The sequence below is a fragment of the Pseudomonas sp. 43(2021) genome, assembly GCF_017490805.1.
Taxonomy (GTDB): Bacteria; Pseudomonadota; Gammaproteobacteria; order Pseudomonadales; family Pseudomonadaceae; genus Aquipseudomonas.
The window spans coordinates 57,672-108,714 of the sequence record NZ_JAFGYJ010000022.1 but is presented as its reverse complement, the minus strand read 5'-3'; the positions used below and the strand labels follow the sequence as shown (position 1 = coordinate 108,714).

53 protein-coding genes (1 of these 53 running past the window's edge) are annotated in these 51,043 nt (G+C 63.9%); 20 read left to right on the top strand and 33 right to left on the bottom strand.

The genetic code is table 11. The annotated features are described in order from the left end of the window. Positions 1 to 147 precede the first annotated feature (147 nt). From J5M71_RS19240 to mcpP, 11 genes are all read right to left on the bottom strand, one after another. Positions 148 to 876, bottom strand: a complete 729-nt coding sequence (locus tag J5M71_RS19240) for a thioredoxin family protein (RefSeq protein WP_207835125.1) — start codon at positions 874 to 876, stop codon at positions 148 to 150. Positions 877 to 971: 95 nt separating this feature from the next. Further along, entirely contained in the window at positions 972 to 3,173 is a 2,202-nt protein-coding gene (locus J5M71_RS19235) for an LTA synthase family protein (RefSeq protein ID WP_207835123.1), read from the bottom strand. Between the two features lie 135 nt (positions 3,174 to 3,308). Next, positions 3,309 to 4,589: a hypothetical protein gene (locus J5M71_RS19230; protein ID WP_207835121.1), complete on the bottom strand. Its 1,281-nt coding sequence runs from the start codon at positions 4,587 to 4,589 to the stop codon at positions 3,309 to 3,311. Positions 4,590 to 4,635: 46 nt separating this feature from the next. Continuing rightward, entirely contained in the window at positions 4,636 to 5,388 is a 753-nt protein-coding gene (locus J5M71_RS19225; RefSeq protein WP_207835119.1) for a hypothetical protein, read from the bottom strand. 45 nt (positions 5,389 to 5,433) lie between these two features. Beyond that, the gene (locus J5M71_RS19220) at positions 5,434 to 6,114 is read right to left on the bottom strand and encodes a C39 family peptidase (RefSeq protein WP_144173672.1); all 681 of its coding nucleotides are present in this window, start codon (positions 6,112 to 6,114) and stop codon (positions 5,434 to 5,436) included. A gap of 62 nt (positions 6,115 to 6,176) precedes the next feature. Beyond that, positions 6,177 to 7,487, bottom strand: a complete 1,311-nt coding sequence (locus J5M71_RS19215; RefSeq protein WP_207835116.1) for a heme utilization protein — start codon at positions 7,485 to 7,487, stop codon at positions 6,177 to 6,179. 49 nt (positions 7,488 to 7,536) lie between these two features. Beyond that, on the bottom strand, positions 7,537 to 8,115 hold the full coding sequence (locus J5M71_RS19210) for an adhesin (protein ID WP_207835114.1): 579 nt from the start codon (positions 8,113 to 8,115) through the stop codon (positions 7,537 to 7,539). Position 8,116: 1 nt separating this feature from the next. After that, positions 8,117 to 8,551 carry a hypothetical protein gene (locus J5M71_RS19205; RefSeq protein WP_207835112.1) on the bottom strand — a complete coding sequence of 145 codons (435 nt, stop codon included), beginning with the start codon at positions 8,549 to 8,551 and terminating at the stop codon, positions 8,117 to 8,119. A 297-nt stretch (positions 8,552 to 8,848) separates the two neighbouring features. After that, positions 8,849 to 9,418: an AAA family ATPase gene (locus J5M71_RS19200; protein ID WP_207835110.1), complete on the bottom strand. Its 570-nt coding sequence runs from the start codon at positions 9,416 to 9,418 to the stop codon at positions 8,849 to 8,851. Continuing rightward, on the bottom strand, positions 9,415 to 9,981 hold the full coding sequence (gene pnuC, locus J5M71_RS19195; protein ID WP_207835108.1) for a nicotinamide riboside transporter PnuC: 567 nt from the start codon (positions 9,979 to 9,981) through the stop codon (positions 9,415 to 9,417). Before pnuC ends, J5M71_RS19200 begins: the two co-directional genes overlap by 4 nt. Positions 9,982 to 10,239: 258 nt before the next feature. Continuing rightward, positions 10,240 to 11,874 carry a methyl-accepting chemotaxis protein McpP gene (gene mcpP / locus J5M71_RS19190; RefSeq protein WP_207835106.1) on the bottom strand — a complete coding sequence of 545 codons (1,635 nt, stop codon included), beginning with the start codon at positions 11,872 to 11,874 and terminating at the stop codon, positions 10,240 to 10,242. 299 nt (positions 11,875 to 12,173) lie between these two features. Here mcpP and J5M71_RS19185 point away from each other — a divergent pair, with 299 nt between their 5' ends. Continuing rightward, positions 12,174 to 13,004 (top strand): undecaprenyl-diphosphate phosphatase, encoded by an 831-nt coding sequence (locus J5M71_RS19185; RefSeq protein ID WP_003258998.1) that lies wholly within the window; start codon positions 12,174 to 12,176, stop codon positions 13,002 to 13,004. Next, a complete protein-coding gene (locus J5M71_RS19180; RefSeq protein ID WP_063914868.1) occupies positions 12,997 to 13,410 on the top strand; it encodes a DUF1294 domain-containing protein in 414 nt (137 codons plus the stop codon). The genes J5M71_RS19185 and J5M71_RS19180 overlap by 8 nt, the downstream gene beginning before the upstream one ends. 58 nt (positions 13,411 to 13,468) lie before the next feature. Here the strand turns inward: J5M71_RS19180 and J5M71_RS19175 are convergent, their stop codons facing one another. Beyond that, positions 13,469 to 13,828: an MmcQ/YjbR family DNA-binding protein gene (locus J5M71_RS19175; RefSeq protein ID WP_207835096.1), complete on the bottom strand. Its 360-nt coding sequence runs from the start codon at positions 13,826 to 13,828 to the stop codon at positions 13,469 to 13,471. Beyond that, a complete protein-coding gene (locus J5M71_RS19170; RefSeq protein ID WP_207835094.1) occupies positions 13,821 to 14,723 on the bottom strand; it encodes a LysR substrate-binding domain-containing protein in 903 nt (300 codons plus the stop codon). Before J5M71_RS19170 ends, J5M71_RS19175 begins: the two co-directional genes overlap by 8 nt. Positions 14,724 to 14,856: 133 nt before the next feature. Between J5M71_RS19170 and J5M71_RS19165 the strand changes: the two genes are divergently transcribed. Beyond that, a complete protein-coding gene (locus J5M71_RS19165; protein ID WP_049277030.1) occupies positions 14,857 to 15,468 on the top strand; it encodes an FMN-dependent NADH-azoreductase in 612 nt (203 codons plus the stop codon). A gap of 54 nt (positions 15,469 to 15,522) precedes the next feature. On the opposite strand, the gene J5M71_RS19160 is transcribed toward J5M71_RS19165, so the two are convergent. The 3 genes from J5M71_RS19160 to J5M71_RS19150 form a co-directional block, all read right to left on the bottom strand. Next, complete coding sequence (locus J5M71_RS19160) at positions 15,523 to 16,725, bottom strand: NAD(P)/FAD-dependent oxidoreductase (protein ID WP_207835084.1); 1,203 nt, start codon at positions 16,723 to 16,725, stop codon at positions 15,523 to 15,525. Between the two features lie 69 nt (positions 16,726 to 16,794). Continuing rightward, the gene (locus J5M71_RS19155) at positions 16,795 to 17,394 is read right to left on the bottom strand and encodes a cupin domain-containing protein (RefSeq protein ID WP_063914864.1); all 600 of its coding nucleotides are present in this window, start codon (positions 17,392 to 17,394) and stop codon (positions 16,795 to 16,797) included. Positions 17,395 to 17,433: 39 nt separating this feature from the next. Continuing rightward, positions 17,434 to 19,386: an FAD-dependent oxidoreductase gene (locus J5M71_RS19150; protein ID WP_207835082.1), complete on the bottom strand. Its 1,953-nt coding sequence runs from the start codon at positions 19,384 to 19,386 to the stop codon at positions 17,434 to 17,436. A gap of 176 nt (positions 19,387 to 19,562) precedes the next feature. Between J5M71_RS19150 and J5M71_RS19145 the strand changes: the two genes are divergently transcribed. Both J5M71_RS19145 and J5M71_RS19140 read left to right on the top strand, forming a co-directional pair. Continuing rightward, on the top strand, positions 19,563 to 20,606 hold the full coding sequence (locus J5M71_RS19145) for an ABC transporter substrate-binding protein (RefSeq protein WP_207835073.1): 1,044 nt from the start codon (positions 19,563 to 19,565) through the stop codon (positions 20,604 to 20,606). A gap of 23 nt (positions 20,607 to 20,629) precedes the next feature. Next, complete coding sequence (locus J5M71_RS19140; protein ID WP_207835071.1) at positions 20,630 to 21,385, top strand: class II aldolase/adducin family protein; 756 nt, start codon at positions 20,630 to 20,632, stop codon at positions 21,383 to 21,385. Positions 21,386 to 21,469: 84 nt separating this feature from the next. Here the strand turns inward: J5M71_RS19140 and J5M71_RS19135 are convergent, their stop codons facing one another. Further along, positions 21,470 to 22,867: a cytosine permease gene (locus J5M71_RS19135; RefSeq protein WP_207835056.1), complete on the bottom strand. Its 1,398-nt coding sequence runs from the start codon at positions 22,865 to 22,867 to the stop codon at positions 21,470 to 21,472. 235 nt (positions 22,868 to 23,102) lie between these two features. Here J5M71_RS19135 and J5M71_RS19130 point away from each other — a divergent pair, with 235 nt between their 5' ends. The 4 genes from J5M71_RS19130 to J5M71_RS19115 all read left to right on the top strand — a co-directional run bounded on the left by J5M71_RS19130 (position 23,103) and on the right by J5M71_RS19115 (position 25,218). Further along, positions 23,103 to 23,987: an EamA family transporter gene (locus tag J5M71_RS19130; RefSeq protein ID WP_207835054.1), complete on the top strand. Its 885-nt coding sequence runs from the start codon at positions 23,103 to 23,105 to the stop codon at positions 23,985 to 23,987. Between the two features lie 130 nt (positions 23,988 to 24,117). Continuing rightward, positions 24,118 to 24,438 (top strand): YbjQ family protein, encoded by a 321-nt coding sequence (locus J5M71_RS19125; protein WP_207835052.1) that lies wholly within the window; start codon positions 24,118 to 24,120, stop codon positions 24,436 to 24,438. Positions 24,439 to 24,577: 139 nt separating this feature from the next. Beyond that, positions 24,578 to 24,766, top strand: coding sequence for a hypothetical protein (locus J5M71_RS19120; RefSeq protein ID WP_003253897.1), 189 nt, complete (start codon positions 24,578 to 24,580; stop codon positions 24,764 to 24,766). 140 nt (positions 24,767 to 24,906) lie between these two features. Further along, the gene (locus J5M71_RS19115; protein WP_207835050.1) at positions 24,907 to 25,218 is read left to right on the top strand and encodes a hypothetical protein; all 312 of its coding nucleotides are present in this window, start codon (positions 24,907 to 24,909) and stop codon (positions 25,216 to 25,218) included. A gap of 46 nt (positions 25,219 to 25,264) precedes the next feature. Here J5M71_RS19115 and J5M71_RS19110 read toward each other — a convergent pair whose 3' ends face one another. Together J5M71_RS19110 and ampC are read right to left on the bottom strand one after the other, a co-directional pair. Next, on the bottom strand, positions 25,265 to 25,597 hold the full coding sequence (locus J5M71_RS19110; RefSeq protein WP_003253895.1) for a hypothetical protein: 333 nt from the start codon (positions 25,595 to 25,597) through the stop codon (positions 25,265 to 25,267). Positions 25,598 to 25,898: 301 nt separating this feature from the next. Beyond that, positions 25,899 to 27,041 (bottom strand): class C beta-lactamase, encoded by a 1,143-nt coding sequence (gene ampC, locus J5M71_RS19105; RefSeq protein ID WP_207835048.1) that lies wholly within the window; start codon positions 27,039 to 27,041, stop codon positions 25,899 to 25,901. A 119-nt stretch (positions 27,042 to 27,160) separates the two neighbouring features. Here ampC and J5M71_RS19100 point away from each other — a divergent pair, with 119 nt between their 5' ends. Further along, entirely contained in the window at positions 27,161 to 28,150 is a 990-nt protein-coding gene (locus tag J5M71_RS19100) for a bile acid:sodium symporter family protein (protein WP_207835046.1), read from the top strand. A 139-nt stretch (positions 28,151 to 28,289) separates the two neighbouring features. Here J5M71_RS19100 and J5M71_RS19095 read toward each other — a convergent pair whose 3' ends face one another. Further along, positions 28,290 to 28,883 carry a DUF4157 domain-containing protein gene (locus J5M71_RS19095; RefSeq protein WP_207835044.1) on the bottom strand — a complete coding sequence of 198 codons (594 nt, stop codon included), beginning with the start codon at positions 28,881 to 28,883 and terminating at the stop codon, positions 28,290 to 28,292. Beyond that, positions 28,870 to 29,433 (bottom strand): TetR/AcrR family transcriptional regulator, encoded by a 564-nt coding sequence (locus tag J5M71_RS19090; protein WP_207835042.1) that lies wholly within the window; start codon positions 29,431 to 29,433, stop codon positions 28,870 to 28,872. The genes J5M71_RS19095 and J5M71_RS19090 overlap by 14 nt, the downstream gene beginning before the upstream one ends. Before the next feature lie 89 nt (positions 29,434 to 29,522). Between J5M71_RS19090 and J5M71_RS19085 the strand changes: the two genes are divergently transcribed. Together J5M71_RS19085 and J5M71_RS19080 are read left to right on the top strand one after the other, a co-directional pair. Continuing rightward, positions 29,523 to 30,254, top strand: coding sequence for an SDR family oxidoreductase (locus tag J5M71_RS19085; RefSeq protein ID WP_207835040.1), 732 nt, complete (start codon positions 29,523 to 29,525; stop codon positions 30,252 to 30,254). Between the two features lie 29 nt (positions 30,255 to 30,283). After that, positions 30,284 to 30,895: a 2-hydroxychromene-2-carboxylate isomerase gene (locus J5M71_RS19080; protein ID WP_207835027.1), complete on the top strand. Its 612-nt coding sequence runs from the start codon at positions 30,284 to 30,286 to the stop codon at positions 30,893 to 30,895. 94 nt (positions 30,896 to 30,989) lie between these two features. On the opposite strand, the gene J5M71_RS19075 is transcribed toward J5M71_RS19080, so the two are convergent. The 4 genes from J5M71_RS19075 to J5M71_RS19060 all read right to left on the bottom strand — a co-directional run bounded on the left by J5M71_RS19075 (position 30,990) and on the right by J5M71_RS19060 (position 34,490). Beyond that, positions 30,990 to 31,535: a cupin domain-containing protein gene (locus J5M71_RS19075; protein WP_046616603.1), complete on the bottom strand. Its 546-nt coding sequence runs from the start codon at positions 31,533 to 31,535 to the stop codon at positions 30,990 to 30,992. A gap of 81 nt (positions 31,536 to 31,616) precedes the next feature. Then, complete coding sequence (locus tag J5M71_RS19070) at positions 31,617 to 32,822, bottom strand: MFS transporter (protein WP_207835026.1); 1,206 nt, start codon at positions 32,820 to 32,822, stop codon at positions 31,617 to 31,619. A gap of 85 nt (positions 32,823 to 32,907) precedes the next feature. Then, positions 32,908 to 33,441: a cytochrome b/b6 domain-containing protein gene (locus J5M71_RS19065; protein ID WP_207835025.1), complete on the bottom strand. Its 534-nt coding sequence runs from the start codon at positions 33,439 to 33,441 to the stop codon at positions 32,908 to 32,910. Next, the gene (locus J5M71_RS19060; RefSeq protein ID WP_207835130.1) at positions 33,438 to 34,490 is read right to left on the bottom strand and encodes a catalase family peroxidase; all 1,053 of its coding nucleotides are present in this window, start codon (positions 34,488 to 34,490) and stop codon (positions 33,438 to 33,440) included. The genes J5M71_RS19065 and J5M71_RS19060 overlap by 4 nt, the downstream gene beginning before the upstream one ends. A gap of 124 nt (positions 34,491 to 34,614) precedes the next feature. Between J5M71_RS19060 and J5M71_RS19055 the strand changes: the two genes are divergently transcribed. Both J5M71_RS19055 and J5M71_RS19050 read left to right on the top strand, forming a co-directional pair. Further along, positions 34,615 to 35,136: a sigma-70 family RNA polymerase sigma factor gene (locus J5M71_RS19055; RefSeq protein ID WP_207835024.1), complete on the top strand. Its 522-nt coding sequence runs from the start codon at positions 34,615 to 34,617 to the stop codon at positions 35,134 to 35,136. Then, positions 35,133 to 35,885, top strand: a complete 753-nt coding sequence (locus J5M71_RS19050; RefSeq protein WP_207835023.1) for an anti-sigma factor — start codon at positions 35,133 to 35,135, stop codon at positions 35,883 to 35,885. The genes J5M71_RS19055 and J5M71_RS19050 overlap by 4 nt, the downstream gene beginning before the upstream one ends. Before the next feature lie 119 nt (positions 35,886 to 36,004). On the opposite strand, the gene xthA is transcribed toward J5M71_RS19050, so the two are convergent. Further along, on the bottom strand, positions 36,005 to 36,817 hold the full coding sequence (gene xthA / locus J5M71_RS19045; RefSeq protein ID WP_063914848.1) for an exodeoxyribonuclease III: 813 nt from the start codon (positions 36,815 to 36,817) through the stop codon (positions 36,005 to 36,007). Between the two features lie 133 nt (positions 36,818 to 36,950). Between xthA and J5M71_RS19040 the strand changes: the two genes are divergently transcribed. Genes J5M71_RS19040 through J5M71_RS19030 form a run of 3 tightly spaced genes read left to right on the top strand, consistent with a single transcriptional unit; the run spans position 36,951 to position 43,067 of the window. Beyond that, positions 36,951 to 37,601, top strand: coding sequence for a GNAT family N-acetyltransferase (locus J5M71_RS19040; protein WP_196188811.1), 651 nt, complete (start codon positions 36,951 to 36,953; stop codon positions 37,599 to 37,601). Between the two features lie 52 nt (positions 37,602 to 37,653). Beyond that, positions 37,654 to 39,396, top strand: a complete 1,743-nt coding sequence (locus tag J5M71_RS19035; RefSeq protein WP_207835022.1) for an autotransporter assembly complex family protein — start codon at positions 37,654 to 37,656, stop codon at positions 39,394 to 39,396. After that, entirely contained in the window at positions 39,393 to 43,067 is a 3,675-nt protein-coding gene (locus tag J5M71_RS19030; protein WP_207835019.1) for a translocation/assembly module TamB domain-containing protein, read from the top strand. The genes J5M71_RS19035 and J5M71_RS19030 overlap by 4 nt, the downstream gene beginning before the upstream one ends. A gap of 18 nt (positions 43,068 to 43,085) precedes the next feature. Here J5M71_RS19030 and J5M71_RS19025 read toward each other — a convergent pair whose 3' ends face one another. The 4 genes from J5M71_RS19025 to J5M71_RS19010 all read right to left on the bottom strand — a co-directional run bounded on the left by J5M71_RS19025 (position 43,086) and on the right by J5M71_RS19010 (position 45,552). After that, complete coding sequence (locus tag J5M71_RS19025) at positions 43,086 to 43,640, bottom strand: DUF2589 domain-containing protein (RefSeq protein ID WP_207835017.1); 555 nt, start codon at positions 43,638 to 43,640, stop codon at positions 43,086 to 43,088. Between the two features lie 70 nt (positions 43,641 to 43,710). After that, positions 43,711 to 44,400, bottom strand: coding sequence for a DUF2589 domain-containing protein (locus tag J5M71_RS19020; RefSeq protein ID WP_207835015.1), 690 nt, complete (start codon positions 44,398 to 44,400; stop codon positions 43,711 to 43,713). Positions 44,401 to 44,461: 61 nt separating this feature from the next. Further along, on the bottom strand, positions 44,462 to 44,842 hold the full coding sequence (locus J5M71_RS19015; protein WP_063914843.1) for a Mor transcription activator family protein: 381 nt from the start codon (positions 44,840 to 44,842) through the stop codon (positions 44,462 to 44,464). Positions 44,843 to 45,093: 251 nt separating this feature from the next. Further along, positions 45,094 to 45,552, bottom strand: a complete 459-nt coding sequence (locus J5M71_RS19010) for a hypothetical protein (protein ID WP_207835013.1) — start codon at positions 45,550 to 45,552, stop codon at positions 45,094 to 45,096. A gap of 151 nt (positions 45,553 to 45,703) precedes the next feature. Between J5M71_RS19010 and J5M71_RS19005 the strand changes: the two genes are divergently transcribed. Next, complete coding sequence (locus tag J5M71_RS19005) at positions 45,704 to 45,892, top strand: hypothetical protein (protein ID WP_003248064.1); 189 nt, start codon at positions 45,704 to 45,706, stop codon at positions 45,890 to 45,892. A 36-nt stretch (positions 45,893 to 45,928) separates the two neighbouring features. Here J5M71_RS19005 and J5M71_RS19000 read toward each other — a convergent pair whose 3' ends face one another. Further along, on the bottom strand, positions 45,929 to 46,303 hold the full coding sequence (locus tag J5M71_RS19000; RefSeq protein WP_207835010.1) for a fe2+ zn2+ uptake regulation protein: 375 nt from the start codon (positions 46,301 to 46,303) through the stop codon (positions 45,929 to 45,931). A 197-nt stretch (positions 46,304 to 46,500) separates the two neighbouring features. Here J5M71_RS19000 and J5M71_RS18995 point away from each other — a divergent pair, with 197 nt between their 5' ends. Beyond that, positions 46,501 to 48,813 (top strand): acylase, encoded by a 2,313-nt coding sequence (locus J5M71_RS18995; protein ID WP_207835008.1) that lies wholly within the window; start codon positions 46,501 to 46,503, stop codon positions 48,811 to 48,813. Between the two features lie 51 nt (positions 48,814 to 48,864). Here the strand turns inward: J5M71_RS18995 and J5M71_RS18990 are convergent, their stop codons facing one another. Together J5M71_RS18990 and J5M71_RS18985 are read right to left on the bottom strand one after the other, a co-directional pair. Beyond that, on the bottom strand, positions 48,865 to 49,587 hold the full coding sequence (locus tag J5M71_RS18990) for a UDP-2,3-diacylglucosamine diphosphatase (RefSeq protein ID WP_207835006.1): 723 nt from the start codon (positions 49,585 to 49,587) through the stop codon (positions 48,865 to 48,867). Then, positions 49,584 to 50,084: a peptidylprolyl isomerase gene (locus J5M71_RS18985; RefSeq protein ID WP_087500592.1), complete on the bottom strand. Its 501-nt coding sequence runs from the start codon at positions 50,082 to 50,084 to the stop codon at positions 49,584 to 49,586. The genes J5M71_RS18990 and J5M71_RS18985 overlap by 4 nt, the downstream gene beginning before the upstream one ends. 248 nt (positions 50,085 to 50,332) lie before the next feature. On the opposite strand from J5M71_RS18985, the gene J5M71_RS18980 reads away from it, so the two are divergent. Next, positions 50,333 to 51,043, top strand: the 5' end (the start) of a protein-coding gene (locus tag J5M71_RS18980) for a glutamine--tRNA ligase/YqeY domain fusion protein (RefSeq protein ID WP_087500591.1). The gene runs 993 nt beyond the window's last position; 711 of the gene's 1,704 nt are visible here — the first part of the coding sequence; it begins with the start codon at positions 50,333 to 50,335; the stop codon falls past the right edge of the window.

Here is a 51,043-nt window from a genome sequence, read left to right as displayed (position 1 = left end):
GGGAGCGGGTTACCCGCGAGACGACACCGCGGTGGATGGCACGGGCTTCGCCCGTGTTCGCGGGCAAGCCCGCTCCCACAGGGGGCGCGCCAGCTTTTAGAAATTGAGCAAGACAGTTGCTCCCACAGGGATATATGTTGCCTCACGTTATGTATGGCAGCAGTGAGGTTTGTCCGGCTGCCCTTCATAACGGTCATGGTGCCGCACCCAGTCCATGGTCCCACCCTCATTGCGCCCCAGTGGCGCAATGTCGAGGAAGTTGTAGGTATTGACCAGGATATCCAGCCCGCGGGCATAGGTTGAGTAGGTGTGGTACACGCTGCCATCCGGCTCGCGGTAGAACGCACTCAGCCCGGGAAGCTCGCTTTCGTTGCCATCATAGGGCTCATAGTTGTACTGCCGCTGGCCCTCACTGCCAACGCTGACGCCAAAGTCCTCGTTGAACCCGCTGCCATGTGACGAATACCAGGGGAACTGCCAGCCCATGCGCCGGCGGAAGGCCTGGAACTCGGCATACGGCGCCCGCGACACCGCCACCAGTGACACGTCGTGATGCGCCAGGTGCAGGTTGGCGCCGTCAAAGTGGTCGGCCAGGAACGAGCAGCCGGGGCAGCCTTCGCTCCAGCCCTCGGCGAACATGAAGTGGTAGACCAGTAATTGGCTGCGGCCCGCGAACAGGTCGGCCAGGCTCAGTTCGCCGTCCGGCCCGTGGAAGCGATAGCCGTGCTCCAGCTTGACCCAGGGCAGGGCGCGACGGGCTGCGGCCAGCGCGTCGCGGTGGTGAGTAAAGGCTTTTTCGTGCAGCCACAGCTGCCGGCGGGCCGCCAGCCACTGGCTGCGGGAAACCACCGGGTGACTGCTTTCGCTCGTGCTCATGGTGCTATCTCCACATTGGGGGATTCACACACTAGTCGAGCACGGGCGGGTTGAATCGACAGGCCGCGCAGGCCGGGCGATGAGCGGTACTGCGCTTAGCCCGAATGGGCGATATGCCCCTCGCTCAGTTCATCCGCTGCCTCATCTTCCCCAGGCAGCGCGGTGATCACGCTGAAGTCGCTGATTTCCACCTGGCCACCGCCATAGCCCAGCAAATGGAAGGAAAACGCCTTGCGTGCGGTCGGGTTGTCGAAGCTGAACTCCATCTCCAGCGGCTCATCGGTGGTGACTTTCACTTCGTCAGGCAAGCCCAGCGGTACGTCCTGCTCCAGCTGCTTGGCCTTGAGCTGGATATAGGCTGCGCGCTGAGGGTCCAGCGAGCGTACCTTGACCCGCACGCGGGTATGCGAGCCCTCGGGCATTTCCAGGTACTGGGCGCCGATCAGGTTGTCGGCCCAGTCATCGTGAATGCGCTTGCGCAGCTTGATCGGCGATGGGCCGCCGAACTGGTAACGCAGGTTGAGCGGTGTTTGCAGCAGAGACTGGTCGAGCACCCCGGCGAGGGCAACGATCTGCTGGCCGAGCAGGCTGTCGCCAGGGCCAAGGTAACGTGCCTGGTCGGCGATGAAGCCCTCGCTGGCGTAACGCCGGCAGCGCTGTTGGAAGTCGCATTCGGTGAACACGCCCTGGCCGTCGTGATAACGCAGCATGCCGTTGGTGTAGGAGATCATCTCGCGACCGCTGTCGTAGTCGCGGTACAGCGAGCGACCGCCGAGCGCCACTGGGATGGGCAGGGCAAAGTAGTCGAGCAGGGAAGTGGCCAGGTCAATATGGCCGTAGGTTCCGCGCTTGATCCGTGGCAACTGCGCCTGCTCCGGCGCCAGGGTGAGGTTGAAGCCCCAGGACGAGGCCAGGCGAACACCGTCGATGCCGTGGGACTCGTCGGAAGTTACCACCACCAGGGTGTCCTTGAGTACGCCCTGGCGTTCGAGGTTGTCGAGGAACGCCCCGAGCGCGTCGTCCAGGTAGGCGACTGCCGCCTGTTTCGGCGTGTCATAGCGCTCCAGGTATTCGGCCGGTGCCGAGTACGGCTGGTGGGTGCCCACGGTGAGCAGGGTCAGCATCCAGGGTTTGTCCTGCTTTTGCAGCTGCCCGACATAGTCCAGCGCACCTTCGAAGAAGGCCCGGTCATCCTTGCCCCAGGGGAAGTCCAGGTAGTTCTTGTTGCGGAACCACTCCTGGCCGTGCACCGCGTCAAAGCCGATGTGCGGCATGATGCGGTCCTTGGCCATGAAGCGCAGGCCGGCGCCTTGCAGGTAGTGGGTGGTAAAACCGGCCTGGCGCAACTGCGCCGGCAGGCAGGCCTGGTTGCGTTCGTTCTGGGTCAGCAGTTCCATGCCCTTGGGCGTGCCGTTGGCCAGTTTGTCGTAGTCACCGCACAGCATCGCGTACAGGCCACGGATGGTCTGGTGGGTATGCAGCACGTAGTCCGGGGTGTTCATGCCGCGCTCGGCCCACTGGCTGAGCTTGGGCATCAGCTCTTCGTCGAAGCGGCTGTGCAGGGCCTGGCGGTTGGGCCGCAGGTAGGCCCCGGGGATGCCTTCCACGGTGATGACCAGCAGGTTGCGGGCGTTACCTGGGCCGGCTAGCAGGCGTTGGCCATGCAGGTCGGACTGGGTCAGGCCAGTGCTGGCCAGGGGCGTGAAGGTTTGCGTCCGGCCCATCCAGCCTTCGACCTGGCGTTGCAGGTTACCGGCCCCGGCCGACAGCAGTTGGTGGGTGAGGTTGTATTGCCGCCATTGGTCGGCGTCGGAAGGTACCAGTTGCTGGCTGCCCCAATGGGCGCCAAACAGCAGCAGCGGAATGGCCCAGGCCTTGCGTGGCAGTGGCTGGCTGCGTTGTGTGCGGCTGCGCCAGGCGGTGGCCAGCCAGGCCAGCAGGCCGGCGCCCATGGCCCAGGGCAGCCAGGCATGGGCCAGACCGCCACCGGTCGAATTGCCCATGAATTGCGGGTCGACCAGATACGTCAGGTCGGCGCTGGTGGGCAGGCGGCCCACCGCGCTCACCAATTCGGCCGAAGCCACCCAGAGGGCCACCCAGGCCAGCAATACGGGCAGCGCCAGCCACCACGGCCGACGGTGCAGCAGCAAGACCAGCAGGCTGCCGAGGGCAAGGTCGGACAGGTAACCGAGCGGGTTGGACCAACCCAGCATGGCGCGCGTACCCAGTGGGATCACCAGTACCAGGGTCGCCAGGGCGACAAGCCGGGTACGTGGGTGGTCTGACAGGTTCTTCACAAAAACATCCCTTTTGCCATTAAAACGTCATGCATCTGTGCTTGATGATAACAGGACGGGGCAATGAAGGCGGTCCGGGACAAGGCTGGTAACCAAAAGCCGGGCCCGTTCGCGCGGGCCCGCCGATGGCAAGTCTCAGAAGTAGTAGGGGAATTTCAGGCTGAAGGAAAAGTCTGGCGCGTCATCGGTCAGACCAATGGCCAGGTTGGGCACGATGGTCAGGTTGTCGGTGGCGGCGAAGGTCATGCCGATATTGAAGTTGGCCGCGTTGTAGTCGCTGTTGGAGATCGACTGCCAGTCGCCGCCATCCGGTTTGATCTTGCTCTTGCGGGCGAACTGGTCGGACACCGAGAACGACATGCTCATCTTCTCGTTCAGGGCAAAGGCGATACCGCCGCCGATCTGCCAGGAGTCCCCCAGCTTCACGTCACCCGGCACCTTGCTGTTGGCCTGCGGGCTGATGTCGCTGAACGAGTCTTCCATGTTGTAGGTGTAGGACAGGCTGCCGAACAGCACGGCCGGGTCGAAGGTCTTGACCAGCGAGATGCCTGGCGTGATCGACCAGACGCCGTTGCCGGTCGGCAGGCTTTCCGGCACTGACAGGTTGTCGTTGCCGGGCACTTCGCGCAGCTTGATGCCATACGGGTCCTTGCCGGTGGGTGCCTTGATGCGCAGGGTGGCCACGGCGTCGGGCCAGGTCTCCGATTCGTCGAGGAACTTGTAGGCCACGCCGACGTTGATATCGCCGATTTCCGGGTCGCGAGTGACGGTTTCGTCGGAGGTGCTCGGCCCGGCACCGCCCGCGCCGCCGGAGGAATAGGTGGACTGGCGATACACCACCGGTACGTTGATGTCGAACTGCCAGCGCTGCGCCACGTTATAGCGCGCGGTCATGTCCAGGGTCCAGTTGTCTGCCTTGATCCGGTCGAGGTTGATGCTGCCCAGGAAGATAGAGTCCAGCGCCAGGAAACCGTTGAGCACCAGTGCCCGGGTATCGTAGTGGGTGTAGGTGACGCCGGTCTCGAAGCTGAACTTGCCGCCGCCGAAGAAGCCGCTGGCCTCGTCATACAGGTTGGATACGCTCTGTGCCGGTTCGGCGTCGGCGGTCAGCGCCTGGCCATAGGAGCTGCCGGTGGTGCCCGGCGCGCCCGAGGCCACTGTCTGCGCGCCCTTTACCCCTTCGGCGGGGGACCTGACCAGGCGTTTGGGTGGCGGCGCTGCCGGGGTTTCCTCAACCTGGCGTACGCGTTGCTCTAGCACCATCAGCGCTTGCTGCTGGGCTTCGTAGCGCCGTTTCAGCTCGTTCAGTTCCTGCTTGAGAGCCTCGACCTGAGGGTCGGCAGCTGCATAGAGCAATGTGGCCGGGGCCAAGGTAGTCAAGCATACAAAAGCTTGTAGCGTTAAAGATCGGTGCATGGAATTGCCGTCCCTGCCGACTACTTTTGATGAGACTGAGCGTAGATCAGTATCCGAAAGTGCGAAGACCTTTGAGCTGGTCGAGACTGCCGTTCAGCGACGCGGCTGTCGGCACGTTCTCGCGCATGACCACGTTGAGGGATGTGACGTTGTTGACGTGGTTGCCATTGCCAAGCAGCGTCGAGTTCTGCATCAGGCCACCCTGGGCCAGGCGCTGTACGCTGCTACCCTGGTTGTTGCTGGCATTGATGTTGAGTTGCACGCCAACACCGGTCGACGACACGCTGAACGAGCCTGCACCGTTTTCGCCGACCAGGGTCTGGCCCGCGGCCAGTACCTGGCCCTGTGGTTGTGTGGCTGGTGCCTGGTTGGCCTTGGTCACATTGATGTCAACGTTGTTGTAGGCGGTGTTGTTGTCACCGGCCGCGCGCACCACCTGGGTCACCCCTTCGGTGTTGTTGAGCCCGCTGCCGCCGGTGACCGTACCGTTGCCGGCGGAGGCAGCGCCGCCGGCGGTCGAACCGCTGCCTTTTTCGTCGATCAGCGACACATAGAACTGTGGCTTGATGGTCGACTGCTGGATCTGCAGGGTGGAAGTCGCACCGATCACCTCACCGTTGGCGTTCTGCCAGGTGCTGGTCATGACGATGCCGAAACTGACGATGCGCCCCGGCAGCACATAGCGCCCGCGCAAGTTCGCCAACTCCTGGTCTTTCAGTTCGATGGGCTTGAACGTTTCGGCGTGGGCCGGCAGGCTGGCTGCCAGGCAAACCACAGCGAGCCAGAATGGATTCTTCATTGGGTGCTCCCCGGAGCGTCGTGCTCCTTGTCGTTGCAAGCGTCGTTAGAAGAAGTCGCTTTTGATGAAACCGAAGTCCAGAAGCTCTGCGTCCTGCACCGGGGTGAAGTTGTTCACCCGGCCCTTGGCGGTCAGGGGCAGGGGCGGATCGAGCAAGACGTTGTTCTTGTCGTAGCCCTGGCCGATCACGGCGAAGATGATGCCGTTCCAGCCCTTGAGAAAATCATCGACCTTGTAGCGCTTGTGGCCCAGTACCGGGTCACCGATGTACACCCAGCCCTTGTCGACCTTCTGCATGACCACGAAGTGCTTGTAGCCGCGCACGTCCATCAGTACCACGACCGGGATGCGCACGCTGTGCAGGGTCTCGGGTGCTACCCGGTAGCCGCGGGCACGCATTCCCAGGCTTTCCACGTAGCGTTTCATGTCGAGCATCGAGAAGCCTTGCGTGCGCACCAGGTCCTGGTCGGCGTGGGCCAGCATGCCCTCGATGATCTGTTGTTCGTCGACATCCAGCCAGTAGGCCTGGCGCAGGATGGTGGCCAGTGCGGCGGCGCCGCAGCTGAAGTCGGTCTTCTGTTGCACCAGGTCGGCGAACTTGCGTTCGCGTACGCTCTGGATGGGCTTGAACACCACGGCACCACCCGGCAAGACGGACAGCGGCATTTGTGCCGCTTCGCTCACGCTGGCCAGGCACAGCAAAAACGCCAAGGCAATAATGCGCATTGTCGGATGCCTTCCGGTTCTGTTGAAGAAAGGCCCCCCGAAGGGGGCCTCAAGCACAACGATCAGAACGAGGTGTTGGAGATGGCCAGCGAGTTGCTCTGCTGGTTGCCCACACCGGCTGCCACGTTCACGCCCAGGTTGCCGCTGCCACCGTTCACCGAACCGCTCAGGGTTGCGGTGTTGGTCACAGGGTTAGCCCAGCCGGTCGGGGTCAGTACCTGGAAGGACACGGTATTGCTCAGGTCGTACGAGCTGCTTTCGCTGTAGCTCTTCACCACGTCTTTCGACGACTCCTTCTGCTTGCTACCCGATTTCTCGAAGGAGGAGTCGAAAGCTTCCTCGAACGAGGAGTCAAACGACTTCTGGAACGACGAACTGGACGACTTGTCGCGGGTTTTTTCGATGGACGCCTCAAGCGATGCGCTCAGCGAAGCGTCCACAGACTCGCTGCGAGTGTGGTCGTGACGGCCATGGTCGCGGGTGACGGTGTGCGAAGCTTCGGCGGCCGCTTCCAGGGTCGCGCTCAGCGTCGCGTTGTAGCTGGAGCTCGATTCCTTGTTGCGCGAGCCGCTGACATCCACCGACTTGGAGCCGCTGGCATCCCAGCTGTTGCTGCCCCGCTTCTCGAAGCTCGACGACGAGCTCTTGTCGATACTCAGGTTCGACGCGCTTTCCCGAGAGGCACTGCCGCTGGCCGATTTGGTGAAGGTCAGCGTATCAACCCGGTAGGTGCGGTCGGCGCTGTTGTTCACCACCAGGCCTGGGCCGTCCTGGTCGGCAGAGGCGGTGGCCGTGGCGTTACCCAGTGGTGCGTGGGTGTTGGCAATGGCCATGGTGTTTTTCTGCTGGTTCAGGTCGCCGCCAGCAATGTTGACACCCACGTTGCCTTCAGCGCCGTCGGCCGAGCCGCTCATGATCGCCGAAGACTGGGTAGACCAGTTGTCGACGCGGTTGCCGTTGCTGTACTGGCGAACGTCAGCGGTGGCTTCGGCGGTGCCGAAGACAAAGCTGTTGTCCAGGCTCGAGTCGGACGCTGCGTTGGCAATGGCCGCGGCGTTGTCCTGCTGGTTGCCGTTACCGGCCGCAACGTTGACACCGACGTTACCGCTGGCGCCAACGGCCGACTGGTTCATCTCGGCTTCGTTGATGGTCCCTTGGTTGGTGATGGTGTTGTCGGTGCTGCTCTGACTGTCCCAGGCATTGGCCGTTGCATACACAGGGATCTTGGTTGGGGGAGGCGTGTGATGACCATTGTTATGGTGGTGGCCGTTATGGTGGTCATTACGCCGATCATTTTGCCCAGCTTGTACAGCAACAGCCATGATCGCAGCAATTGCGAAAACCAGAGGCTTGATTGCCATCGAGGGTTTCATGGTGATTCTCCGTACTTTATAGGTTAAGTGTTGTTCTTAACTGGATGGGTCAATCCGCGACCCGTATGCTCAAGGTGTTGGCCATTCGGTTTCCCACCCCGGCACTCTGATTCAGCTGGATCACCCCGCGGCCACCGGTGAATGCCTGGTCACTGGTGGTGACCTGGCGATGGCCGGATGGGGTGTCAGCTGGATCGGAGTTGTTGAACAGCGTCACGTTCTGTTGCATGAGGACGCTGTCGTCGATGCTTTGCGGCTGGGCACTGAGGCTTATGCGCAGTGCATTGGCTTGCTGGGTGTTGGCGCCGGCGCTCTGGTTCACCCCGAGGGCACCGCTGCCGTTGCTGAAGGCGTTGCCCTGGATGCTCGAGCGGGCATCCATCGCCGGGGCTGCGGGGGTGTTCAGGCGTTGGCGGATCAGCGTAGTGGCGCTTGCCCCGGGCCCCACGGCGAAGGCGCGGGCGTTGGCTTGTTGCTGCTGGTCACCGGCTGCCTGGTTGACCGACAGGTTGCCCTGGTAACGGCTGCCCGAACTATTGATGTCTGCGTTGTTGATCACCGGAACCGGGGATTGCGCGAAGGCCGAAGTACTGCACAACGTGGCCAGAATCAGCAGCGTGTGCTTCATCTCACTTGCCTCCGGTCAGGATCTGCAGCGGCGCCAGGCCGCGCTGCAAACTCGAATTGACCATGTTCGAGATGCCACTGCCCGAGCCTGTACCACGGCCACCGGCCAGGTTGGGCAACTGGGTCTGATTGTTGAGGTTGCCGCCCAGGTTGTTGGTCTGCTGGGTAATCAGTGTGCTGATACCCGCACCGCTGCTGATGTTGGCGAAGTCGCCATCACTCAGTTCGCTGGTTTGCCTGAGGATGTGGGCGGAAGGGTTGGCGTTGGCGGTGGTGGGGTTCGGGTCGGGTCGCAACGGCGGGACCACGGCGTTGCGTGTCTGCACATCACGGGTTATCACGATGATGCCGTTGTCGGCCTGGGCCGTCAGGCTCAACGAGCCCAGCACACAGCTCATCAGCAACAGGTAATAAAGGCCTTTGTCAGGTTTCCTCACGACGGCAACTCCTTCTATAGAACGCTGGCCCTGTTCAGCGATACGAAGGAGCGAGCAGAAGGTGTGCCGCTTTTGAGAAGCGTTTTCAGATCAACAGCTTAAGGTCAATGCCTGACAAACTGCGGCGTATTCTGTCTCAGGGTTGAAACAGGCAGCCGTGAGCGCTGCCGGCAAAGCCCGTGGTGGCCTTGATTGGAAGAGTCTTTGCAAGGGTGTATCAGCGGCTTGACACTACCCCCGAAGCAGGGGGAAACCCCGCAATTTCGGGGCCTTTGCCCCTTGGAGTGTGTCAGTGGGTTAACATTCGGTGGGGCAGGATGGCGCATCGCTATCAATGAGCTTAGCCACTGTTTGCAGTGCCAGCAACTGGCGCTGTGGCCAATTGCCTTCAATTATTTGGTATGCCTGGTCATGCCGTTGCAGCCAGTGCAGGCTGTCGTCGAAAAAGCGCTGGCGGTCGCTCAGTTCGGGCTGGCTGCGCTGGCCATCGGCAACCCAATCCACGCCCTGCGGGCTTAGCAACAGATGCAGGTGGTAATGCCGCGCCAGCAAAGCCTGTTCCAGCCAGGCAGGGCAGTCGTCGAAGAGGGCGTGGCTCCAGAGCATGTTGCTGAGCAGGTGGGTGTCGAGAATCAGTAGCGGCGGCGCCTGCTCGCGGGCGTGGTCTTCCCAGGCCAGCTGGCCGCGGGCGATGGTGGGGATATCGGCGTAGCAGGTGTCGCGGCCTTCCTGGTCGATGAAGTGGCGCACGTATTCGGCCACCACCACGCCGCCGAAATGCGCCTGGATCACCCCGCTGAGCCAGCTTTTGCCGCTGGATTCCGGGCCGCACAGCACCACCACTTTCATGGCCTGCGCCGCGCTCATGGCTGCACCAGCGCCGGGTCACGGCGCCATTCCAGCCAGCCGCGCACGGCAATCAGGGTCAGCACGGCGAAGAAGCCCGCGGTGAAGTACAGCTGCTGGTGCAGGTACAAGCCCACGTAGACGATGTCTACCACCACCCACAGCGGCCAGCACTGCAGGCGCTTCTGCGCCATCCACAGTTGTGCCACCAGGCTGAAGCCGGTCAGGCTGGCGTCCAGCCAGGGCAGGGCGGCGTCGGTCCAGTTGGCCATGGCCGCGCCCAGGGCGGCGCTCAGCAGCACCCCGACGGCCAGGCCGGTGAACAATGCCGGGCGTTGCAGGCGTGAGACCTGGCGGGCGTCTTCAGCATGGCCTGGGCGCTTCCATTGCCACCAGCCGTAAACTTGCAGGATGGCGTAGGCCAGTTGCAGCAGCATGCCTGAATACAGCTTTACTTCGTAGAACAGCCAACCATAGATCAGCACCATGACCAGGCCGATCGGCCAGCACCAGGCGTTCTGCTTGACCGTGAGCCAGACAGCGGTGACGCCGAGGACGGCGGCGATGAGTTCAAGGCCGGACATCGGCGATCCTTGGAGACTACGGGAGGGGCGTGATTGTAGCGGGTCGGTTGGGGAAGGTGTAGGGCGTTGGGGCCACTCCCACAGGACTGCACATAACTCATTGAGTTAGCAGGGAGCCTGTGGGAGTGGCTTTAGCCGCGAATACCGGCGCAGCCGGTGCCAAGCACCGCGTTGGATTCTTCGCGGCTAAAGCCGCTCCCACAGGGTACGCGGATTGCTTGCAATTTCAGTTATCTACGCGACCACAGGGGCTTGGCCTTATACCCGGAACTGCCGCAACAGCTGCTCCAGCTCTTCGCTCAACTGCCCCAGTGCCACCCCGGCATCGCTGGACTGTCGCGCCGCATCGGCGGTCTGCTGGGACAACCCCGCCGTATCCAGCACATTGCGGTTGATCTCTTCGACTACATGCGACTGCTGCAAGGTGGCGCTGGCAATGGAGGCATTCAACGCGGTGAGGTTGTTCAGCGCCTGGTTGATGGCATCCAGGCTGGCACCGGCCTCGTGGGCCTGCTCGACGGTCTGGCGCGAGGCCTCGCTGCTGGTGTCGATGGCTTTGACCGCAGCGTCCGACTGACTTTGCAGGTGCTCGATCATGGTATGGATCTCGGCCGTCGACTGCGCCGTGCGCTGGGCCAGCAGGCGGACCTCGTCGGCGACAACGGCAAAGCCACGGCCTTGCTCGCCGGCCCGCGCCGCCTCGATGGCTGCGTTCAGCGCCAGCAGGTTGGTCTGTTCGGCGATGGAGCGGATCACGTCCAGCACACCACCGATGCGCGTGCTGTGCCCGGCCAGGTCACGGATCACCTGCACGGCCTGGTCGATGGTCAGCGACAGCCGGTCGATCTGCGCCAGGCTGCCGTGAATGGCCTCCTGACCGTGTGCCACCTGCTGTTGCGCGGTGCGCATTTCCCCGGCAGCCTGCTCGGCGGTCTTGGCCACGTCCTGCACGGCGTAGGTCACTTCGTTGACCGCAGTGGCCACCTGGTCCATCTGCAACGATTGCTGGGCGCTGTGCTGTTGCGCGGCCCCGGCATTGTCGCCGACATGTCCGGCGGACTGGGCCAGGGCATGTGCTGCCCCTTGCAACTGGCCGATCACGCCTTGCAGCTTGCCGTTGAAGCGGTTGAAGTGCTCGCCCAGCTGGGTGATTTCGTCGCGGCCGTGAGTGTCCAGGCGCCGGGTCAGGTCGCTTTCGCCGCTGGCGATGTTGCCCATGGCCTGCACTGCCTCTTGCAACGGGCGGGCGATGCTGCGGGCAATCAGCATGACCACCAGCGCCATCAGCAGAGCAATGGCCACGCCCACCAGCGAGGCATCGCGCAACTGACGGGCGAATTCGGCCTGCACGTCGTCGACGTACACGCCTGAGCCGATGATCCAGCCCCACGGCTTGAACAGCTGGATATAGGACGTCTTGGCCACCGGCTCGCTGGCACCGGGCTTGGGCCAGCGGTAGTTGACCGGCCCGGCATCCTGCTGTCGGGCCAGGGCGACCATCTCGTTGAACACGGCAAAGCCATCGGGGTCGCGGATGGCCGACAGGTCCTGGCCGTCGAGCTTGGGGTTGGCCGGATGCATGATCATCTTCGGCCCCAGGTCGTTGATCCAGAAGTAGTCATCGTGGTCGTAGCGCAGCGCGCGTACCACTTGCAGTGCCTGTTGCTGGGCGGCTTCGCGGCTGAGCGTGCCGGCCGCCTCCAGGCCTTGGTAATAGGCCAGCACACCGGCTGCGGTCTGCACCACGTGGCGGGTCTTTTCCGCTTTGGCCTGGTACAGGTCACCGTGGATCTGGCGCAGCATCAGCAGGCCCAATACCACCAGCATGGCCACCGCCACCAAAAGGATCAGCCACAGACGGCGGCTGATAGACATCGATCTCAGGGTTTTCATCCCACAGCTCCCGCATTGTTCTTTTTATTCAGGCGCATCCAAGCATGCTTTGCGTCTGGCCCCCACCCGACTAATGGCTAAGTGCTATCCATCCAATAGTCTGCAGCAGGTTGTACAAGGCGTTTGCAAAGGCGCTCTGCTAGGATTTCGGCCGCGCCAGATGAAACCTTTAGGCGGCGTGAACTTTTCTACTGGCATTGCGCCCAACAGTCGCTGTAAAACAGCCGGGCCGCGTGCGGCAATTTCAAGCAAATCAAGAACAAGGGGCCTGCAACGAGCAGCGCTCCATCGGGGGAACGATGGATTTTTGGACTGCCTTCCAGGCAATCATCTTAGGCGTGGTCGAAGGGCTGACGGAGTTTCTGCCGATCTCCAGTACTGGCCACCAGATCATCGTCGCCGACCTGATCGGGTTTGGCGGCGAACGGGCCATGGCCTTCAACATCATCATTCAGCTGGCGGCGATCCTGGCGGTGGTATGGGAGTTTCGCGGCAAGATCTTCGACGTGGTCTTCGGCCTGACCAGCCAGCCCACGGCGCGGCGTTTCACCGGTAACCTGTTGCTGGCGTTCCTGCCGGCAGTGGTGCTGGGTGTGCTGTTCGCCGACCTGATTCACGAATATCTGTTCAACCCGATCACCGTGGCGGCGGCGCTGGTGGTGGGCGGGGTGATCATGCTGTGGGCCGAGCGCCGCGAGCACCGCGTGGAGGTGGACCACGTGGACGACATGCGCTGGAGCCACGCGCTGAAGATCGGCTTCATCCAGTGCCTGGCGATGATCCCGGGCACTTCGCGCTCCGGCTCGACCATTATCGGTGGCCTGCTGTTCGGCCTGTCGCGCAAGGCAGCGACCGAGTTCTCGTTCTTCCTGGCGATGCCGACCATGGTCGGTGCTGCGGTGTACTCGGGCTACAAGTACCGCGACCTGTTCCAGCCCGGCGACCTGCCGGTCTTTGCCATTGGCTTCGTGACCTCGTTCATCTTTGCCATGATTGCCGTGCGTGGCCTGCTCAAGTTCATTGCCAACCACAGCTACGCGGCGTTCGCCTGGTATCGCATTGCCTTTGGCCTGCTGATTCTGGCGACCTGGCAGTTTGGCTGGGTCGACTGGGCGACGGCTCATGGCTGAGGCCGCACGGGGGCAAAGGGGGGAGGGCGTACGTAATGTGCGCCTGAAGCTGCTGGTGTTGGGCCTGCTGTGCCTGCTGCCGGGTCTGGGCGCGGCGCGCATGGCCTGGGTCGATCAGGCCTGGTGGCCGCTGGCGCTGTACCCGGCAATGAGCCTGATCAGCCTGCTGTTGTATTGGCAGGATAAACAGCAGGCGCGTACCCAGGCCTGGCGAACGCCCGAGAAAGTGCTGCATGCCAGTGAGCTGCTGGGCGGCTGGCCGGGGGCGCTGCTGGCGCAGCAGCTGTATCGGCACAAGACGCGCAAGGTGTCGTACCAGTTGGTGTTCTGGGGCATTGTCCTAGTGCACCAGGTGTTCTGGGCGGACTGGCTGTTTCTTGGTGGGCGCTATCTGGCTTTTGGTTGACAGGTGGCTGTGCCGGCCTCTTCGCGGGCAAGCCCGCGAAGAGGCCGGCACAGGGTATCTAGATCACCAACCCCACCTGCAACCGCTTCGGCAACCGCCGCACCACCAGCTGGTGCGAGCGTTGCAACGCATCACACAGCTCATCACGCCCCATGGGGTAGGGCAGCGCCATGCTGATCCATCGCGCCCTCGCCAGGTATGGCGCAGGCCGCACCCCCGGGCGGTCGCAATAGCCGAGAAACAGTTCGTCGGCCACCTTGAACGACAGCCCCGCACCTGCCAGGTCGAGCACCGCGAACATCTTGTTGCCTGCCACCGAAAACACCCGAATGCCGCCCCATTTGTAGTCTTCCCGCGCACCCGGCAGGCTCAGGCAAAACGCCGCCACCTCGGCTTCGCTCATGGTTCGCTCAGACATACTTTTCTCCACAGGCCTCGAACGACGTCGCCAGATGATCGATCCACACCCGTACCGCAGGCAGCAAACCGCGCCGGTGCGGGTACACCGCCTGCAAGTAGCCACCCGGTAGCGACCAGTCGGGCAGCAGGCGCACCAGTTCGCCGCGTTCCAGCTCTTCCTCGCAGAACATGCTGGGCAGCGCGGTAAATCCGAGGCCAGCGCGTACAGCAGCATTACGTACTACGAAATCATCGATGGCAAGGCGCGGTTCAAGGGCGATTTCCTGCTGCTTGCCATGGGGGCCGAACAGGCGGAAGTGTACCAGCCGGTCTGCCTCGGCGGCGCCCAGCACCGGCAATGAGGCCAGTTCGCCCGGTTCGCGGATGTGGTCGGCGAAACCAGGCGCGGCAACCAGTTGCATCTGTGCCTGGCGCAGGCGGCGGGTGACCAGGGCCGGGTCTTCATCGCCCAGGTCGCGCACGCGCAAGGCTACGTCGATGCCTTCGGAAATCAGGTCGACCCGGCGGTTGAGCAGCACCATGTCCAGTTGCACCAGCGGGTACTGCGCGAGAAATCGGCTGATCACATCTGGCAGGAAGGCGTGGGCCAATGCCACCGGGCAGGACACCCGCAAACGCCCGCGCGGTTCGCTGCTCATGCTGGCCACGGCTTCATCGGCGGCTTCGGCTTCCAGCAGCATGGCCTGGCAGTGGTGCAGGTAGCGCTCGCCCACCGCGGTGAGCTTCAGTTGCCGGGTGGTGCGTTGCAGCAAGCGTGTGCCCAGGCGTTCTTCAAGCTCGGCGATACGCCGCGACAGGCGCGACTTGGGGATGCCCAGCTGGCGGCCGGCAGCGGCGAAACCACCGGCTTCGACTACGCGGGCAAAGTAGAAGAGGTCGTTGAGGTCTTGCATGGGAATGTCTCACTGTTCCATCTGTGGGACAAACTAACGCATTTTTGCCGACTTATCAGCCATTGGTGAGGTCGGTAGGATTCTCCCCATCGTGATCGCCCAACATCGCGGTCTTCATTCACAGGAGAGTCCCATGAAACTGTTGCATATCGATTCGAGCATCCTGGGCGACAATTCCGCCTCCCGCCAACTGAGCCGCGAAGTGGTCGAAGCCTGGAAAGCCGCCGACCCGAGCGTGGAAGTGGTGTACCGCGACCTGGCCGCTGATGCCATCGCCCACTTCTCTGCGGCTACCCTGGTAGCGGCTGGTACCCCGGAAGACATGCGCGACGCAGCCCAGGCCTTCGAAGCCAAGCTGAGCGCGGAAACCCTGGAAGAGTTCCTGGCTGCCGATGCCGTGGTGATTGGTGCGCCGATGTACAACTTCACCGTGCCGACCCAGCTCAAGGCCTGGATCGACCGCGTCGCCGTCGCCGGCAAGACTTTCCGCTACACCGAAGCCGGCCCGGAAGGCCTGTGCGGCAACAAGAAGGTAGTGCTGGTTTCCACCGCTGGTGGCCTGCACGCTGGCCAGCCGACTGGCGCCGGGCATGAGGACTTCCTCAAGGTGTTCCTGGGCTTCATCGGTGTCACCGACCTGGAAATCGTCCGTGCCCATGGCCTGGCCTATGGCCCTGAGCACCGCAGCCAGGCGATCGATGCTGCCCAGGCGCAGATTGCGAACGAGCTGTTTGCTGCTGCCTGATCCTGCTGTCTTGCGCAAGCCTCAAAGGCTTGCGCGAACTCTGTGGGAGCGGCCTCAGGCCACTGGAATAGCAGGGTCAGCCGCCGCCAGCGCCGTGGCACGATCGGCTGCTGGCGGATAGATCCACACCGTATTGATCTGCGCCTTCAACACCTTGGCCTCGGCCTTGTCCTCCGGTGGCGACACCGTGCGCTCCCACCCTTCGGTATACACCGCTCCCCAGGCCCCAAGGTCCAGGCAGGTCACGTACTTGGGCTGGCTGTAGGTCTTCGGTGCCACGCCAATCAGCTCGGCCGCCGCATTGTTGCCTGCATGACGTCCCAACGGAATCGCATGCTGGCAGGACATCACCGCGTAGTTGCCAAGCTCGTCGCAGGCGGCGTAGGCCACATCACCCGCTGCGTACACGGCAGCATTGCCTGCCACCTTGAGATTGCCATCGACATGCAAGCGGCCCTGGCGGTCGCGCTCGCCACTGATCTGTTCGGTGAGCGGGTTGGCCTTGAAGCCCACGGTCCAGATCACCGTGCTGGCGTCGATGCGCTGGCCGTTGTCCAGCTGCACGCCGGCAGGGTCCACCGAGGCTACCGTGGCGCCACAGATCCACTCCACGCCCAGGGCCTCGGAGGCCTGCTCGATGGCGGGGCGGATGCCATCACCCAGGGATGCGCCAATCCTCGCCCCACGGTCGACCACCACCACGCGCAACGCCGGGCCCTCTCCGAGGATTTCGCGCAGGCGGGCCGGCAGTTCGGTGGCGGTCTCGATGCCGGTAAATCCACCGCCGGCCACCACTACGGTATTGCGTGCCGGTGTGTCGGGCAGGCTGGCCAGTGATTTCAGATGGGTTTCCAGGCGCGCGGCGCTGTCGAGCTTGTCGACATCGAACACATGCTCGATGCCGACCATGTCAGGCCGGTTGAGCTCGCTGCCGCAGGCCATGATCAGCCGGTCGTAGGGCAGGGCGCACTGGGTGCCGCTGCGGGTGCGGTAGCTGACGCGGCGGGCCGCTTCATCGATGTGGAAGGCCGTGCCTTGCACGAAGCGGACGTTGACGGCATCGAACAGCTCCTGCAACGGCGCGGCCATGGTGTGTACGTCGGGTTCGTAGAAGCGCGGGCGCACATGCAGCTCGGCCTGGGGGGCAAGCAAGGTGACCTCGACATCCTTGCGGCCATGGAGGTCAAGCTGGCGGACGGCGCTGAGCGCGCTCCACAGGCCGGCAAAGCCCGCGCCAATGATCAGGATCTGCTTCATGGTGGTGCTCCTCTAAAGTTCGGTTAACAAGGTAGACCCTGTTGCTGGATATTGGGGAGCGAGCATGCTTCAGAATGTTGGCGGCGTGATTACCCAGATCACCACGGCATCCACCTCGCCGGGGTTGCCATAGCGATGCGGTTCCTGGCTCGAGAAGCTGAAACTGTCCCCCTCACCCAGCTGGAAATGCCGTTCGCCCACCCATAGCTCGAAGCTGCCACTGAGGATGTAGCCAGCCTCTTCACCGTCATGGCTGTAGCTCTGCTGGCTGTAGCTGCCCGGGGGGAAGCGCGAATGCAGGATTTCCAGCTGGCGGTTGGGCTGGGGCGTGAGCAGTTGATCGACGATGCCATCTTCGTAGTGCACGCTCAGGCGGCTGTTGCGTCGTACCACATAGCCCTGGTCCTCGGGCGCAGTGGTGGCTTCACTGGCGAAGAACCACTGGATGGTTACACCCAGGCTGCGGGCGATGTTGAACAGCGCCGGGATCGACGGATAGGAGAGGTTGCGCTCCAGCTGGCTGATGTAGCCAGCGGTCAGTTCACTGTGCGTGGCCAGCTCCGCCAGGGTCATGCCACGGCGCTTGCGCAGGCCGCGAATGCGGCTGCCGAGAAACTGCGGCGCGGCGCCCCCGGCTTCGCTGGTGGGGGGCTGGGGGAGTTGGCTCATGCACGTCGGTCCATCGTAAAAGCTGCAGTATGTACAGCCTCAGAGCGCCCAGGCAACCGTCAGGCCATCATGAATCGCTTCTTCGACGGTACGCGGCGCCAGGCAGTCGCCAACGCGGCGCACCTCCACCAGGCCAGCCAGCTCCATGGCCAGGCGGTCTTCCGGTTGATGGCCCAGGCACAGTACCAGGGTGTCGATGCCTTCGAAGATCATCGGTTCGCCGCTGGCGGTGTGCTGCAGGTACACCGTGTTGTCGTCGCTGCCATACAGGCGGGCATAGGGTGTGATGGGGATGCCCAGGCGATGCAGCTCGCCGGCCAGTTGGTCGCGCACGTACAGCGGCAGGCTTTCGCCGCAATGGGTGCCATTGACCGCCAGTTGTACCTGGTGGCCTTCGCGCACCAGGCGTTCGGCGATGCCTGGGCCGATCCAGTCGCAGCGCCAGTCGATCACCAGCACCGAGCGCCCCGGTTTTGCTTCATTGCGCAGTATTTGCCAGGCATCCACTACCTGTAGATCACCGGTACGCTCGAACGCCGGCCAGTAGGGGGTGGCACCGGTGGCCGCGATCACCAGGTCGGGGCGTTCACGCGCGACCAGTGCGCGGTCGACCCGGGTGTTGCGCACCACTTCCACGCCCGCCAGGGCCATTTCCCGTTGCAGGTTGGTACTGGCGCCACCGAACTCGCTGCGCCGTGGCAGCAACTGGGCCAGCAGCACCTGGCCGCCGAGCTGCGGGCCCGCTTCGTACAGCGTGACCTGATGCCCGCGCGCAGCGGCTACTGCGGCGGCTTTCATGCCGGCGGGCCCGCCACCGGCCACGAGAATACGTTTGGGATGGGGGGTGGGTGTCAGCTGCCCGTACTGCAACTCGCGGCCGGTTTCCGGCCGCTGGATGCAGGAAATGGGCAGGCCACGGTGGAAATGGCCGATGCAGGCCTGGTTGCAGGCAATGCAGGCACGTACGTCCTCGACCTGGCCCTGCTCGGTCTTGTTCGGCATCTGCGGGTCGCAGATCAGCGCACGGGTCATGCCGCAGACATCGGCCTGGCCACGGGCCAGGATCAGTTCGGCTTCCTGTGGCTGGTTGATACGGCCGGTGACGAACAGCGGGATATCCAGGTGTTGCTTGAAGGTGCCGGCCTCACGGGCCAGGTATGCCGGCTCGATGGCCATCGGCGGCACGATATGCACCGCGCCGCCCAGGGACGCCGACGTGCCGGCAACGATGTGCAGGTAATCGAGCTGGCCCTGCAGGGCAACCGCTGCGGCCAGCGACTCGTCCTCGCTCAGCCCCTGGCTGTCGCGCTCGTCGGCACTGATGCGCAGGCCGATGATGAACTGCTCGTCGGTGGCCGCGCGTACGGCGGCCAGCACTTCGCGCAGGAACCGCAGGCGCTGCTCCAGTTCACCGTTGTAGCCGTCTGTGCGCTGGTTTACCCGCGGGTTGAGGAACTGCGCAGGCAGGTAGCCATGGCTGGCCACCACTTCAACGCCATCCAGCCCGGCCTGGTGCAGGCGGCGTGCAGCGCTGGCATAGCCCTGAACGATCTCGTCGATCATTGCCTGGTCCAGTGCGCGCGGCATCACCCGGAAGCGTTCATTGGGCACCGCGGATGCCGAGTAGGCCACCGCCAGCAAGCCGTCCGCCGATTCCATGATCTCCCGCCCAGGGTGGAACAGTTGCGACAGCACCACGGTGCCATGCTCATGGCAGGCCTCGGCAAGCTGGCGGTAGCCCTCGATGCAGGCATCGTCGGTGGCCATCAGCACATGCGAGGTGTAGCGGGCGCTGTCATGAACCCCGGCCACCTGCAGCACGATCAGGCCGACGCCACCGGCAGCGCGGGCGCGCTGGTAGGCGATGAGCTTGTCGTTGACCAGGTTGTCGGTGGGCAGGCAGGTGTCGTGGCCGGTGGACATGATGCGGTTTTTCAAGCGTTTGCCGCGGATCTGCAAGGCGTCGAACAGGTGAGGGAAGGCGGTCTGCATACAGGCGGCTCCGGTGCGGTGTTGTTCTTGTTTTGTTATGAAAGTGTAGCCCCAGTAAAAAATCAACTTGTTTTTTTACTGATCGGCGACTAGGTTTTTCTCACCCTCGTGGCGAGGGCGTGACCTCACTACAACAAGAAAACGGGCCCCTCGGGCACCGGCAGGAGGCAACTACGATGCAGGTATTCCCACGTGTAAGCGGCTTTTGCGCAGCGTTGCTGGCCATGGGCCTGGGCAGTGCGCAAGCGGCACCGCAGATGGTCGTGGTCGGCTACGGTGGTGCAGGCCAGAAAGCCCAGGACGAGGCGATCTTCAAGCCGTTCAGTGCCCAGGATGGCAGCAAGCTGATCCAGAGCGAGTACAACGGTGAAATGGCGCGGATCCAGGTAATGGCAGATACCGGCAATGTCGACTGGGACGTGGTGCAGATCGAAGGGCCTGACCTGATGCGCGGCTGCGACGAGGGTATTTACGAGCAGCTGGACTGGCAGCGCCTGGGGCACGCGGGCGAACTGATTGCCGATGCTGCGCAGGCCTGTGGCTCGGCCGCGCTGGTATGGAGCGTGGCCATCGCCTATGACCGCAGCAAGCTGGCCCAGGCGCCGGCGTCGTGGGCCGACTTCTGGGACGTGAACAAGTACCCGGGCAAGCGCGGCCTGCGCAAGCGTGCGGTGTACAACCTGGAGTTCGCCCTGATGGCCGACGGGGTCAAGGTCGAGGATGTGTACCAGGTGCTGGCCACGCCGGCCGGGGTCGAGCGTGCTTTTGCCAAACTCGGCGAACTGAAGCCGTATATCCAGTGGTGGGACGCCGGCGCCCAGCCTGCCCAGTGGCTGGCGGCGGGTGACGTGGTGATGACCTCGACCTACAGCGGGCGCATCGCCGTGGCGGCTCAACAGGGCAGCCCGCTGGCGGTGGTCTGGCCTGGCAGCCTGTATGGCATGGATTACTGGGCGATCATCAAGGGCTCGCGGCATGTCGACCAGGCCAAGCGGCTGATCGCCTATGCCAACCAGCCGGATACCCAGGTGCGCTATGTGGAGCAGATTCCGTATGGGCCGACCAACACCCGGGCGGCAGCGAAGCTTGACCCGTCCTTGGCCAGTTGGGTGCCTACTTCGCCGCAAAACCTGCAAGGGGCGTTGGCGATGAATGTGGAATTCTGGGTCGACCATGGAGAAGAGCTGGAGCAGCGCTTCAATGCGTGGGCCAGCAAGTAGCTTTCTGCACAGGGACAACGATGATGAACGCTACGGAACAAAGCCTGCGCCAGGAGCTGGCCGCCTGCTATCGACTGATCGCCCATTTGCGCATGAGCGACCTGATCTTCACCCATGTTTCCCTGCGCCTGCCGGGGCCGCAACATCACTTCCTGATCAACCCGTACGGCCTGTTGTTCGATGAGATCACTGCCTCGAGCCTGGTGAAGATCGACCTGCAGGGCCGGCCGGTCGAACCGACGCCGCACCCGGTCAACCCGGCCGGTTTCGTCATTCACAGTGCCATCCACGCCGCCCGCGAGGATGCCCATTGCGTGCTGCATACCCACACCCGGGCAGGTTGCGCAGTGGCGGCGCTGGAGTGCGGGCTGCTACCGCTCAACCAGATGTCCATGGAGTTTTACGGCAAGGTGGCGTACCACGCCTACGAAGGGATTGCGCTGGATATGGATGAGCAGCAACGCCTGGTGACCGACCTGGGCGACAAGCCGGTGATGATCCTGCGCAACCATGGTCTGCTGACCACCGGGCGCAGCGTGGCCGAAGCGTTCCTGCGCATGTACTACCTGGAGAAGGCGTGCGAGATCCAGTTGGCGGCACAGAGTGCCGGGCAGGTGATTTTACCGCCCGCCGAAGTGTGTACGCATACCGAGCGGCAGTTCAATGATCCGGGGCGGGGCTTGAAGCAGGGCGAGCTGACGGATCCGGATGCGCTGCAGCTGGCGTGGGCGGCGTTGTTGCGGATGCTGGAGCGAGTCGCGCCGGACTATCGTCGTTGACATTGGCGCGCTCGCGGTGAAAGCCGTCTTGCCCTCGCATCGCGCTTGCGAGGGCAAGACGTTTCTACGCTGTCGGCGAGGGGCTTAGCGGAGCTCAGGCACGATCATCGCTGCCGGTGCCTCTTGCGCCCGCCGCCGTGCCACCCAGTAGTACAGCACGCTCGGCACTACCAGGCCGATCAGCCACGAGATATCCACACCGCCCAGGTGCGCGACCAGCGGCCCTGTGTACAGTTTGGTGTCGATGAACGGCATCTGTATCAACACGCCCACGGTGTAGACGATGATTCCTGGCCAGTTCCAGCGGCCGTATCGGCCCTGCGGGTCGGCAAGGGCGGGGATGTCGTATCGCTCCTTGGTGATGAAGTAGTAGTCGACCAGGTTGACCGCGCTCCACGGCACGAAGAACGTCAGCAGGAAGAGGATGAAGGATTTGAACGCGCTGAGAAACGAATGCTGGCCAAGCAAAGCCACCAGGGTGGCGGCGCCGACGATGCCCAGCACGAACAGCAGGCGCTGTGCACGGCTGATCGCCAGGTGGCCACGGAAGCCGCTGATGATGGTGGCAATGCACATGAAGCTGCCATAGGAATTCAGCGTCGAGATGGTCACCTTGCCAAAGGCGATGCAGAAATACAGCAGCGCTGCGGTGCTGCCGGCGCCACCCAGGCCGACGATGTAGGCCACTTCGTGACCGGAGAACCGGGCACCGGCAATGGCGGCGGCGAATACCCCGAGGATCATTGACGCCTGGGCGCCGATCACCGAACCCAGACCCGCGGCGAGGAAGGTTTTGAGTGGTGACGTGTTACTGGGCAGGTAGCGCGAGTAGTCGGCCACATAGGGGCCGAAGGCGATCTGCCAGGACGCCGCCAGCGATACGGCGAGCAGGAACGATGCCCAACTGAAGTGGCGGTTGTCGAGTAACTGCCCGATGTCGGCCAGCAGCATGATGCGACTGAACAGGTAGACGAAGGCGATGATGCCCAGCACGCTGGCGACTCGGCCGATCCAGTGGATCACCCGGTATCCGGCCAGGGTGGCGAGCACGATTATGCTGGCGAATATCAGGATGCCGGTGCTGTCGCTGACGTTGAGCAACTGGCCGATCGCCTGTCCGGAGAGCACCGTGCCGGTGGCGGTGAAGCCCAGGTACATCAGGCATACCAGCACCATCGGGATGGCCGCGCCGTAGACACCGAACTGCACGCGGCTGGAAATCATCTGCGGCAGCCCCAGACGAGGGCCCTGAGCGGCATGGAGGGCCATGACCGCGCCGCCGATCACTTGACCGAGCAGCAGGCCGATCAGCGACCAGAACACATCGCCACCGAGCACCACGGCCAGGGCGCCGGTCACGATCGCCGTGATTTGCAAGTTGGCGCCGAGCCACAGGGTGAACTGACTGTACACGCGTCCATGGCGTTCAGTCTCGGGGATGTAGTCGATCGAGCGCCGCTCGAGTACGGGTTTGCTGGACATACAGTGGCTCCGCTTCATTGTTCTTGTCTAAGCGAGTCAGTCATCGGCGGGGACGCGAGGCGGATGACCTGGTCATCATGTGAGCATGTATATACAAGTCAGGTCAAGCAGTGTGTTGGGAGTTGAACAGTGTGCTGTTGCGCAATGATCGGCGGCAACTGTGCTGGTCCCTGGCAACGAAATAACCTTATGCTGTAACGAAATATGTCTAGAAAACCTGAAGAAGGAAGCTGCAATGCCACTCAAGGACCTGCTCATCGCGCTGGTGGTGATTGTCGCGTGGGGAGTCAACTTCGTGGTCATCAAGGTTGGCCTCGATGGCTTGCCGCCGATGTTGCTGGGGGCATTGCGCTTCTTGTTGGTGGCGTTTCCGGCGATCTTGCTGGTCAAGCGGCCGAAGCTGCCCTGGCGCTGGCTGATCGCCTACGGTGCGACCATTTCGCTGGGCCAGTTCGCGTTCCTGTTCCAGGCCATGTACAGCGGCATGCCGCCAGGGCTGGCCTCGCTGATCCTGCAGTCGCAGGCGTTCTTCACCCTGGGTTTCGCCGCACTGTTCCTCGGTGAGCGGCTGCACCTGGCCAGCGTACTGGGGCTGCTGGTAGCGGCCAGCGGCCTGGCGCTTATCGGCAGCGAAGACGGTGGCCATGTGCCGATGCTGGCGCTGGTGCTGACCCTGTGTGGCGGCGCCATGTGGGGCTTGGGCAACATCATTACCCGGCGCTTTGGCTCGGTTGACCTGGTGGCGCTGGTGATTTGGGGCGGGCTGATCCCGCCACTGCCGTTCCTGGCACTCTCCTGGTGGCTGGAAGGGCCAGAGCGCATTGGCCATGCCCTGGCCAATATCAGCTGGAGTTCGGTATTGGCCCTGGCCTACCTGGCGTTTGTCGCCACCATGCTCGGCTACAGCCTGTGGAGCAAACTGCTGTCGCGCCACCCGGCCGGCAAGGTGGCGCCATTCTCGCTGCTGGTGCCAGTGATTGGCCTGAGTTCGTCGGCGTTGTTGCTGGGCGAGCGTTTGACTGCAACCCAGGGTTGGGGCGCCTTGCTGGTAATGGCCGGGTTGCTGGTGAACGTGTTCGGCGCCCGCATTGGCCAGCGGCTACGCGCGGTCAGCGCGTAGTTGTCCCCTTCAAGCACAGCCTGACTGAAAATCTGAAAAACTGCGCGCTCCCACAATGGAGGCGTATCCGCGAGGGGAATTGCGCTCTGTTAGAATCGGCCTTTTTTGCCAGGCCAATGGAGTGCACCCCATGATCATTTCCACCACCAGCCAGCTCGAAGGCCACCCGATTGCCGAATACCTGGGCGTGGTCAGTTCCGAATCGGTGCAGGGCATCAACTTCGTGCGCGATTTCTTTGCACGTTTTCGCGACTTCTTCGGCGGCCGTTCGCAAACCCTGGAAAGCGCACTGCGCGAAGCGCGGGAACAGGCCACCGAAGAACTGAAGGCGCGGGCACGCCAGTTGCAAGCCGATGCGGTAGTGGGGGTGGATTTCGAGATCAGCATGCCGTCGGTACAGGGCGGCATGGTCGTGGTATTTGCTACCGGCACGGCGGTGCGCCTGAAGTAGAGCGTTCTGCCGCTGGTCGGGTCCAGGGCATCAGCCTGGGCGGTCTGCAAATGACCAGCTAGTCTCACTTTCACTGGTCGCGTTTACCTGGGCAACTGTTCTGGTTGCCGGCGCGTCCGCCACTGGAGGGAGACAGGGCATGAGCGAATCCTTTTTCGAAGACCTGAACGACGCGTTCCCGATCAACAGCCAGGTGCGTTGCGGCCAGGCGGCATTCCGCCTGGGCTTCGCCCACATGACGCTGGATGATTCCGAACAGCTCCAGCCTGCACACCTGCAGCGCAGTAAAAAAGGCCGCTTCATGCCGCGGGTTCCGCTGAAGAAGTGATCCCGCTCCAGCACAACCCCGCCGAATGGCGGGGTTTTTATTGCCATTTCTTGATCCGCCTCATGGCATTGTCGGGTAGCGCTCGCAGGATGGCCAAGGCTGTGGTTTTCTGGCGCGGCATTCCAGCAACGGAGGATTGAATGCGCATGCGAGTCAGGGAAGAGACCTATTGGCAGTGGGCCGACGCCCAGCTGCACAGCCGCTGCCACGACGAAGCACTCAGTGACGGTACCACCCTGGACGTGCAGGTTCGCTTGTCGCGCCTGGGGGCGACCCAACTGTTCCTGGGGCTGTATGCCGGGGATGGGCGGGCACTGCTGGAGGAGTACTACCCCGCACGGCCAGGCGAGACCATGACCCGCGCCCTGGTGTGGGGTGTTGACCGCGCCCGGGCGATGGCAACCGGCGCCTTGCCGCTGCCGGAACGCGCCAGCCAGCGGCGCCAGGCATGAAAAAGCCCGGCCTATGCGGGCCGGGCTCAGGTAAGGGTGGGAACCCTCAGTTGAGCGGTTCGATCACCTTGACTGCCTGCTGCTCACGGGCAGCGGGCCATTCTTGTTGCAGGGTCTGCAGGACGCGGCCAACGAACTCGGTGTCGGCGGCGGCCTTCTTGCCGACGTAGCCTTGGCCACGGCGGTAGACCTTGAAGCGGGCACGCATGCTGGGCAGGTGCTCTTCGAATTCATCTTCGACGGTGTTCGGTGGCAGGCGGTCGAGGCGCACTTCACCGGTCTGGCTGACCCACAGCAAATGGTCGTCAAGGCTGTCCTTGCGCACGGCGAACAGCTGGGCCAATTGGTCGATAGTCGGATTGTTGTTCAAGTTCATCATAAAGCCCCCATTACCCATTCATAGGTGATTTTTCACAGTTGGCGCTACCACGGTGTAGCGCTCTACCAAGGCTGCTACAGCAGCATCGCAACAGGGGCTTTCTCACGCTGCCTTTTGGACAGTTTCCCTCTCCACGGACGGCCTGCGTTACCGCGCAGGCCGTCTGGAACACCCTTGCCACCGCTCCCGATCGGGGAGACGGCTTCATCATGCCCAAGGGCGATGAACGGCGTCAACCGTTTTGTAGTGAATATTTTTTCTCACTACATTCTGTCGTTTTGTTCGACAATCGTTGCCGGCACTACAGCCCGGACAGAATGTCGAAGGCTGCGCGCACCCGGGCTTCGTTCGGGTAATTTCGGTTGGCCAGCAACACCACGGCCAGTTGTTCGGCGGGCACGAAGGCGGCGTAGGCGCCGAAACCATTGGTCGAGCCGGTCTTGTTGTACCAGGCTGCCGACAGCGCAGGCTGGGCGGGTTGCAGCCGCGTGGTTGCCTGCGGTTCACGGATAAGCTGCGGGCCATTGCCATCTACCAAGGTGCTTAGCGTGACCGGGTAGGGGTAGCGCTCCCAACCCAGGCCCTGGGTCATGGCGCCGACCTGGAAGTAGCCCTGCCGGGTAATGGCCGTGGCTTGCACCAGCGTCGGGGGCAGGCCCTCCGGCTGCATGTGCAGGCGCACATAGCGCAGCAGGTCGCTGGCGCTGGTCTTGATGCCGTAGGCTTCGTCGGCGTAAGGGCCGGGGCTGACACGCACTGGCTTGTCGTCAGCGTCGTAACCTTGGGCGTACAGCCCCTGGGCGCTCGCCGGGACCTGCAGATAGGTGTTTTCCAGGCCCATCTGTTTCAGCAGGCCCTCGCTCATCAGTGTGGAAAACGGCTGATGTTGCGCGCGGGCGGCCAGGTCGCCGAACAAGCCCAGGCTGGGGTTGGAGTAGCAGCGCTGGGTGCCGGGTTTGGCGCGGGGTTGCCAGTGGCGGAAGAAATCGACCACCTGCTGCGGTGTCTGCACCGCATCCGGGAACTGCAACGGCAGGCAGTCGGCACTGTAGGCGCCCAGCTCCAGCACGCTCGCCTCGCCGATGGAGGTACCGGCAAGGGCCGGGTGATAGCGCTTGGCCGGGGCATCGAGGTCCAGCTTGCCTTCGGCACTGGCCAGTGCGGCCAGGGTGGCGGTGTAGGTCTTGCTCAGCGAGCCGATCTCGAACAGCGTGTCGCGGCTGACCGGCACATTGTCGGCCTTGCTGGCCACGCCATAGCTGAAGTAGTGCGCGTGGTCGCGAGCATAGATCGCCACGGCCATGCCGGTGATGCCTTGCTCCTGCATCAGCGGGCGGATGATCTGGTCGACCTTGGCCTGCAACTGGTCATTGGCGTGGGCGGCACTGTGGCCCAAGGTGAGGGTGAGGGCGGCAGCAAGTGCAGCCAGGCGGGAGAGGGGCATGGGCGGGTCCTGTGCTGGAGCGTGTCCGTTGAGCGATACCGGTGGGGGTTCCGGCGTTAGCGGCGAAAAGCCGAAGACCTTATCGTCTGCCCTTGCACAATGACAAGACGGAAACTGTGATGAAGTATTTGCGCATGTTATTCGACAATTTCACCCTGGCCTTGCTCGGGGTGGTGCTGATAGCCACCGTGCTGCCTTGCTCGGGCGACGGCGCGGTGTATTTCGGTTGGCTGACCAACCTGGCCATCGGCCTGCTGTTCTTCCTGCACGGCGCCAAGCTGTCGCGCGAGGCGATCATCGCCGGTGCCGGGCACTGGCGCCTGCACTTGCTGGTGTTTTCCTGCACCTTCGTGCTGTTCCCGCTGCTGGGCCTGGCGTTCAAGCCGCTGTTCGTGCCGTTGGTGGGCAACGAACTGTACCTGGGCGTGCTCTACCTGTGTGCCTTGCCGGCCACCGTGCAGTCGGCCATCGCCTTCACCTCGCTGGCGCGTGGTAATGTGCCAGCGGCCATTTGCAGCGCGGCGGCATCCAGCCTGCTGGGCATCTTCCTCACGCCGTTGCTGGTGATGATGTTGCTGGGGGCCAGCGGTGATACCGGTTCTGGCCTGGATGCAGTGCTGAAGATCACCCTGCAGCTGCTGGTGCCGTTCGTGGCCGGGCAGGTCGCCCGGCGCTGGATCGGCGCCTGGGTCAAGCGCAATGCGCGCTGGCTCAAGGTGGTGGACCAGGGCTCGATCCTGCTGGTGGTCTACACCGCGTTCAGCGAGGCGGTGGTTACCGGGCTGTGGCACACGGTATCGCCGCAGCACCTGGCCGGGTTGTTTGCCGTGTGCGGGATATTGCTGGCGGTGGTGCTGTTCGGTACCCGGCTGCTCGGCAAGCTGCTGGGCTTTGACCTGGAGGACCGCATTACCATCCTGTTCGCCGGTTCGAAGAAGAGCCTGGCCACTGGCGTTCCCATGGCCCAGGTACTGTTCGTCGGCAGTGGCATAGGTGCGATGATCCTGCCGCTGATGCTGTTCCATCAGATCCAGCTGATGGTTTGTGCGGTGCTGGCGCAGCGTTATGCCAGCCGTGAGCAGGTGGCTGAAGAAGCTTCGGCGGCGTAACAGTTGTGGGAGCGGCCTTGTGTCGCGAAAGGGCCGCAAAGCGGCCCCGGCAATATATGCCCCACGCCGAACTCAGGGGGCTGCTGCGCAGCCCTTTCGCGATACAAGGCCGCTCCCACAGGGTAAAGCGCCGCTGCTACTATCTCGCCTGCCCTGAACCACGCTCGCGCAGCGCCTTGCTGACCTCGGCCTCGATCTTGTAGGCCGGCGCTTCCAGGTCGTCGTAGTTGCGCGTATAGCGCCGGGCGAACTCTTCCACACCCAACTGCTGATACTGCTGCACATGCTTGAGCTCGTGGGCCCACAACGCCACGTTGTCCTCGGCATCGGCGGGGCGGCGGAAGATGATCGTGTCGATCAGCGTCACGGCGTTCACGTCGGGGTTCTGCAGCAGAGCATTGGCCGCGCTCATCTGCTGTTCGTCACCTACCCGGAAGCGTGCCGCGTCGAGTACGGCAAAGTCGTACCAGGGTTCGAGTTGCGCGCGGATATGCAACGGGATCGGCTCGACGCCGCTGGCAGTGGCTTCGTCGCGTGCCTGATGCAAGGCGTAGGTCAGGCTGGACGAAGCCAGCACTTCCACGTCCTTGAAAATCTGCCCGGCTTGCCCGGGGTCGATGGGCGCACAGAAACACCCCATCAGGCACACCTGGTACTGCCCTGGCGGGCAGGCCTGTTCGGCGAGGGCAGGCAGGGCCAGCAGCAGCCCCAGCAGGAGGCTAATCCGCTTCATGCAGGGCCTTCTCGACGAAGTGGCGGCTGGCGTCCAGTACCTGCGACTGCACGCTTTCTGTGGCCAGCATGCGCCCGATCAGCAAGGCGCCGACGCACTGACTGATCAGCACCCAGGCCAACTCGTCGTCCTCCAGGGTCGCGCTCCAGGCCCGGTGCAGTTCCACCAGCCAATGCTCGGCCACCGCGCGCACGGGGGCTTGGGCCCGGGCAATCTCCACTCCCAACGGCGGCAGCGGGCAGCCACCTTCGGCATTGTGCAGGTGGGCCAGGCTCAGGTACTGCTGCAGGCAACGGCCCAGGCGTTCGCGGCTGGCCGCCTGGTTGGCCAGGCGCGCCAGCGGGCTGTTGCACAGTTCCTGCCGCACTACCTCGGTGAACAGGTCGTCCTTGGACGGGAAGTGGTTGTAGAAGGCGCCACCGGTCAGGCCGATTGCCTTCATCAGCCCGGCCACACCGGTGCTGGAAAACCCCCCTCGTTTGGCCAGCGCGCCGCTGCTGGCCAGCAACCGCTGACGGGTTTGCTGCTTGTGTTCGTTGGTGTAGCGCATTCACTTGCCTCTGCAGGCGGGCTTGACGGTGGCGGCGATCATAACATAGCGTTCGTTTACTAAACGATCATTTACCTATGGAGGCAGGCATGGCAGAACAACAAAAAGTAGTGCTGGTGATAGGTGCGGGGGATGCCACCGGTGGCGAGATCGCCAAGCGCTTTGCCCGCGAGGGCTACATTGCCTGTGTGACCCGGCGCCAGGCTGACAAGTTGCAGCCGCTGCTGGACGAAATCCGCGCTGCCGGCGGCCAGGCCCACGGTTTTGGCTCCGATGCGCGCAAGGAGGAGGAGGTGGCCGCGCTGGTCGAAACCATCGAGCGTGATATCGGCCCGATCGAAGCGTTTGTGTTCAATATCGGCGCCAATGTGCCCTGTAGCATTCTTGAGGAAACCCCGCGCAAATACTTCAAGATCTGGGAGATGGCCTGTTTTGCCGGTTTCCTTACCGCTCAGGCGGTGGCCCGGCGCATGGTCCAGCGCGAGCGCGGCACCATTCTGTTCACCGGTGCCACCGCCGGCACCCGTGGCGCGGCGGGCTTTGCGGCTTTCGCCGGGGCCAAGCACGCCTTGCGCGCCCTGGCCCAGAGCATGGCACGCGAACTGGGGCCGCGGAACATCCATGTCGCCCATGTGGTGGTGGACGGGGCTATCGACACTGCTTTCATTCGTGACAGTTTCCCTGACCGCTACGCCCTCAAGGACCAGGATGGCATCCTCGCCCCGGCCCACATCGCCGACAGCTACTGGTTCCTGCACGCCCAGCCCCGCGACGCCTGGACTTTCGAGCTGGACCTGCGCCCCTGGATGGAACGCTGGTAAACCCCTTTCACCGAGCAAGGACCGTAACCATGCACAAGACTGTCGATTTCTTTTTTGACCTGGGCAGCCCGGCCAGCTACCTGGCCTGGACCCGACTGCCTGGCCTGTGTGCCCGCCAGGGTGCCACGCTGCGCTACCGGCCGATGCTGCTGGGCGGGGTTTTCCAGGCCACCGGCAACGCCTCGCCGGTCATGATTCCGGCCAAGGGTCGTTACATGTTCACCGACCTGGCGCGCTTCGCCGCGCGCTATGGGGTTCCGTTCGAGTTGCCGCCGGGTTTCCCGGTCAATACCTTGACCCTGATGCGCGGGGCAATGGGCACCCAGCTGCGTTCGCCGGAACGGTTCGAGGCGTTAGTGGCGGTGCTGTTCAACGGGCTGTTTGTGCAGCGCCGTAACCTGGGCGATAGCGCCGTCCTCGACGAGACGCTCAGCCAGGGCGGCTTCGACCCGCAAGCATTTCGCGCGCTGGCGGGTGATGACGAGGTGAAGGCTGCGCTCAGGCACGCGACCGAAGAGGCAGTGGGGCGCGGGGTGTTTGGCGCGCCGACCTGCTTCGTCGGTGACGAGATGTTCTTCGGCCAGGACCGCCTGGACTTTGTCGAAGAGGCTCTGCGTCAGGGCGCCGGCAGCCCCACCTGAATGCGCGCTCCCACAGGGTTGGCGCTTTACCTGTGGGGGCGGCTTTAGCCGCGAACACCGGCGAAGCCGGTGCCATCCCCCACGCATGAAGCAATCAGAAGTTAGCCGGGGTGTTGGCGCTGATGATCTCGGCCTCGTCCGGGCCGATGTTCTTGAAACTGTGCGGCAGGGTAGTGGGAATGTAGTACCCGTCGCCCGAGTTGAGCACGCTCACCTGGCCATCGACCCACAACTCGACGGTGCCGCGGGTGACCAGGCCACACTCTTCACCCTCGGCATGCACGATCGGTTCGCCCGAATCGGCACCCGGTGCATACAGCTCACGCAGCATGCGCATCTGCCGGCCTTCGACACTGGCACCGACCAGCAGCATACGCAGGCCGTTGCGGCCCAGGTCTGGCTGTTCGCTGCCACGGAACACGTAGCGCTCTTCGCGCACCGGCTCGTCGAAGCTGAAGAACTCCGCCAGGCTCATCGGAATGCCTTCGAGCAGTTTTTTCAGGGAGCTGACCGAAGGGCTGACGCGATTCTGCTCGATCTGTGAGATCGTCGAATTGGTCAGCCCGCTGCGGCGGGCCAGTTCCCGTTGGGAGAGGTTGTTGCGTTCACGCACCAGTTTGAGTCGCGTCCCCGTGTCCATAGCCGCCTTGTAATCAGAGGTGTCAAAAATAATGAGCGATGCGCATTAAAACACACTCTGCACACTTGCGCGCTGTGCTTGTCAGGCCCGCTGATCGCGCGGTATCGGCCATAACCCGACCAGCAGCAACAGCGCTGCCACCGCCAGGAATGGCAAGCGTGGATCGATGGCATATACCAGGGTGCCGGCCAGTGGTCCGATCACTGCGCCCATGCCTTGGGCAGCACCGATGGAGCCGGCCGTGGCGCCTTGCTCGGAGGCGTGCATGGCATTGGCTGCCAGCGCCGAAAACGCCGGGAAGACAAAGCCCATGCCCGCCGCCGCGACGAAGTAGCAAGCCCACAGCCAGGGTGCCGTAGTGGCGAGCGAGCCGCAGGCAAAGCCCAAGGCCGAAACCGTGGCGCCGACCCGGATCATCTTAAGCGGCGGCCATTCCAGCTGGCGCAGCAGCACCTGTGCCAGGATCAGTGCCACGCCCACCGTGGTCAGGGCGATGCCGGCGGCCTGGGCCGCTTGGGCCGGGCCCAGGCGCAGGCGGTCGAGGGCGAAGAAACCAACGATGATCTGTGACACCGTGACGCTGAGCATGGCGCTGAACGCCACCAGCAAGGGCCGGCGCAGGCGCGGGTCGTTCAGCCGCACCGGGCTGGGGGCATGGCTGTGCGGCAGCGCCTGCGGCTTGAGGGTGAACAGCAGGACCAGGAAGGCACTGGCTGGCAGCAGCGACATGATATGGAACGGCAGGCTCAGGCTATGCCGCGCCAGCAGCGCCGCCAGCGCCGGCCCCACCACCAGGCCAACGGCGTTGGCCGCCCCCAGCGAGGCCATGGCCCGGGCCCGGCGTTGCGGTTCGACATGGTCGGCGATCAGCGCATTGCAGCCCACCGGAATGGCCGCATAGAAGGCGCCGATACAGCCGCGCGCGACCATCAGGCCGATGAAGGCAAGGCTCGCCCCCGGCAGCCAGCGCAGTGCGCCTTCGACGAACAGGCATAGCAGCCAATAGGCCAGGGTGAAGCCGGCGCTGCCCAGCAGCAGGATGCGCCGACGGCCCAGGCGGTCCGCCGCGCGCCCCCAGGGCCGGGCCAGCAGCACCCAGACCACGCCCGCCACGGTAACGGCGGCACCGGCTTGCCAGGTGGCCATGCCGAGCTGACGGGCGATCGGGCCGATCAGGGCGACGAAGGCCATCATCGACATGGTACAGGCCATGTTGGCCAGCAGCAGGGGACGCAGGTCCAGGGTGCTGGCGGGGGTAAGGGTGGCAGGATCCTTTGCGACGTTCATAGGGCAGTCCAGGGCGGTGCGGCAAATAAAAAGCCGAAAATGATAAGAATTATTATCGATTGTCGAGGCCCTGGGTTGCCGAGCGTCATTCGCTGCGGCGCAGTGGGCCTGGCCACATGCTACGCAACACGCCGTCGCGGCGCACCCACCCGTGCATCAAGGCCGCGCCCACATGCACCAGCACCGTGGCGAACAGCAGGTAGCCATCCCAGCCATGGGCCTGGCGCAGCACGGCGTACAACTGCAGGTCATGGGGGGCGATGGCCGGTAAACCCAACGGGCGTGGGTAGCCACCGGCCGACAGCATGGCCCAGCCCAGCAGCGGCATGGCCAGCATCAGGCCATAGAGCAGCAGGTGCGAGGCCCCGGCGGCCCAGCGCTGCAGTGTGGGCAGGTCGTGCGGCAGGGGCGGGTGGGGCAGGGCCAGGCGTACGCCGATGCGCAGCAACACCAGTACCAGCAGGGCCAGGCCGGTGGCCTTGTGCAGCCCGATCAGCACGGGGTGGCGTGGCGACAGGTCGGCGACCATGCTCACACCGATGAACAACATGGCCAGGATCAGCACGGCCATCAGCCAGTGCAACAGGCGGGCAAGGGGGTGGAAGGTGTCGGTTTTCATGGGCGGGCTCCGGTGCCGAGCGATTCGCGGCTGCGGCGGTTGAAGGATTCCGAGTAGGCGGCCGAACGGGCCGCGAGGATCGGGTCGGCGGAGGCCTGGATGCCCCGGGGCAGGATCAGCGGGTCGAAGTTGAGGTCGCGGCAGGCCCCTTGCTCGGGGCCGTCGACCTGCTCCAGCACCAGCGTGCCGGCGTCCACGCTGCGCCGTTCGGCAGGCCAGGGTCTGGCAGGGTCGTCCACCGCATCGCCAGGCTCCGCCAGCACCAGGCGCAGCGTCCAGCGCAGCGGGCCTTGGGCCAGGCGTTGCTGCAGGTCGTGCTGCAGGAACTGTTTGTCATCGACTTGGGCAGGCAGGGCGGCAAACGCCGTTTGCGGCTCCAGTTGCCAACGCACCGGGTGGGCCGCACCGCTTGCGTCGATCAGGCGGAAGGCGTTGATGCTGTGGTATTGCGTGCTGGCGAAACTGTTGCTGGGCGTGTAGCCCGCCGCCCACTGGCGAAACGCCGCGCTTTCCGGGTGGGCGGCGAAAAATGCCTGCAGTTTGCCCGGGTCCGGTTTGCCGGTGGCCGGGTCTGGTGCTCCCGCCAGTACCTGCTCATAGAAGGCTTGCGGCGTGCTTACCGCCAGCACCGGTGGGTTGTTCATGCCAGTACGCCAGACCTGCCCGTCGTCGGTGCTCAGCTCGATGGCCAGGCTGCGCACCGGTATGCCGGTGTCCGGCGCGAACGGGTTGGCGCCGCCAATGGCGAAGCGGCCGATCACTGGCACCCGCGGCTGGCTGAACGCCCGCGCCGTGGACAGGCTGGCGGCCTGCCCGCTGGGCTGGAAGTAGCCGCTGACGCACAGGCCCTTGGCGTGGTTTTTCCGGTAACCCGGGTAATGCCCGGCCTGGGCTTCGAAGGTGTCGATGATGCGCTGTGGGGTCAGGCGGGTTTCGCCAAACCAGCCGGCGGCATAGGCAAAGCCGGCGCCCGCGGCCAGCATCACGGCGCCGATGGCGGCCAGGCGCAGGGCCTTGGCCGGGCCGTGCAGGGGTGAGTTCATGGTGATTGTCCGGTTCAGTGGAGGTGCCGGTACGACGGTGCAGGGAAAAACTTATTCCCTTTTCGGGAATAGAATTTCCTCACAGGCGTCAGCCTTTTACACTGACAACCCCAGAGGCCGGGACTTTGCCATGCATGATCTGGACGACCACCAGTGGCGCGAGCTGCTGGCCCGCCTGCGCCGCTTTGCCGTGTGGCTGACCCGCGAGCCGGGCAGTGCCGACGACCTGGTGCAGGCCGCGGTCGAGCGGGCCTTGAGCCGGCGCGACCAGCAACGCGACGCCGATGCACTGCGGGCCTGGCTGTTCACCATCCTTTATCGGCTTTTCCTCGACGGTAAGCGCCGCGAGCGCTTGCATGCGCGCTGGCTGTCCTGGTTCGGCCGCGGCGAGCGCGACGACGAGCCGGTCGGTGGCGACCTCGAGACCATTGTCCTGGCCCAGGCCGACCTGCAGGCTTTCGCCCGGCTCACGGCAGAACAGCGTGCGTTGCTGCTGCTGGTCAGCATCGAAGGTTTGAGCTACAAGGAGGCCGCCCAGGCCCTGGGTATCCCTATCGGCACTGTGATGTCGCGCCTGTCGCGCGCCCGCAATGCCTTGCGCGAACTCACCGAGGGCAGCCCCCAGCCCCCGGCCTTGCGGAGACTGAAATGACGCGCCTGATCCCCAGCGAAGACGAACTGCACGCCTATGTCGACGAGCGCCTGGAGCCTGTGCGCCGGGCCGAGGTGCAGGCCTGGCTGGCGGCCAATCCGCAGGCTGCGGCCAAGGTCGAGGGCTGGCGTGCCGATGCCCGGCGCCTGCGTGCGGCGTTGGCCGGGTTTGGCGAAGTGCCCGGGGCTGCGCAGCTGGACCTGGGGCAGTTGCGCCGGCAATTGCGCCAACGCCGCCAGCGCCGCTGGGCCACGGCGGCGGTATTGTTGTTGGCGTTGGGCGTGGGTGGCCTGGGTGGTTGGCAGGTGCGCGATGCCACCTTGGCGCGTGCCGACCTGCCGATGGCCGATGCGGTTCAGGCGCACCGCCTGTTTGCCGGCAGCGAGGCACTGGATATTCAGGCCAGCGACCCGGAGCAGTTGCGCGACTGGCTGGGGCGCCACTTCAAAAGCGTGGGCCAGTTGCCGGATCTGGCCGGCTACGGTTTCAAACCGGTGGGTGCGCGCCTGCTCAGCAATGAGCGAGGGCCGGCGGCATTGCTGGTGTTCGAGGATGGCAAGGGCCAGCGCATCAGCCTGTTCCTGCGCTCACCGGGCGATCAGTACCGGCGCATGCCTGACGGGCAGCGGGTGGATGGCCAGCTGGAGGCGCGGTACTGGTCGCATGGGGCTTACAACTTTGCGTTGGTCAGCGCAGCGGACGATGTGCGCGGGGCGGGGGTGGGGGAGGCGTTGCGGTTGGGTTTGTGAGCAGGAGGCTCAAGGGGCATGCCATGGGTCTTGTGGTGTCTATGGGATCGAGCGCCGCCCGCGCGGCGCTCGATCCCACAGGCAACACAAGACCCAAGTCTAGTGGCTTCATCCCAAATTCAGCTCAATTCCAGCCAGATCGGCGCATGGTCCGACGGCTTTTCCATCCCGCGCAGTTCATAGTCCACACCCGCTGCCTTGATCCGCGGCACCAGGTGCTGCGAGGCCATGATCAGGTCGATGCGCAGGCCGCGCTTGGGCTCGTCCTCGAAGCCGCGGCTGCGGTAGTCGAACCAGCTGAAGCGGTCGCTCACCTCCGGGTACAGGTGGCGGAAGCTGTCCACCAGGCCCCAGCCTTTCAAACGTTCCATCCACTCGCGCTCCTCCGGCAGGAAGCTGCACTTGCCGGTCTTGAGCCAGCGCTTGGCGTTGTCCGGGCCGATGCCGATGTCGCAGTCCTGCGGCGAGATATTCATGTCGCCCATCACCAGCAGTGGCTGGTCGTTGCGGAACTGGCCTTCCAGCAGCGCCTGCAGGTCGCTGTAGAAGCGCTGCTTGGCCGGGAACTTGGTGGGATGGTCACGGCTTTCACCCTGGGGGAAGTAGCCGTTCATGATGGTAATAGGGGTGCCATCGGCATCGGCGAAGGTGCCCCAGATGAAGCGGCGCTGGGCGTCTTCTTCATCGCTGGCGAAGCCCTTGTGCAGGCTCAGCGGTGCCTGGCGCGACAGCAGGGCCACGCCATAGTGGCCTTTCTGGCCGTGGTAATGCACGTGGTAGCCCAGCGCCTGCACGTCGGCCAGCGGGAACTGATCGTCGCTGACCTTGGTTTCCTGCAGGCCGATCACGTCCGGCTGGTGCTTTTCGATCAGCGCCGCCAGCTGGTGCGGGCGGGCCCGCAGGCCGTTGATGTTGAAACAGACGATCTTCATGGAAAGATAATCCCGGTAAAAGGCGCGATGCTAGCCGACATCGCTTGCCATCACCAGCATGGCGGCTTCGGGAGCCTGCTGCTAACGTCCTTGCCAGGGCACTTGTACGCCCATTCCAGGAGGACTGCCCGCAATGCCTGAAACCACTGCCGTTACGGCCCGAGTCTGCCTGCTCGATGACGGCTACAGCCGCGAGGCGCGTTCGCTGTTGTACAACGCCTACCGTCATGAACCTACTTTCGCCTATATCTTCGAGGCCCAACGCCCAGGCTATGAGCAGCGCCTGCGGGTGATGGTGCGCGAATGGGTACGCCAGCATTTCTACTTGCAGTTGCCTGCCATCGGCCTGCTGGTGGAGGACCGTCTGATCGCCCTGGCCCTGATCGTGCCGCCCCTGCGCCGGCTGGGGGTGGCCGATAGCTGGGCCTGGCGCCTGCGCATGATATTGGGTACCGGCCTGCGCTGTACGCGTCGCTACATGGACTATCAGGCCGCCCTGGCCACCTGCCTGCCCACCGATCAGGTGCATGTGCTGCCGCTGTTGGGCGTGCACCCGCAATTTCAGGGCAAGCACTACGGCGAGCAATTGTTACAAGCTGTGCATGACTGGTGCGCAGACGACCCTGGCACCCAAGGTGTGGTGCTGGACACTGGCAACGAGCACTACCTGGCCTTTTACCAGCGACAGGGCTATGAGGAAATTGGCGAGGTAGCTGTAGGACCAATCCGGGAGAGGGTGTTCTTCCATCCCAATCCGGTCTCTTCCAATTCTGCTTTTGCCTGAGCAGACCGTGCGGCGGCTCCCTTGAGCGCCCGGCTCTGGTAGCATGCGCCGCATGACGTATTCAGGAAGATTGACCTGGGGCCTGGTTATCTGGGTCGCCAGTTTCGCAGCATGGGGCCAGAGTGAGTTGCTGGTGAAGGTCAAACCGGCCAACAAGGCGCTCAAGGCCAATGTCGAAGGCTATATCGGTACCCTTGGCGACCGCGATGAAGAAGCGCTGCTGCGCTTCAGTCGCGGCGCCCAGGAGCAGGCGCGCAAAGCTGCGCAGGCACTTGGCTACTACCAGGCGCAGATCGATACCGAGGTCAAGCCCGCCAGCGAGGCTGACCGTTCCCCGCAACTGATCATCACCATCGACCCCGGCGAGCCCATTCGCCTGCGCAACGTGACCGTGCGTATCGAAGGCCCCGCCAGCGAGATGAAGGCCTTTCGCGTGCCCGACAGCAAGGCCCTGCGCTCGGGCGAACAACTCAACCACGGCCATTACGAAGATGCCAAGCGGCTGATCCAGAACCAGGCGTCGCGCTATGGCTTCTTCAGTGGGCGCTTCAGCCGCCAGCGTCTGGCGGTCGACCCCCAGGCCGGGGTGGCCGATATCGAGCTGGTCTACCAGAGCGGGCCGCGCTATCACCTGGGCGCCGTCACCTTTGGTGGCGACACACCGCTGGACGACGACCTGTTGCAACGCATGGTCTCGTTCAAGCCGGGTACACCTTACGACTCGGAACTGATCGCCGAGCTGAACAATGACCTGCAATCGAGCGGCTACTTCGAAGGCGTGCGCGTGGATGCGGCGCCCACCGCCGCCGTGGGCGAAGAAATCCCCGTGGATGTCCGCCTGGAAACCCGCAAGCCGCGCACCATGGGCCTGGGCCTGGGCTTCTCGACCGACGTCGGGCCACGCGGCAAGGCCAACTGGACCCGCCACTGGGTCAACCCGCAGGGCCATAGCTACGGCTGGGAAACCGAACTGTCGGCGCCACGGCAGAACGTCGGTCTTTGGTACGACATTCCCCTCGACCCACCGCTGACCGACAAGTTGCGCTTTGCCGGCGGCTACCAGAACGAAGAAATTGCCGGCACCGATACCCTCAGCAAACTGCTGACGGTGGGCCCCGAGTGGCACAGCAAGCTGGCCAGCGGCTGGCAGCGGGTGATTTCCCTCAAGTACCAGCGCGAGGAATACCGCCTGGGTGATGACTCCGGGTTGAGCAACCTGCTGATGCCGGGTGTGAGTTTCTCCTTCCTGCGCAGTGACAACCGCATCGACCCACATAACGGTTACCGCCTGCAGTTCGATGTGCAGGCGGCCAAGGAAGGGCTGGTCTCGGACACCAACCTGCTGCATGGCAACGTGCTGCTCAAGGGCCTGACCACCCTTGGCCATGACCACCGCCTGCTTGGCCGGGTGCAGTTCGGTGGCAGCGCGACCAATGGCTTCAAGAACAACATTCCGCCCTCGCTGCGCTTCTTCGCCGGTGGCGACCAGAGCGTGCGCGGCTACGACTACCAGACCCTGTCGCCGAAGAACAGCGACGGTGACCGCATTGGCGGGCGCTACCTGGTGGCCGGCAGTGTCGAGTACCAGTATTCGTTGACCGAAAAGTGGCGGCTGGCAACCTTCGTCGACCAGGGCAACTCGTTCAACGACCTGGAACTGCCAAGCCTCAAGACCGGTGTCGGTTTTGGCGTGCGCTGGGTGTCGCCAGTCGGGCCGCTGCGCCTGGACCTGGCCAAGGCGCTGGATGATGAAGGGGGAATTCGCCTGCACTTTTCCATGGGGCCTGAGTTGTGAAACGCGTGATCAAGTACATTCTGCCGGGCCTGCTCGGGGTCGTTGCGAGCCTGGGCCTGGCACTCGGCCTGCTGCTGGGGACCGAGGCTGGCAGCCGCTGGGTGCTGGGCAAGGTGCCCGGGCTTGAGGTCGCTGACTTCCAGGGCCGCCTGGCAGGTAGCTGGCAAGCCAGCCGGCTGAGCTGGGCCGATGGTGGCAGCACGGTAGAGGTGCAGGCACCGCTGCTGGCCTGGTCACCGGCATGCCTGTTGCGCTCTGCCTTGTGCATTGACCAATTGCAGGCGCAGCGTATCGACATGGCCTTTGCGCCCGGCGCCGAGTCGGCCGACAGTGGCCCGCTGCAGTTGCCGGCCCTGCGCTTGCCGCTGGACATCGAACTGGGTGAGGTCAAGGTTGGCCAGTTGCGCCTGGATGGCAGTGACCTGCTTGGCGACTTGCAACTGGCGGCGCACTGGACCAGCACCGGGCTGCGCATCGACAGCCTGCACCTGCAGCGTGACGCCCTGCAATTGAACCTGCAGGGCGACCTGCAGCCCGAAGCTGACTGGCCGGTGCAACTCCAGGCGCAGCTGCAACTGCCAGCGGTAGACGGTAAACCCTGGCAGCTGGCGCTGACCGCCACTGGTGAGTTACAGAAAACCCTGAAGCTTGCCGGCGCCAGCAGCGGTTACCTTGACGCCACGTTGAGCGGGCAATTGCAGGCGTTGGCCGAGCACCTGCCGGCGACCTTGCAGATCCGCTCCGAGGCATTCAAGCCGGTTGGCTCGTTGCCCGATACCGTGCAGTTCAACCAGCTCAAGCTCGATGCCAGTGGTGACCTGCTCAAGGGCTATCAACTGTCGGGGGCGGCCAGCCTGCCGGCCGAGCAGTCGCCGATCGCCCTGCTGTTGTCCGGGCTGGTCGACAGCAAAGGCGTCAGGCTCGATGCCCTGGACCTGAATGCCAGCGATACCCAGCGGGTCAAGTTGCAGGCCACGGCTGACTGGCAGCAAGGCCTGGTCGCCGATGCCCGACTGGACTGGCAGGACTTCCCGTGGCTGCGGCTGTATCCACTGGAGGCGCCGCCCGAGGTCACGCTCAAGCGCCTCGGGGCCCAGGTGCATTATCGCGATGGCAACTATCAGGGCACCTTCAATGGCGACCTGATCGGCCCGGCCGGCGCGTTCAGCCTGGCCAGCCCGTTCGAGGGTGACCTGAGCCAGGTGAAGCTGCCGCAATTGGCGCTGACCGCCGGGCAAGGCAAGGCTGCCGGCAGTGTCGCCGTGCGTTTTGCCGACAACCTGGCATGGGATGTCGACCTGCAGCTGTCGGCGCTCGACCCGGCCTTTTGGCTGGCCGAGCTGCCGGGTACCCTGGCGGGGCCGCTGCGCAGCAAAGGCGAAATGAAAGGCGACGCCCTGAGCCTCGATGCCCAGCTTGACCTGAAAGGCCGTTTGCGCGGCCAGCCGGCAATGCTCAAGGTGCAGGCCCAAGGGGCAGGGCAGAGCTGGACCTTGGGCGCCTTGGCAGTCCAGTTGGGTGATAACCGTATCAATGGCAGTGGCAGCCTGCAGCAGCGCCTGGCCGGGCGGCTCGACCTCGACCTGCCGCGCCTGGGCCAGTTGTGGCCAGGGTTGCAGGGCCAGGTCAAGGGCCGGCTGGACGTCGCCGGCACCTTGCAGGCCCCGCAAGGTACGCTGACCCTGCAGGGCCTGCGGCTGGCACAGGCGGAAAACCGCCTGCAGCAGCTGGACCTGGATGCCCGCCTGGACAACGCCCAGCGCGGCGTGATCGAGCTCAAGGCCAGCGGCATTCACCTGGGGGACACGGCATTGGGCACCTTGCAGGCCAACGGCAAAGGCGACATTCGCCAGCAAGCGCTGACCCTGGCGCTGGACGGCCCGCAACTCAAGCTCGACCTCGGCCTGGATGGCCAGTTGAACAAGGGTGACTGGCGTGGGCGCCTGGCCAGTGGACGGGTCCAGGCCGGCGGCCAGGACTGGCAATTGCAGGCACCGGCGCGCCTGCAGCGGCTGGCCAGCGGGCAACTGGACTTTGCTGCGCACTGCTGGCGCTCCGGCCAGGCCAGCTTGTGTGGTGAAGACCAGCGCCTGGCCCCCGAGCCACGCTTGCGTTACCACCTCAAGCAGTTTCCGCTGGACAGCCTGGCCCAGTGGCTGCCGAAGGACTTTGCCTGGCAGGGCCTGCTCAATGCCGACATCAATCTGGACATCCCGGCTAGCGGTCCCAAGGGCAACATCGTCGTCGACGCCAGTGGCGGTACCCTGCGCGTGCGTGACAAGGACCGCTGGCTCGACTTCCCGTACCAGGCCCTGCGCCTGGATAGCACCCTGGCGCCGCGGCGCATCGATACCCGCCTGGCGTTCCGCGGCGAGCGCCTGGGCGAGCTGAACGTCAACACCCGCCTCGACCCACTGGGCAAGAACAAGCCACTGTCGGGTGATTTCCGCCTGGCCGGCCTTGACCTGTCAGTGGCGCGTCCGTTCGTGCCGATGGTCGAGCGCCTTGCCGGGCAGCTCAATGGCAGTGGCCGGCTGTCGGGCACCTTGCTGGCCCCGCAGGTCAACGGCAACCTGATGCTCAGCGGCGGCGAAGTCAGTGGCGCCGAGCTGCCGGTCAGTCTCGAGGACTTGTCATTGCAGGCATCGATTGCTGGCGAGCAGGTACAGCTCAATGGCAGCTGGCGCAGTGGCGAGGCGGGGCGTGGCCAGTTGAGTGGTAACCTCACCTGGGGCCAGGCACTGGGCATGGACCTGCGTCTGCAGGGCCAGCAACTGCCTGTCACGGTCGAGCCCTATGCGACGCTGGAGGTCGCCCCCGACCTGACCTTGCGCCTGATCGATGACAAGCTGGCGGTGACCGGCAAGGTCCAGGTGCCCAAGGGCACGATCACCGTGCGCGAGCTGCCACCCTCCACTGTCAAGGTCTCGGATGACACGGTGATCGTCGGCCACCAGACCGAAGAGGGCAAGCCACCCATGGCGATGGCCATGGACATCGATGTCGAAGTGGGCCGCGACAAGCTTTCGTTCAGTGGCTTTGGCCTCAAGGCCAACCTGCTCGGCCATGTGCACATCGGCGACAACCTCGATACCCGTGGCGAGCTGAGCCTGGCCGACGGCCGCTACCGTGCCTACGGCCAGCGCCTGACCATCCGCCGTGCGCGGCTGCTGTTCGCAGGCCCGATCGACCAGCCCTACCTGGACATTGAGGCGATCCGCAAGGTCGACGACGTGATTGCCGGTATCCGCCTGAGCGGCAGTGCCGAACAGCCCACCAGCAAAGTGTTCTCCGAGCCGGCCATGAGCCAGGAGCAGGCGCTGTCGTACCTGGTATTGGGACGGCCGCTGGGCGCCTCCGGCGAAGACAACAACATGCTCGCCGAGGCGGCCTTGGGCCTGGGGCTGGCGGGTAGCGCCGGCATCACCGGCAGCCTGGCCTCGAACCTGGGCATCGACGACTTCCAGCTGGACACCGAAGGTTCGGGCAATACCACCAGCGTGGTCGCCAGCGGCAACCTTACCGAGAAACTGAGCCTGCGCTACGGGGTAGGGGTGTTCGAGCCCGCAAACACCATTGCGTTGCGCTACAAGCTGAGCAAGAAAGTGTACCTTGAGGCCGCCAGCGGGCTGGCCAGCTCACTGGACATCTTCTACAAGCGTGACTTCTGAGCCGGTGCGGGGCGGCCATCAGCGGACGGTGGCCGCCTCGATGAATTCATTGGTATCGGGCGAGGGCGGCGGGCTGGGGGCACGTACCGGGACGATCATGCTGGTGTATTCCTCGATCAGCCGGTTGAGGGCTTCTGGTGGTTCGCTGGCCTGGAACTGCATGCGGATCTGCACTTCATCAGGGTCACGGCTGTCGCCCTGACGGCCTTGGCCGCCAATGGTGACCTTGAAGCTCGCGGCCTTGTTTTCGCCCTCGGTCAGCACAGCCTGTTGTGCTTCGGTGCCGTTGACCCTTACCGACAGGTCGACCTGCATGCGTTCAAGGGCCAGGCCCTTGGGCGACACCAGCGCGAACAGCGGCACGCGCATGATGTGTTGGCCGTCCATGGCCACCTCGACCATCTTGGCTTTCATCGGGGCGCCCAACGCCTCGGTGTCGCAGTCGAAGAACTGGTCGAACAGGTTGATGTACTGCTGCGCGATCAGGCTGTTGGTAGCGCTGGCGGCTTCCTGCAGGCCGCGGGTGATTTCGCGCAGGTCGATGGAGGTCATGGGGGCGGGGGCTTTGTCCATTCACTTGCTTCCTCTGTGCCGATGGTGCCCCCATTCACATAATGGGGGCTGCTTTGCAGGTGGCAGCAGTTCAAGGTATTTCGGCTCCGGCATCAGCACCAACATCAGCACCAACATCAGCACCAGCGCTCGCACCGACCGATTTGCCATTCAGGGTGTCAGCCTGCGAGATTTCGTCGGGGCTTTTCAGGGCTGCCGTCTTGACCACGGTCGGTTTGGTGGCCGCGTCTGTAAGGAATTCGATCACCCGCATCATCGCCTCAGGCGGTTCCTGGCGTTTGAGCGTGGTGTTGAAGGCATAGCGGGCGCGGGTGTCGGTCTTGCGGGTTTGCGTGGACTTGTGGCTGATGCTGCCCTTGACATTCAGCCGGAACGGTCCCCAGCCCAGTGAACCGGTCGCGGTTGCACTCATGTCCTTGGTGGATACGTCTTCCGACATCTGATTGATGGTCAATTCGAACTCGACATTACCCTCTTCGATGGCGATGTTCGGGTGGGTGATGGCCGCCACCAGCGGCACTTTCATGGTCTTGCTGACCACGCCCTTGTACTCGCCTTGTTCGTCGACGATGGTTTCGTCGTAGTCGAACTGGATGGCAACGGCCTTGCCATCCTGGACGCACACTTGCATCAGGAAGTCAGCGTACGACTTGCTTGCGGTGACCTGCGCCTGGACCATGGCCTGCAGGGGGCCTGCGATCATGCGGTCCATCGGCAGGGCATTGATTACGGAGCCGATGAGGCTGTTATCGATCGACATATCGGGATGCTCTTTCTAGTGGGGTAAGGTGGCCGTCAATGGCGGCCACGATGCTTGGGCTTCAGCGAGCGCAAGGTTCCTGGCGACGGATGTTGCCGATCTGGCGCAGGCTCAGGCCGTACTTGTCGGCCAGCAGGCTGCGGGACAAGCCGCTGGCGCTTTCCTTCTGGATCTGCAGGTTGCGCAACTGGCGCAGGAAGTGGTCAGCCTTGGGGATTTCCAGGGCCACACCGGCAAAACGCTTGATCAGCGCGTCGAGCGCTTCGGCCGGCAGCACGTCGGCAAGCTTGGTGCGCTCGCGGTGCTTGGGGATGTACTTGGGCCTGCCGCCGTAGGCGCAGGTCAGCTGGTAGGCGTTGTCGATGCCGATGCAGTCGATCAGGGCCTGCAGCGAGTGGGGCAGTTGGCTGATATCGATGTGGCTCAAGTCTGGCAATTGCATATGGCGCTCCTTCGGGGCGGATGGGCTGTGCTACCCGATCACCAGCGGCGTTATGTCGAAGGTGTGACTGGATTTTCTGTGACAGCCGAGGCGCGTCGCTAGGCGGCATATGGGTTGGGGGTTGTAGCTTCAGCGAACAGGTTTTGCAGGCAGCGATATCCGGCGTTGTAGGACATGGCTTCAACATTTGGATGTGGCGAGTGATTTCCCATCTGGTTTCTCCCTGTGTTGCGTACTGGGTCTGGTAACCCTCATTCGCACGGATAGCTGCTCAGCAGACTGGCGCTGCGCAGATAGGCCTGTGGCGTGTCGCGCATGCCTTGTGGCAACGTGCGCCAATCGACCAGCAGGCACAGCGCATGCAGCGGCTGCCCGCCACGCCGGCCGATGATCTGGTCGGCAAAGCTGCGGCGGTACAGTGCCTGGGTCTGGTGCAGCGCTTGTACCTGGTCGGCCCGGGCCAGGGTTTGCATGGCCAGTTCGGGTAGTTGCGCCGGCGGTGCGCTGAAATGCAGCGGAGCACCCTGCGCCTGCAGATAACCCGCTTGGCGCACGCGCTGCCAGAGTTGTTGCCATTGGCTGGCACCGGCATGGGCAGCCAGTTCGCGGCCCAGTTCGAGCAGTTGCTCGGCCGGGACCTGGTGGGTGTCCAGTGCATGAAGGGAAAAGGGTGTCAGAAACAGCGATGTGAACAGCAGGGGTTTGTACATGGTGCCTCCGGCATGAGTGCTTGGGAGCCCCATGCTTTCAGGCAGTCGCCGCCCCACCCAGCAGGAAATGCAGCGCCGGGGCTGGTGGCCGTTGTATCATTGGCGCGGCTCGTTGCGAGCCATTTGCCCCTGATGTTGCAAGGAACCTTCGATGACACACGTGCAGCGCCTCAAATATTCTCTTCTGATCATCCTGGTGGTACTGGGCCTGATGCTGGGCCTGTCCCACCTGCAGAAGCAGGGCACGATCAGTGAGCAGACCTTCCAGATGCTGGCCATCGCCATCGCCGTGGTGGTCGTGGTGATCAACGGCATTCTGCGGCGCAAGGTCAAGCCTTGAGCCTGGCGGGCCGGCCAGTCATGGCCGGCCATGCGCTCAGCGCGAAGGCGTTTGCTCCAGCACGGCGCGCGCCTGGGGGTTGAGGCTGTAGCATTTGTCGCTGCCCAGCTGGATGACGCCCTCGGCGCACAGCCGCTTGAGCACCTCGCGCACGCTGAGGAACGACAGCGGGATGTCCAGCTGTTCCAGTTGCGCGTGCACGCCGCGCACGCCAATGCTGCGGCCATTGCGGTCGGCGGCGTGCAAGGCATCGATGACCTTCAGGCGGATCAGGCTGGTGCGCAGGCCGAAGCTGCGCAATAGTTCGCGGATATGTTCGTTGCCGATGCGTTCGTCAGCAAATACGCCCTGTTCCTTGGGTGCTTTGCCTGGGACGCGCCCAGCCTGGATCGAGGTTTGCGGGTTGTACATGTGAATGCTCCTTTTCGTGGACGAACCCGAAATATGGGTGCCTCACTGACTAGGACGAATGAGAACGGAAAAACTGCAGCCCACTCGCAAAAAAAAATTGCCTGGTTCTGTTCAAGACGTTCCATTGCCTTGTAGTACGTAAAATTTTCACCTGGCCATTCGTCTGATCGGGATGACCCCGAAGCCGAGGAGTGCCCGTGTTTCCACTTTCCCGTCCCATGACTTGCGCTGGCCTGGCCGCAGCCCTGATAGCCTTCAGCGTCGGTGCAGCGCCGGCGCAGTCCGCCGCAGCCGATGCCAGTGCGCAGATTCGCCGAACCAGTTACGGAGTGCCGCACATCGTGGCCAAGGACGAGCGTGGCCTGGGCTACGGCATCGGCTACGCCTACGCCCAGGACAACCTGTGCCTGCTGGCCAATGAAGTGCTGACCGTGAGCGGCAAGCGCTCACGCTACTTCGGTGCCAAGGGCAAGACCCTGGAGCAGCGTGACAACCTGGCCAGTGATGTGTTCTTCACCTGGCTCAACACGCCGGCGGCAGTCGATGCGTTCTTGCAGGCGCAGCCGGTGCCGGTACAGGCACTGCTGGCAGGCTATGCCAGCGGCTACAACCGGGCGCTGGTCGAGCGCCGCAGCCAAGGGTTGCCCGCCGAATGTGGCAACGGCGAGTGGCTGCGGCCGATCAGCAGCGAGGACCTGGTCAAACTGACTCGTCGGCTGCTGGCTGAAGGCGGTGTCGGGCAGTTCGTCGAAGCGCTGGCGGGGGCGCAACCGCCAACACTGGCCAGCCAGCAAGCGCCGACAGGGTTTGCCACGGCGCTGGCCCGGCAGCAACGCTTTGCCACGGAACGCGGTAGCAATGCAGTGGCCGTCGGGGCGCAGCGTTCGGCTAATGGTCGCGGCCTGTTGCTGGCCAACCCGCACTTCCCATGGATGGGCGGCCTGCGCTTTTACCAGATGCAGCTGACCATTCCCGGCCAGCTCGATGTGATGGGGGCGGCATTGCCGGGCCTGCCAGTGGTCAACATCGGTTTCAACCAGCATCTGGCCTGGACGCACACCGTCGATACGTCGAAGCACTTTACCCTGTACCGCCTGCAACTAGACCCCAAGGACCCGACCCGCTACCTGCTTGATGGCAAATCGCTTCCGCTGACCCGGCAAACCGTCAGCGTTGCGGTCAAGGCCGAGGATGGCGGCCTGAGCCAGGTACAGCGCCAGGTCTACAGCTCGCAGTTCGGCCCAGTGGTGCAATGGCCAGGGCGCCTGGACTGGGATGCACATGTGGCCTACAGCCTGCGCGACGCCAACCTCGAAAATACCCGGGTGTTGCAGCAGTGGTACCAGATCAACCGTGCCGATAGCCTGGTGACGTTGAAAGGCTCTATCGAACAACTGCAAGGCATTCCCTGGGTCAACACGCTGGCGGTGGACCAGGCTGGCAAGGCCCTGTACCTGAACCAGTCAGTAGTGCCTTATGTGGATCAGCAACTGCTGGGCGCATGCAGCAACCCGCAGGCGCAAGGGCGCCTGGTGATACTGGATGGTTCACGCAGCGCGTGCCAGTGGAAGGTCGATGCGCAGGCCGCGCAGCCGGGGATCTTCCCGGCACGGCTGCTGCCGAGCCTGGAGCGCGAAGATTTCGTGCAGAACTCCAACGACCCGGCCTGGATGGCCAACCCGGCGCAGCCGCTGACCGGTTATTCGCCGCTGGTCAGCCGCAGTGACCAGCCGCTGGGCATGCGTGGCCGCTTTGCCCTGCAACGCCTGCAGGGTCAGGCCCGGTTGGGCGTTGACGACCTGCAGCGCATGGTGACCGATGACGAGGTCTACCTGGCCCGCCTGGTACTGCCTGACCTGCTGCAATGGTGCAAGGGCGCCGATGCGGATGTGCGTGCCGTATGCAGTAGCCTGGCGGCCTGGAATGGCAAGGCTGACCTGGACAGTGGCATTGGCCTGGTGCACTTCCAGAACCTGTTCGATGCCCTGGCCGAGCACCCGGAAAGCTGGCGGGTGGCCTTCGACCCGGCCGATCCGCAGCACACCCCGCGTGGGCTGGCGGTCGAGCAGGCGGCCGTGCGCAAGCTGCTGCACCAGGCCGCGCTGGCTTCGCTCAAGCAGGTGAGTGACAGCGGCATAGCGGGGGAGGCGCGTTGGGGGCAGGTGCAACAGTCGAGCGATGGCACGCCGGTGCCGGGTGGCCCGCAGGCATTGGGTGTGTACAACGCGATCTACAGTGTGCCGCAAGGGCAGGGCAAGCGGCTGGTGGTCAGTGGTACCAGCTACCTGCAGCTGGTCAGCTTTACCGACAAGGGGCCAGAGGCCCGTGGATTGCTGGCGTTTTCCCAGTCGAGTGAAGCGGCTTCGGTGCATGCCAGTGACCAGACCAGGGCGTTTGCGGCCAGGCAACTGGCGGTGATTCCGTTTACCGAGGCGCAGATCAAGGCTGATCCCGAGTACCGGGAAGTGGTGATCAGTGAGCGGGACAAGGGGGCGGTGGTCCAGCAGTAAGGCATACCGGCCTCTTCGCGGGCACGCCCGCGAAGAAGGCGACTCGGTCGGTCAGGAAAACTCGAACGGCGCCAGCTGAAACCCTTGCTCGTCAACCTGCAAGGCCCAGCCCCGGCGGTCCCAGTCGCCCAGCACGATACGCCGTGCCGGTTGCCCGTCGACCACCAGCTTGTGTATCGCCGGCCGATGGGTATGCCCATGCACCAAGGTGCGCACACCATGCGCCGCCATCACCTTCGGTACTTCCTCCGGCGTGACATCGACAATTTCGGTGGACTTCATCCGCGTTTGCGTGCGGCTTTCGCTGCGCAGCTTGCGTGCCAGCTTGTAGCGGGCCGACAGCGGCAGGTGCCGCAACAGCCACAGGCTCAGCGGGTTGCGCAGCAGACGGCGCATTTTCATGTAGGCCAGGTCGCGGGTGCACAAGGTATCGCCATGCATCAGCAGCACCTGTTCACCGCCCAGTTCGATCACGCTGGGGTCGTGCAGCAACGTGCAGCCGGCAGCGTCGCAAAAGGCCTGGCCAATCAGGAAGTCACGATTGCCGTGCATCAGGTAGATGGCCGTGCCGCTGTCGCTCAGCCGACGCATGGCGTGGCAGACCGACTGCTGGAAGGGTGTCATGGCATCGTCACCGATCCAGGCTTCGAAGAAGTCGCCAAGGATGTACAACGCCTGGGCGTGGCGGGCACGGCCATCGAGCAGATCAAGAAACGCCCGGGTAATGTCCGGGCGTTCTTCTTGCAGGTGCAGATCGGAGATCAGCAGGATCACTCAATGATCTCGGCTTTCTCGATGACCACGTCGTCTTTTGGCACGTCCTGGTGGCCAGCCTTGGAGCCAGTGGCGACTTTTTCGATGGCGTCGACGATTTCACGGCCTTCGATCACTTCGCCGAATACCGCATAGCCCCAGCCCTGCACGTTCTTGCCGCTGTGGTTGAGGAAGTCGTTGTCGGACGAGTTGATGAAGAACTGCGCCGAGGCGGAGTGCGGCTCCATGGTGCGGGCCATGGCGATGCTGTACTTCTTGTTCTTCAGGCCGTTGTCGGCTTCGTTCTGGATGCTGGCGCGGGTTTTCTTCTGGCTCATGCCAGGCTCGAAGCCGCCGCCCTGGATCATGAAGCCCTTGATCACGCGGTGGAACACGGTGCCGTTGTAGTGGCCGTCCTTGACGTACTGAACGAAGTTTTCGGTAGTCAGCGGCGCTTTCTCGGCGTCCAGTTGCAGGACGATGTCGCCGTGGTTGGTGCTCAGTTTGACTTTGGACATGCTGAAACTCGCTCTTTCAAGGCAATCGGGAATTAGGGTGCGCAGGGCGCGGGTTATCACCTGACGCAGGATCAGGCGATCGCGACACATGGCGCGCACTGGCCATTTTGCCAGGCTGCGGCAAAAAGCCGTGATAAATCACGCCAGTTTGTCCGGGCCCGGCTGTCAGCAGCTTGACTGCTTCGGCTATGATAGGCCCTTTGATTCAATCGGCCTACCCAGGCCGGACACGTGCATTCAAGGATCCTATGAGCAAGCCCACTGCCGACAACGCGCCCAACGCCGCTGCCAAAGGCGCCCCCGCTGTCCCTGCGAACTTCCTGCGGCCGATCATCCAGGCCGACCTGGACTCGGGCAAGCACAGCAGCATCGTCACCCGTTTCCCGCCGGAGCCCAATGGCTACCTGCATATCGGTCACGCCAAGTCGATCTGCGTCAACTTCGGCCTGGCCAAGGAATTCGGGGGCGTTTGCCACCTGCGTTTCGACGATACCAACCCGGCCAAGGAAGACCAGGAGTACATCGACGCCATCCAGAGCGATGTCAAGTGGCTGGGCTTCGACTGGGCCGGCGACGTGCGCTACGCCTCCGACTACTTCGACCAGCTGCACGATTGGGCGGTCGAGCTGATCAAGCGTGGCAAGGCCTACGTTTGCGACCTTACCCCTGAGCAAGCCAAGGAATACCGTGGCAATCTCAAGGAACCGGGCAAGAACAGCCCGTTCCGCGAGCGCAGCGTTGAAGAGAACCTCGACCTGTTCGCCCGCATGAAGGCTGGCGAGTTCAAGGACGGCGAGCGCGTGCTGCGGGCCAAGATCGACATGGCCTCGCCGAACATGAACCTGCGCGACCCGATCCTGTACCGCATCCGCCATGCCCACCACCACCAGACCGGTGACAAGTGGTGCATCTACCCCAACTACGACTTTACCCACGGCCAGTCGGACGCGATCGAGGGC

Coding starts and splice junctions, on each gene's coding strand:
- ampC (WP_207835048.1), bottom strand. CDS start 27,041: ATGCCCCTCTCCCGCCTGGCTGCACTTGCTGCCGCCCTCACCCTCACC.
- J5M71_RS19125 (WP_207835052.1), top strand. CDS start 24,118: ATGATCATTTCCACCACCAGCCAGCTCGAAGGCCACCCGATTGCCGAA.
- J5M71_RS19070 (WP_207835026.1), bottom strand. CDS start 32,822: ATGAACGTCGCAAAGGATCCTGCCACCCTTACCCCCGCCAGCACCCTG.
- J5M71_RS19200 (WP_207835110.1), bottom strand. CDS start 9,418: ATGAGCGCGGCGCAGGCCATGAAAGTGGTGGTGCTGTGCGGCCCGGAA.
- J5M71_RS19015 (WP_063914843.1), bottom strand. CDS start 44,842: ATGCAATTGCCAGACTTGAGCCACATCGATATCAGCCAACTGCCCCAC.
- J5M71_RS19230 (WP_207835121.1), bottom strand. CDS start 4,589: ATGCACCGATCTTTAACGCTACAAGCTTTTGTATGCTTGACTACCTTG.
- J5M71_RS19075 (WP_046616603.1), bottom strand. CDS start 31,535: ATGGACACGGGGACGCGACTCAAACTGGTGCGTGAACGCAACAACCTC.
- J5M71_RS19150 (WP_207835082.1), bottom strand. CDS start 19,386: ATGCAGACCGCCTTCCCTCACCTGTTCGACGCCTTGCAGATCCGCGGC.
- xthA (WP_063914848.1), bottom strand. CDS start 36,817: ATGAAGATCGTCTGTTTCAACATCAACGGCCTGCGGGCCCGCCCGCAC.
- J5M71_RS19215 (WP_207835116.1), bottom strand. CDS start 7,487: ATGAAACCCTCGATGGCAATCAAGCCTCTGGTTTTCGCAATTGCTGCG.
- J5M71_RS19175 (WP_207835096.1), bottom strand. CDS start 13,828: ATGTCTGAGCGAACCATGAGCGAAGCCGAGGTGGCGGCGTTTTGCCTG.
- J5M71_RS19085 (WP_207835040.1), top strand. CDS start 29,523: ATGGCAGAACAACAAAAAGTAGTGCTGGTGATAGGTGCGGGGGATGCC.
- pnuC (WP_207835108.1), bottom strand. CDS start 9,981: ATGTCCGGCCTTGAACTCATCGCCGCCGTCCTCGGCGTCACCGCTGTC.
- J5M71_RS19040 (WP_196188811.1), top strand. CDS start 36,951: ATGCCTGAAACCACTGCCGTTACGGCCCGAGTCTGCCTGCTCGATGAC.
- J5M71_RS19160 (WP_207835084.1), bottom strand. CDS start 16,725: ATGAAGCAGATCCTGATCATTGGCGCGGGCTTTGCCGGCCTGTGGAGC.
- J5M71_RS19065 (WP_207835025.1), bottom strand. CDS start 33,441: ATGAAAACCGACACCTTCCACCCCCTTGCCCGCCTGTTGCACTGGCTG.
- J5M71_RS19095 (WP_207835044.1), bottom strand. CDS start 28,883: ATGAAGCGGATTAGCCTCCTGCTGGGGCTGCTGCTGGCCCTGCCTGCC.
- J5M71_RS19110 (WP_003253895.1), bottom strand. CDS start 25,597: ATGATGAACTTGAACAACAATCCGACTATCGACCAATTGGCCCAGCTG.
- J5M71_RS19170 (WP_207835094.1), bottom strand. CDS start 14,723: ATGCAAGACCTCAACGACCTCTTCTACTTTGCCCGCGTAGTCGAAGCC.
- J5M71_RS19035 (WP_207835022.1), top strand. CDS start 37,654: ATGACGTATTCAGGAAGATTGACCTGGGGCCTGGTTATCTGGGTCGCC.
- J5M71_RS19225 (WP_207835119.1), bottom strand. CDS start 5,388: ATGAAGAATCCATTCTGGCTCGCTGTGGTTTGCCTGGCAGCCAGCCTG.
- mcpP (WP_207835106.1), bottom strand. CDS start 11,874: ATGAAAACCCTGAGATCGATGTCTATCAGCCGCCGTCTGTGGCTGATC.
- J5M71_RS19135 (WP_207835056.1), bottom strand. CDS start 22,867: ATGTCCAGCAAACCCGTACTCGAGCGGCGCTCGATCGACTACATCCCC.
- J5M71_RS19165 (WP_049277030.1), top strand. CDS start 14,857: ATGAAACTGTTGCATATCGATTCGAGCATCCTGGGCGACAATTCCGCC.
- J5M71_RS19220 (WP_144173672.1), bottom strand. CDS start 6,114: ATGCGCATTATTGCCTTGGCGTTTTTGCTGTGCCTGGCCAGCGTGAGC.
- J5M71_RS19185 (WP_003258998.1), top strand. CDS start 12,174: ATGGATTTTTGGACTGCCTTCCAGGCAATCATCTTAGGCGTGGTCGAA.
- J5M71_RS19210 (WP_207835114.1), bottom strand. CDS start 8,115: ATGAAGCACACGCTGCTGATTCTGGCCACGTTGTGCAGTACTTCGGCC.
- J5M71_RS19055 (WP_207835024.1), top strand. CDS start 34,615: ATGCATGATCTGGACGACCACCAGTGGCGCGAGCTGCTGGCCCGCCTG.
- J5M71_RS19240 (WP_207835125.1), bottom strand. CDS start 876: ATGAGCACGAGCGAAAGCAGTCACCCGGTGGTTTCCCGCAGCCAGTGG.
- J5M71_RS19050 (WP_207835023.1), top strand. CDS start 35,133: ATGACGCGCCTGATCCCCAGCGAAGACGAACTGCACGCCTATGTCGAC.
- J5M71_RS19130 (WP_207835054.1), top strand. CDS start 23,103: ATGCCACTCAAGGACCTGCTCATCGCGCTGGTGGTGATTGTCGCGTGG.
- J5M71_RS19145 (WP_207835073.1), top strand. CDS start 19,563: ATGCAGGTATTCCCACGTGTAAGCGGCTTTTGCGCAGCGTTGCTGGCC.
- J5M71_RS19010 (WP_207835013.1), bottom strand. CDS start 45,552: ATGTACAAACCCCTGCTGTTCACATCGCTGTTTCTGACACCCTTTTCC.
- J5M71_RS19120 (WP_003253897.1), top strand. CDS start 24,578: ATGAGCGAATCCTTTTTCGAAGACCTGAACGACGCGTTCCCGATCAAC.
- J5M71_RS18985 (WP_087500592.1), bottom strand. CDS start 50,084: ATGTCCAAAGTCAAACTGAGCACCAACCACGGCGACATCGTCCTGCAA.
- J5M71_RS19020 (WP_207835015.1), bottom strand. CDS start 44,400: ATGTCGATCGATAACAGCCTCATCGGCTCCGTAATCAATGCCCTGCCG.
- J5M71_RS19080 (WP_207835027.1), top strand. CDS start 30,284: ATGCACAAGACTGTCGATTTCTTTTTTGACCTGGGCAGCCCGGCCAGC.
- J5M71_RS19115 (WP_207835050.1), top strand. CDS start 24,907: ATGCGCATGCGAGTCAGGGAAGAGACCTATTGGCAGTGGGCCGACGCC.
- J5M71_RS19090 (WP_207835042.1), bottom strand. CDS start 29,433: ATGCGCTACACCAACGAACACAAGCAGCAAACCCGTCAGCGGTTGCTG.
- J5M71_RS19005 (WP_003248064.1), top strand. CDS start 45,704: ATGACACACGTGCAGCGCCTCAAATATTCTCTTCTGATCATCCTGGTG.
- J5M71_RS19025 (WP_207835017.1), bottom strand. CDS start 43,640: ATGGACAAAGCCCCCGCCCCCATGACCTCCATCGACCTGCGCGAAATC.
- J5M71_RS19155 (WP_063914864.1), bottom strand. CDS start 17,394: ATGAGCCAACTCCCCCAGCCCCCCACCAGCGAAGCCGGGGGCGCCGCG.
- J5M71_RS19100 (WP_207835046.1), top strand. CDS start 27,161: ATGAAGTATTTGCGCATGTTATTCGACAATTTCACCCTGGCCTTGCTC.
- J5M71_RS19140 (WP_207835071.1), top strand. CDS start 20,630: ATGAACGCTACGGAACAAAGCCTGCGCCAGGAGCTGGCCGCCTGCTAT.
- J5M71_RS19180 (WP_063914868.1), top strand. CDS start 12,997: ATGGCTGAGGCCGCACGGGGGCAAAGGGGGGAGGGCGTACGTAATGTG.
- J5M71_RS19000 (WP_207835010.1), bottom strand. CDS start 46,303: ATGTACAACCCGCAAACCTCGATCCAGGCTGGGCGCGTCCCAGGCAAA.